The sequence below is a fragment of the Oryzicola mucosus genome (assembly GCF_014534685.1).
Classification (GTDB): Bacteria; Pseudomonadota; Alphaproteobacteria; order Rhizobiales; family Rhizobiaceae; genus Oryzicola; species Oryzicola mucosus.
Map to the genome: position 1 here is coordinate 113,359 of NZ_JACVVX010000004.1, position 55,308 is coordinate 168,666.

Below are 55,308 nucleotides of genomic sequence, written 5' to 3' on the forward strand. Positions count from 1 at the left end.
CCGTCGTGAAGAAGGACAGATCGGTGTAGATGCGGGCGGTGATCGGGTGATAATTGCCGGTGCCGAGATGGACATAATTGCGCAGCTTGCCATCTTCGCGGCGCACCACCAGCGACATCTTGGCGTGGGTCTTCAGCTCGAGAAAGCCGAAGACGACCTGAACGCCGGCGCGCTCCAGATCGCGCGCCCAGCGGATGTTGGCCTCTTCGTCGAAGCGTGCCTTGAGTTCGACCAATGCGGTGACGGACTTGCCGGCTTCGGCGGCATCGGCGAGCGCCCGCACGATGGGGCTGTCGGCCGATGTGCGATACAGGGTCTGCTTGATCGCTACCACTTCCGGATCGGCGGTCGCCTGACGCAGGAACTGCACCACGACGTCGAACGATTCATAGGGATGGTGGACGATGATGTCCTTTTCGCGAATCGCCGCGAAGCAATCGCCGCGATGCTCGCGGATACGCTCGGGGAAGCGCGGGTTATAGGGTGTGAACTTCAGGTCGTCGCGCGGAACCGAGACGATCTCGGAAAACTGGTTGAGGGCAAGCGGGCCTGTCAGGATGCTGATGCGGTTGCCCGTGACGCCGAGTTCGCCAGAGACGAAATCGCGGAGTTCTTCCGGCATGCTACCGTCGAATTCGATGCGGATCACCTGGCCGCGCCGGCGCCGCTTCAGCGCCGTTTCGAACAGTTGGACGAGATCCTCGGATTCTTCCTCGACCTCGATATCGCTATCGCGGATGATGCGGAACGTTCCCGAACCCTTGACCTCATAGCCCGGAAAAAGCTGCCCGATGAACAGGCTGACCGTTCCCTCGATAGGAATGAAGCGCACCGCGCCCTTGCGATCCGGCAAGCGAATGAAGCGCTTCAACGCCTGCGGAATGCGCAGCAGCGCCGTCATCTCCTGACCGTTCTTGCGGTGCCGAAGCTGCAGCGCAATGGAAAAACCGAGATTGGGGATAAAGGGGAAGGGATGCGCCGGATCGATGGAGAGCGGCGTGAGCACCGGGAAGACCTGCTCCATGAAATGCTGCTCGAGCCAGACTTTCTCTTCCTTGACGAGCTGGGCGGCCGTTACCGTCTCGATGCCCTGCCCCTTGAGCAGTTGCATCAGGTTGGAAAGGCTGTGCTGCTGATCTTCCTGCAGGCTGCCGACCTCGCGCAGCAGATATTCGAGCTGTTCTTCAGGCGTGCGCCCGTCCGGGCTGCGCACCGTGATGCCTTCGCGGACCTGCCCGGCTAAGCCCGCGACGCGCACCATGAAGAATTCGTCGAGATTGGCCGCCGATATGGAGAGGAAGCGTATCCGCTCCAGCAGCGGATGACGTTCGTTGTGGGATTCTTCCAGGACACGCCGGTTGAATTGCAGCCACGAGAACTCCCGGTTCACGAAGCGGTCGGGATTGCCCCCGACTTCGCCAGTCAGCACCTGCGGCTTCAGGAAATCCGTATGGGCCGGCTTCATCTCATTCATCGCTGCGCTTTTCCCAATCGATATTTTTTACCGGCTTTGCGGTTCAGTCTACCCTCTGACAGGGTTTTGCGACAGTTTCATTTCACCATCTTGCAAAGCTGCCTGTTATGCTCCAAACGATTGGCACCTATCAGTCAAAATCGGGAGAAAATCATGGCAGGCGGCGCCATTCCCCACTTCCAGAACGATGCGGGCCATCCGATCATCGAGATCGGCGTGAAGGAATTCATGTGCGTGGGCGCCAATCCGCCCTTCGATCACCCACATGTCTATCTCGACATGGGCAGCGATCACGAGAAGGTCTGCCCCTATTGCTCGACGCTTTATCGCTATACGGCGTCGCTGAAACCGCACGAGACCATTCCGGCCGGCGCAGTGTATATCGACCGCGCAGCCTAACCCACACCGATGCAAGACCTTGTCATTGCCGGGGGCGGGATTGCCGGTCTCGCGGCGGCTCTGTCGTTTGCACAAGACCGCGCCCGCGTGCGCGTTTACGAACGGTCAGCGCGGCTGGATGAGGTCGGCGCGGGTCTGCAGCTCTCGCCCAACGTGACCCGTATCCTAGCCAGGCTCGGTGTGCTGGAACGCCTCATCGACCAGGCGGTGAAACCAGAAGCGGTGGTGCTGCGCCAGGCATCCACCCTCGCCGAGGTCGCACGCGTCCCCCTTGGCGCGGCTGCGGAGCGGCGCTGGGGTGCGCCCTATCTCGTCGTCCATCGGGCGGATTTGCAGAAGGCACTGGCGGAAACCGTGCTGGAGACGCCGGAGATATCGCTCACCCTGGGTTCGACGGTGACTGCAGCCGACGCCAGCCAAGGCGGCATCGGGGTCGCGATTGAGAGCAAGGGCGACACCACTGCGGATCGCGCCGATCTGTTCGTCGCGGCGGACGGCGTGTGGTCGAACTGCCGCGCTTGGGTGCGTTCGGACGCCTCCAGCCGCTTCACCGACAAGCTGGCCTGGCGCACGACGATCCCGGTCGACAGCGAGGCCGGCTCGGCGTTTGCCGCCATTGGCGCGACAACAGTGGTCACCGCCTTCATGCATAGCGGCTTCCATCTCATCGCTTATCCCATACGCGCCGGTCGCGCGATCAACCTCGCCGCCTTCACGCCGGGCAAGGCGGTGGCCCAGAGCTGGAACGGCGACGCCGACCTCTCGCTGCTGAGAACGGCCCTGCGTGGAGCGGCACCGGCCTTGGCAGACCTGATCGACCGCTGCGGCCCCTGGCAGGTCTGGCCGCTCTACTCGGTCGACGCATCCCTGCCCTGGACGCGACGCGGCGGCATTGCGCTGATCGGCGATGCGGCGCATGCGACGACGCCCTTTGCCGCGCAAGGTGCGGCGATGGGCATCGAAGACGCGTTCACCTTGGCCGGAGCGGTGGCTAAGGGTAGCCTTGCCGCCCTGCCCGCATGGGAAAGCCAACGCCGGGAGCGGGTTCAGAAGGTGGTGCGGCGCGGGACGCTCAACCGTTTTGCCTGGCACGCGTCGGGGCCGGTAGCGCTGGCACGCAACCTGTTTCTGAAAAGCCGCTCGCCCAAGGCCCTGGCGGCCGATCTGGACTGGCTCTATGGCTGGACGCCACCCGGCTGGGATGCGGGCAGGTCGTTGTAGAGCGACAGAGACGCATCCAGCGACAGCGGCAGCGGGTTCCACCATCCCGTGCGTTGGCCCGCCGCCCGCAATGCCGCAGCCGTCCAGGTGTTGCACCCCAACAGCGCGTTGAACCGCCCTTGCGCCTCGAAGAAACGGTCGTACTCGCCATAGGCCGCGCCGTCGATGGGAAGGACGGCTGAGCCGTCGCGGGTAAAACTGGCGTCGATGAAGTCGAGCAACGTCGAGTATTCCGCCTCGCCGAGCGCGAGCCGACGCACGGCGGGATGATCCTCGGGCACATCGCCGATCACACTGACATGCATCACTGCGCGATCGACAGTTAGTGCGGAAAAGACGGCGCTGGCCTTCAATTCCGACCAGCTCGGCGTGTTGAGGTAAAAGTCGCGTCCCCCCCAGCCGAAGACCGCATAGACCGCGCCCGGTATATCGAGCGGCAAGCCGGCCTGCGTCATGAAGCTGAAGCGCTCGGCAACCTCCCGGTCGATCGGAATGGCAATGTCGGTGTGGATCGGGTTGTGCAGGACGAGGATATGTCGGGGTTGTGAAAGCGGCCCGACCGCCGGCAGAAGAGGACGCGGAACCAGCGCGCCGATGAGAAGGGTCGCCAAGGGAATACCCAGCAGCAACAAAGCGATGCGGGCAAACCGTCTCATTCAGCACCGATCCTTGAAGCAGCGGAGAAAACGATTCCGAAAATCCTCGCAGACGTTTGAAACAGAATCCGTTTTCCCGCTGGCGTCGTGCGATGACAACCTTGACGCACAAAAAACCCGGCCGAATTTCGACCGGGTTTCGAGCTTTAAGGACATTGCGTTTTCAGTGCAGAATCTGGCTGAGGAACAGCTTGGTGCGCTCGTGCTGCGGGTTGTCGAAGAACTCGGCCGGCGTGTTCTGCTCGACGATCTGGCCTTGGTCCATGAAGATGACGCGGTTGGCGACCTTGCGGGCAAAACCCATTTCGTGGGTCACGCACAGCATCGTCATGCCTTCTTCGGCGAGGCCCACCATCGTTTCGAGCACTTCCTTGATCATCTCGGGATCGAGCGCCGAAGTCGGCTCGTCGAACAGCATGATACGCGGGTTCATGCAGAGCGAGCGCGCAATCGCCACGCGCTGCTGCTGGCCCCCGGACAGTTGGCCCGGATATTTATGCGCCTGCTCGGGAATCTTGACGCGCTTGAGGAAGTGCATCGCCGTTTCCTCGGCCTGCTTCTTCGGCACCTTGCGCACCCAGATCGGCGCCAGCGTGCAGTTCTCCAGAATGGTCAGATGCGGGAACAGGTTGAAGTGCTGGAAGACCATGCCGACCTCGCGGCGCACCTCGTCGATCTTCTTCAGATCGTTGGTCAGTTCCTTGCCGTCGACGATGATCTTGCCCTTCTGGTGCTCCTCCAGGCGGTTGATGCAGCGGATCATGGTCGACTTGCCGGAGCCGGAAGGACCGCAGATGACGATGCGCTCACCGCGCATCACCTTCAGGTTGATGTCCTTCAGCACGTTGAAGTCGCCATACCATTTGTACATGTTGACGATTTCGACGGCGACGTCGGTGGCCGAAATCTGCATCTTGGCCCGGTCGACTGCGATTTCCTCGGCGCTGACAGCGTTTTCGATAGCCATAGGTTCATTCCCCTTTGGAGGTGCTTATCGTTTGTGGCCTCGGTCGAGCCGGTTTTCCATGTAGATGGAGTAACGCGACATGCCGAAACAGAAGATCCAGAATACGAACCCGGCAAAGACCAACCCCGTCATCGGTGTCTGAGGCGAAATCCAGGTCGGGTCCGAGAAGTTGCGGCGGACGGCGCCGAGCAGGTCGAACATGTTGACGATGTAGACCAGGCTGGTGTCCTTGAACAAACCGATGAAGGTGTTGACGATGCCGGGGATGACCAGCTTCAGCGCCTGGGGCAGGATGATCAGCCGCATCTTCTGCCAGTAATTCAACCCGAGCGAGTCCGCGCCCTCATATTGGCCCTTCGGCATCGCCTGCAGGCCGCCGCGGATCACCTCGGCCATATAGGCAGAGGCAAAGATCGAAACACCGATCAGGACGCAGAGGAAGTCGTCGGGCTTCATGCTATTGGGCATGAACAGCGGCAACATCTTCGTCGCCATGAACAGCACCGTGATCAGCGGCACGCCGCGCACCATCTCGATGAAGATGACGCTGAGCATCTTGATCACCGGCAGTTCAGACTTGCGACCGAGCGCCAGCAGCACACCCATCGGCAGCGACACGACAATGCCGACATAGGACAGGATGATGGTGACCATGAAGCCGCCCCACTCACGGGTTGGCACGTAACGCAGGCCGAACGTGCCGCCAATGAACAGGAAATAGCCCACGATCGGCAACACGCCGAACAGCAGGATCGCGTTCAACGCTTTGTAGGGTGCGCGCGGGATTAGGAATGGCACGATCAGCGCCACCAGCATCGCCCCGCACAGGATCACCCGCCAGCGTTCGGCCAGCGGGTAGTTGTTGAACATGAACTGGCCGAACTTCGCCCAGACGAAGGCCCAGCAGGCGCCTGCCCAGCCGTCGGGCTGAACCCCGCCCTGCGCCACGGTGGCGCAGACGCTGCGGTCCGAACCGGTCCACTGGGCGTTGATGAACACCCAGGACAGGATGGGCGGCAGGAAGTAGGCGATCACAAGCAGGCCGAAGATCGTCAGGACGCTGTCGAGCGGGCTGGCGAAGAGGTTGGTGCGGATCCAATGGACCGGCCCATGTTGCGAAGCTGGAGGCGGCAGCGGCTGCTCCAACTCCTTGCGGACGTAGACGAAATCCGTAGCAGACATCTCTACCCCCTTCTCAGCGTTCGACAAGCGCGACGCGCGTGTTGAACCAGTTCATGAACACCGACGTCAGCAGGCTGATCGTGAGGTAGACCACCATCCAGATCGCGACGATCTGGATCGAGTTGCCGCTCTTGTTCAGGATGGTGCCGCCGACCGAGACGAGATCGGGATAGCCGACCGCGATGGCGAGCGAAGAGTTCTTCGTCAGATTGAGATACTGGCTGGTCAGCGGCGGCACGATGATGCGCATCGCCTGTGGTATGACCACCAGACGCGTCGTGGTGCCCGAACGGATGCCCAAGGCGTGGGCCGCCTCGGATTGACCGCGGCCGACGCCACGAATACCGGCCCTGACGATCTCTGCGATGAACGAAGCCGTATAGAGCGACAGGGACAGATAGAGCGCGAGGAATTCCGGTCCAATGGCGAAACCGCCGGAGGTCTGGAACGCGCCCAGAACCGGCACGTCGAAGGACAGTGGGAAGCCGGTCACGACCATCGCCAGCAAGATCAGGCCTACAAACAGGCCGAGATTGATCCAGAGTACCGGCAACCGTTGCCCGGTCGCCATCTGGCGCGCGCTGGCCCGCCGGGCAACAAAGATCGCCATGGCAATCGCAATTACGAAGGCAAGCCCGACCAGCCATGCCCCCTCGCCCCAAACAGGCCTGGGAATGGACAGGCCGCGGTTGCTGAGCAGCGAGCCGAATGGCAGATTGATGCTATCGCGCGGCTGCGGCAGGATGGCGAGAACACCGAGATACCAGAAGAAGATGACCAGCAGCGGCGGGATATTCCGAAACACCTCGACATAGACGGTACAGATTTTCCGGATCAACCAGTTGCGCGAAAGCCGCCCGATGCCGACGATGAAGCCCACCAGCGTCGCGGTGACGATACCAACCGCTGCCACAAGCAGCGTGTTGAGCAGGCCGACCTGCAGGGCATCGGTGTAGGTGGAATCCGAGCTGTAAGGGATAAGCGCCTGGCCGATATCGAAACCGGCGCGTTCGTTGAGAAAACCGAAGGAGATGTTTCGGCCGGCTCGCGCAAGGTTATCCAGCGTGTTTTGGACGAACCAGTAGATAAGCGCCAGGATGCCGAAGAAGACGACACACTGGAAGACGATGCCGCGCACCACCGGATTGTAGATGAGAGAGGTGCGGTCGCCATCATCCTTGATGGCATTCACAGAAGCCATTGGATGTTCCCATTCGCTGAGTGATGTCGAAGGGCGGTTCCCCGCGCCCTTCGACCTTTATATGCTTTTTAGCTCAGGCTCAGCGGATCGGAGGTGCGTATTGGATGCCGCCCTTGGTCCACAGCGCGTTCAGGCCGCGTGCGATCTTGAGCGGGCTTCCGGCGCCGATGTTGCGCTCAAAGATCTCGCCGTAGTTGCCCACGCCCTTCACGATGTTGACGACCCAATCTTCCGACAAGCCAAGGTCGGTGCCGAACTTGGAATTGGCTTCACCGCCCAGCATGCGCTTGATTTCAGGATTGGCCGAGCCCTTCATTTCCTCGACATTGGCCTGGGTGATGCCGAGTTCCTCAGCGTCAACCAGGGCGAAACCTACCCACTTGACGATGTCGAACCACTGGTCGTCGCCCTGGCGGACGAGCGGGCCGAGCGGCTCCTTGGAGATGATTTCGGGAAGAACGACGTGGTCGTCCGGAGCGGTCAGCGACAGACGGATGGCGTAAAGGCCGGACTGGTCGGTGGTGTAGACGTCGCAACGGCCCGAATCATAGGCGGCGTTGACCTCTTCGAGCTTTTCGAAGACCACCGGGTTGTACTGCAGATTGTTGGCCTTGAAATAGTCGGCGAGGTTGAGCTCGGTCGTGGTGCCGGTCTGCACGCAGACAGCGGCGCCAGAAAGCTGGAGGGCCGAGTTCACGCCGGGAATTTTCTTGGCGTTGATCATGAAGCCCTGGCCGTCATAATAGTTGATGCCAGTAAAGTTGAACTTCAGCGACGAGTCGCGGCTGAGCGTCCAGGTCGAATTGCGAGCCAAAAGATCGATGCTGCCATTGGCAAGCAGTTCAAAGCGGTCCTTCGCGCTGGTCGGCGTGTACTCGACCTTGTTCGGATCGTTGAAGATCGCAGCCGCTACCGCGCGGCAATAATCGACGTCGAAGCCGGAATACTCTCCCTTGTCGTTCGGAGCGGCAAAACCTGCCAGGCCGGTGTTGACACCGCACTTCAATGTGCCGCGCGCCTTCACGTCGTCCAGCGTCGCTGCGGAAGCAGCCGTGGCGGCGATGCTGAGAATAGCCGCGCTGATGATGCCCGTTGCAATGTGTTTCATGACCCACGAACCCTTTTCTGTTTTTCGGGCTTTGCCCGTTCTTCTTTGGTGAAGACAACTCCCCTTGCCAGCCCGGCTTGCCGGACCAGCCGCATTGCAAGCAATGCAAATGCCGGCCTCACATTCACGAATTCCATCGAAGGCGATATTGTCGGTGAGGTCAAGTCGGAAACATGGCCAATACTGCGGCAGCTTTTTACGCTGGGGAAGCAGATTTTCCAGGACTGCCTTGGACTGAGACAGGCTGGCGATTTTTTGACCCTTTACCTGCCGATCTTTCAGGCAGACATATCCTTTGCGAGGCAAAGACTTAAGCGGCTGCGTCAAACCTTTTAGCCGTCCACACCAGCTTGCATGCACTGCTCTGCCGAACTATCCCTGTCGTCCTCAAGTGCATTGCAAACAGGATCGGAATTCATGGCCGGACAGAGCAGCAGGATCAAGGGCGTCAATTCGAAGCTCGCCCACACGGGAAACAAGCCCGACGAGTTCTTCGGTTTCGTCAATCCGCCGGTCGTGCATGCCTCGACGGTGCTGTTTCCCGATGCGGCCACCATGGCGTCGCGCAGCCAGAAATATGTCTATGGCACGCGCGGAACGCCCACCACCGACGCGCTGGCCACCGCCATCGACGCCTTGGAAGGGTCCGCGGGAACCATCATCGTGCCGTCAGGCCTGGCCGCTGTGACGATTCCTCTGCTGGCCTTCCTTTCCGCCGGCGACCATGTGCTGATCGTCGATTCCGTCTATTCCCCAACCCGCAACTTCGCCAACACCATGTTGAAGCGGCTGGGCGTCGAAGTCGAATATTACGAGCCGCTCATCGGCGCCGGCATCGCTGATTTGATCAAGCCCAACACCAAGGTCGTCTTCACCGAATCGCCGGGTTCGAACACGTTCGAGATGCAGGACATTCCCGCTATTGCAGACGCGGCGCACAAGGCGGGCGCTGTCGTGATGATGGACAACACCTGGGCGACGCCGGTCTATTTCAAGCCGCTCGATTATGGCGTTGATATCTCCATCCACGCCGCAACGAAATACCCCGCGGGTCACTCGGATGTTCTTCTGGGAACCGTGTCGGCGAATGAACAGCACTGGCCGAAGCTGCACGAGACGTTCATCACGCTGGGTTGCTGCGCCGCACCCGACGATGTCTACCAGGTTTTACGCGGGCTGCGGACCATGGGCATTCGCCTGGAGCATCACCAGAAAAGCACGCTCGAAATCGCTCGCTGGCTGGAAACCCAGCCCAGCGTGTCGCGGGTTCTGCACCCGGCCTTGGAAAGCCATCCCGGACATACGCTGTGGAAGCGCGACTTCTCAGGCTCGAGCGGGATCTTCTCGATCGTGCTGAAGGGCGGCGGCAAAGCCAAGGCGCACGCTTTCCTCGACGCGCTGGAAGTCTTCGGGCTTGGCTATTCCTGGGGCGGGTACGAAAGCCTGGCCGTGCACGTGAATATCGATGACCGGACCGTGGCCAACGGACCATATGAGGGGCCAATCCTGCGCCTGCAGATCGGCCTTGAGGATGTCGAAGACTTGAAAGAGGACATAGCTGCGGCCCTTGCGGCGGCCGAGGCGGTGGCGGAATAGCAGGCACCGCGAGGCTGCCGTCGCGGGTCGAGATTGCTGAAGAATCATCCAGCTTCAGTGGCGGGAGTTGCGTCCGTACGCTTGGGAACAGTATTTCCAGCCGTTGGTGCGGCTGCGGAAAGAATTGGGGTCCCCGGTGCGCAATCCTCTCTCGCCCAGGGTTCAGCACACTACTTTGATTACGATGACATCGGCAGGGGCGATCTTGTTCGGGGAGTGATTTTTTCGACATAGGCCAACTTGAATATTGCATATGCCTGCGCGATTGCCCCTGCCGCAGCAAGCACGAAGAAAATGTAGACGATAATTGGCGGGAACCCGATTTCGGCTGCTCCCGCCAAATAGTCGTTGAAACTGTTGCCTGACCTCATGTCCGATGTCGCTGAAACGTACCAGATAACGTTCCCGATCGACCCAAGCCATCCGGCAATGATCAATGCTGTCGCGCCAAACGGAGATAATGGCGCATAGATCGTCGCGGCATACCCGGCGGCGAGCGCCACAACTATCGTGCTTGGCAGCATGTAACGCACGTTGAGGGAACCATAGCCCTTCGCATGCCAGATAATGAACAGGATATTGATGGCGAACATGGCCATGCAAAGGGCCACGATCGCCTTATCCTGTATCGTTTTCTTGCGGAATGAGACGACGAACAGCCCAAAGAGGATGGTGCAAGACACCACCCATGAGGCTGTGATGTTATAGGCGCCCCAACGCTCCCAGGGGTTGCCGTACATCCGGCTCAGAACATTCGTGTAGACACGAATATCTGTGATCGTGTTCCACAGGCCCTGCAATTTGCGGCCTTGGGCTTTGGCCACCCAAGACTGGTCGGCTTTTCGGTACCAAGAGCCGCTTTCCAGATAGTTTCCATAGTAAAACCAGCCGCTGGCGACCGCAACGCCGAGGACAATGACGCAGCAATACAGCAATCCTCGTCGAAGCCCATGCCGCCGGTCTTCTGAAAATACCGTCGTCGTCCACAAAACGACGCATAGGGACAAGGCGAACATGCCGACGAAAGTCGCCCTCGATGCCATCCCCATAGCGCAGACCAGTGCGAGCCGGGCGACGTATCGAGGTTGCACTCCGCGTCGTATGATCAGAGCGCAGAGACCGATCGCGAGCGTTGACGTGAGAACGGCCGCCACATCGTTCATAACGTCTCCCGACACCTTGACGAACGGCGTCCAGGCGGCGGCGAAAGCACCGACGGTCATGGTGATTTTTGGGGATTGGCTAACAGCCCAGGCTGTCCAGAAGAACGCGGCAACACATCCGACACCAACAAGAAACGTCAACAGCCGCGCCGCCATGACGCCAGAGCGCCAGTCGCCCCATTCAACGGTGGCGCCCACGGTTGGCGCGAGAAAGGCATAATAAAGCGGCGGGTGATGCGAGACATATTGCGGCTTCATCCTGAAGTTTTCGCCGCCGGTATTTATGGGTATTTTGGTCCCGTCGTTCCAGTCCGGGAACCGGCCCTGCGAAAGCTGCCATGCGTAGTCGAGGTGCAACAGCGAATCGTCAGATCCTTTTATTGCGACCATATAAAGCCCAACCACGGCGACATAGGTCAGGAAGACGCCGAGCATGCCAATGGCCATCAGTCGTTTCATGCGAACGCCCCAGAAGCTGCATTCATGACATTTTTCAAAGAAATGTCCTTGGGGTTTCTGCGTCCATCCCTAAAAAGCCGCGGTCTTATCCAAAAAAGTTAACGGCTCGAAGCTAGAGGAACAGTCTATTTCCCCGCACCCTGTATCCGAAGCCCCGTACTTTATTGAAAAGTCTGCGAAAAAGTGAGGTGTGGCGATCCCGACAGGATTCGAACCTGTGACCATCGGCTTAGAAGGCCGGTGCTCTATCCAGCTGAGCTACGGGACCGCAACCGGCGCTCGCCGGTGGTTGTGGCATCGATGACGCCATCAAACTCTTAGTGCGTCCAGGGTATCTTACGGTCGAACCTGAAATTATCCGAATAGGACACCTGTCGACGCACCGGCTGCTTGGGCTCCTGGATACGATAGCCGATACCTTGCTTTTCGGCGTAGGCAATAGCCTCTTCGCGGGTTTCGAAGCTGAGGCGGATCTGGCGCTTCATGTCGCGGGATGTCGTGTAGCCCATCAGCGGATCGATCGTCTTGGGAACTTCCGGTTCGAATTCGAGCACCCACTGCCCCGTCTTGGCTTTGCCGGACTGCATGGCTGTTTTGGCGGGGCTGAATATGCGAGCGGACATTGCTACCTCTTGTCTACAGCCCGCAGCGACGGGCTCTGGGATGGTCATTACTGCGCAAATGCCGCCGCTGCAAGACACCGATGTTTTTTGCCCTTGCCATGTCAACGCGAACCCACTAGGCACATCTCCACCGAAACGGTCCGGAGTGTAGCGCAGCCTGGTAGCGCACCTGATTTGGGATCAGGGGGTCGTAGGTTCGAATCCTATCACTCCGACCATCGGTTTTCCGAAATCGCAGATTTCCAAGTCAGCCGGAGAAATCTAAGGTCAATCGAACGCGCGCATCATGCGGTCGCGATATTCGGCACAGTCCAGCATTCCTACCTGTGAGACGGGTGCTCGCGAAACCGCATCACCGCAAGGTTTCGGTTAAGGGATGTCTCGGCGACGGACAGCAGCGTATCGGTTTCGGTAAACAACTGGCTGGCTGGAAGCTTGCTGATGAGCGCCCGAAGCTTTCTCAGTTCTTTGTAAATCGTTTCGGCGTTCTGAAGTGTTGGCGACATTGCTTCATCCCTTGCAAGGGTTCAACCGGAGTCGTTACCGAAGGTTCCGTCGATATCGACAGTTCTGCGCGATTCTTGCGGAACGCGCCTTCCGACCAGCGACGAATACGGCGTGTTAAGATGATGCGGGAAAACTGCATTTGGCGAGCCACGCTCTCGACAACCCGGCCCTCACCTGCACAATGGGGCTTCGGGGAGGAAGACCTTTGGATTTCATCGATATTTATCTCAGTCAGCTCGCCGATCCGTTTCGCATCGGCATGCTGGTGTTTTTGTTGATAACGGCTGCGAACACTGCGCATGCGACACGACACCGTTGGTTGCCGATCGTTCTGGGGATCGTGTTCGTCGCGGTGCTGATTCCCGCAACGCTCGACCGTAGCGAAGACATTGCCATGGTTGCAGCAGTGGGCATCGGCCTGCTCGCCAACCTTACGGTCGTCGCCGCACTGCTCCTGCTCCAGGCGGGATATCGGCGTTTGGCGAAATAGCCCCCCTTGCCGGGAACCATTTCCGCCGTAATCGATTGTATTGCCGCCATTAACGGCGCGGACACATTGACCGGAGGGATTCATGGAAGACGCACAAACAGTCGGCTGGATAGCAGCCATCATCATCGGCGGCATCGCAGGCTGGCTCGCAGAAATGTTCATGAAGAGCAACATGGGCGTTTTCATGAATATCATTCTCGGCATCATCGGTGCCGCGCTCGCCAATGTTCTGCTTGGGCTTATTGGCGTCAGCCTTGGAGGCTGGATCGGCTACCTCATCGCAGGCTTCATCGGCGCCTGTATCTTGATAGCAATTGCACGCGCCGTCAGGCGGTGACGGCAGGTCGGGCGGCTTCCGTCGCCCGCCCTTACATATCCAATTTGGTTTGACCTGTATCGATGGCCTCTATCGCTTCTGAGGCCATCGATCGGGTTATTTTCGATTTTTGCTCCAGCGCCAGACGGTCAAGACGCTCCACGACACGGATCGCAGTGGGAAGCGACCTTTCGATACGGCGAACCAGGAACTGAACGACATGCGGGTCGACCTCGACCTGACGGTCGGCGAACAGCTTGGTGATGACGCCTGAGAGCAGCACGTCATCGGGTTCGTGAATTTCCACAAGCGTCGCCGTTTTCATGCGCGAGGCGAGGTCCGGCAGCGCGATTTTCCATGACATGGGAAAGCCGCGGGAGACCAGAAGCAGCGAAGACCCTGCGCCCTTCACCGCATTGATGAGATGAAACAGACCCGTTTCATCCAGCCCATTCGCGCCGATATCGTCGATCAGAACCGGTGTTGGCTCCAGGCCGCCGACATGGTCCGCTATATCATGAGCCGCCATTTGAACAGCACCCGCCTGCTCGCGCCAGATCGCGGCGAGATGCGATTTTCCCGAGCCGGCAGGCCCCACCAGCAGAACGATGGGCGTCGGCCATTCCGGCCAGGCATCGATGACGTTCGTTGCCTGCTGGTTGGCCGGGGAGACGACGAGGTCATCCCGTGACAGACCGACGACATGGCCGAGATCGAGCGGCAATTGACGGGGCGGCATCACTTTTCCACGGCGGTCTTGTTGGGGACTGGCCGCGCAATTCGTGGCGCCGGCTCGTCCACCTGCCCCTTGTAGAGATGCGATTCGAGATAGCGGGAGATGCCGAACCGCACCAGCACACCGATCGCAGCCGCAAGCGGCACCGCCATGAGCAAGCCGACAAAGCCGAACAGCGCACCGAAGGCGACAAGCGCGAACATCAACCAGACCGGATGCAGGCCGACGCTCTTGCCCACGAGACGCGGCTGCAGGATGTTGCCTTCGATGAACTGGCCGGTGAAAAACACCGCCGCGACCAGGGCCACCATGGTCCAGTCAGGCCAGAACTGGACGAATGCAACGCCAACGGCGATGACCAGCCCGACCATCGAACCGATATAGGGAATGAAGGAGATCAGGCCCGCGAACAGGCCGATGAGGATGCCGAAATTCAGGCCCGTCAAGGTCAGCCCGACGGCATACATAACGCCCAGGATGATGCAGAGCGTACCTTGTCCGCGCACGAAACCAGCGGTCGCGTCGTTGATCTCGGTGGCAAGTTGACGGACGGTCGTGACGTGGTCGCGCGGCACCCAACCGTCGACGATCGCCACCATCCGGTCCCAATCAAGCAGCATGTAGAACGCCACCACGGGTGTGATGACGATCAGGCTGGCGATGGAGAACACCGCCATACTCGACGTCCAGAGAGACTGGAAGATCGTTGAAAGGAAGCCGAGCCCGCTTGTCATGATCGAGTTCAGGCCTTCGCGCAGATTTTCAGTGCTGACACCGAAGCGCTGTTCCAGCCAGGCCGGATCATAGCTGGTGAGAAAAGCCTGGAATTGCGCGGCATATTCGGGAATTTTCGCCACGAAGTCGGCCAGTTGCTTGCCCAGGATCGGGATGAGGATCACCAGCGCCAGCAGGACCACGATCAGGAAACTGACCAGGATCACCACTGTCGCCATGATGCGCGACAGACCGAGCTTCTGCAGCCGGTCCGCCAGGGGATCGAGGAAATAGGCGAGCGCCATGCCGGCGACAAAAGGCAGCAGAACATCGGCGAACAGATAGATGAAACCGGCCAGAATTGCCGCCGCAATCAGCCAGAAACGGATCTGCCTTCGAAACCAGGCAGTCGCCTCGTCTTCCGGAACGACGGTAACTTTCGGGGGATTTGTCATAGTCGCTCACTTGCCGCAGCCAAGCTAGCAAATAGGGCGGGGCAAGAGCCATGGTCAAGGAGCAGCGTGGCTAATACGCGGTTGTCGCGATGGCTTCAGGCTGGCGGCATAGTCCAATTGCGGGGAAAACGGGGTTATCGACAGCTCCTGACCCTGGGCTGCCGCCAAGTTCTTGCGATAGGCAGCCGTTCATGCGAAGAGCGCGGCAAACTCCAACGCATGTCAGGAACCGGCCATGAGCGACGGCAAGAACGGTCTCACCTACGCACAAGCGGGCGTCGACATCGACGCAGGCAACCGGATGGTGGATCAGATCAAGCCGCTGGTGCGGTCGACCCGCCGCGCCGGCGCGGACAGCGAAATCGGCGGCTTTGGCGGGCTGTTCGACCTCAAGGCGGCAGGCTTCACCGACCCGATCCTCGTGGCCGCCAATGACGGCGTTGGCACCAAGCTGAAGATCGCCATCGAAGCGGGCAAGCACGATACGATCGGGATCGACCTCGTGGCGATGTGCGTCAACGACATCGTCGTGCAAGGTGCTGAGCCGCTGTTCTTCCTCGACTATTTCGCTACCGGGAAGCTCGATCCGGACCAGGGCGTGGCCATCGTCAAGGGCATTGCCGAGGGCTGCAAGCAGGCCGGATGCGCACTGATCGGCGGCGAAACCGCCGAGATGCCTGGCATGTATCAGGAGAAGGACTACGACCTCGCCGGCTTTGCCGTGGGCGCGGCAGAACGCGGCCAGTTGCTGCCGGCCGACGACATCGTCGAGGGCGACGTTCTTTTGGGGCTTTCGTCGTCCGGCGTCCATTCGAACGGTTATTCGCTGGTACGTCGCATCGTGGCGCAGTCTGGTCTGAGCTGGGCGGAAGCTGCACCCTTCGCGGACGGTCTCACGCTCGCCGAGGCGCTGCTGGAGCCGACCCGCATTTATGTCAAGTCGCTGCTGAAGGCGATCCGCGAGACGCACGGCATCAAGGCGCTCGCACACATTACAGGCGGCGGCTTCCCCGACAATATCCCCCGTGTGCTGCCGGAGGATTTTTCCGCCGAACTCGACCTCGAAGCGATCGATGTCCCCCCGGTCTTCTCCTGGCTGGCCAAGACGGGTGGCGTGACCCCTGAGGAAATGATGCGCACCTTCAACTGCGGCATAGGCATGATCGCCGTGGTGGCCGCGGGCCAGGCGGCACAGGTCGCAGCGGTTCTGCAGGAGGCCGGCGAGACTGTGACTCCCATCGGCCGGATCGTGCCGCGACGCGACGCTGGGGTCATCTATCGCGGCAAGCTCTCGCTATGACGCTCGCCCGCAAGCGCGTCGCGGTCCTGATTTCGGGGCGCGGTTCCAACATGTCGGCGCTGATCGACGCTGCAGCGGATCCAGACTTCCCCGCAGAGATCGTCGGCGTGATTTCCGACAAGCCTGACGCACTGGGGCTGGGGATAGCGGCAAGCCGTGGGCTCGCGACGAAGTCCCTGCCGCGAAAGGACTATTCGAGCAAGGAAGCGCATGACGGCGCCATCGACGCCGCGCTCGTTGCCATGAAGGCCGACCTGGTCGTACTTGCCGGCTACATGCGCCTGCTGACGGCGCATTTTGTGGAGAAATGGCACGGCCGGATGATCAACATCCACCCTGCCCTGCTGCCTTCGTTCAAGGGCCTGGATACGCATCGCCGCGCGCTTGAAGCCGGAGTCCGCATTCATGGCTGCACCGTGCACTTCGTCACAGCAGAGATGGATGACGGGCCGATCATCGCACAGGCGGCGGTGCCGGTCCTCAGCGACGACACCGAAGCCACGCTGACCGCGCGTGTCCTCAAGGCCGAACACCGCATTTATCCGCTTGCCCTGCGGCTCGTGGCCGAAGGTAAGGCAAAAATGGAAGGCGGCCGCACGGTCTATTCAGCCTTCCACGAAAACGAGGCCAAAGCCATCCTGGTCTCGCCCGACCCGCTTCGCGACGTCGTGGACCTCGAGGGCCTGGCGCGGATCACGCCTTAGCTCAGCCCTTTCGCTGGCATGATCCAGCGCTTGAGCAAGAAATGGAATATTCCCGCGGGCGTACTCGTTGAGCATATCACCATGGAGGGCTTGCTTAGCCCTCCATGGGGTGCTGTACCCACGCTTAACTCTCTGCAGAGAAGACGGGCCGCCTATTAACCACCAGCAACTTCTGTGTCGCCGAAAATTATAGTTGCATATGCAATTATAACGATGTAGTCTTCGTGCATGTTTGATCGCTGCATCTACTTCAACACTCTTGCGCTGGCACGCCAGTTGGAACGTGTCTGGACCGAAGCCTTCAAACCATTCGACCTTACCCCGCCGCAAGGTTTCATGTTGCGCGCGGTTCTCGCAAAACCAGGACTCTTACAGAGCGAGTTGGCTGATGAGCTCAAGATCGCACGAGCCACGGCTACGCGTGGGCTCGACGGGCTGGAAGCCAAAGGTCTGATCGAACGTCGACCGACTAAGACTGACAAACGCGAGCGCGGGATTGCGCCCACGAAGGAGGCGCTGGCGTTGCATGACAAACTGAATGCTGCGAGCGGCGCTGTCACGGACAGGTTGAAAGGGATTTTCGGTGAGACGGTTTTCCTAGGCTTTGTCGAGCAGGCCAAGGCCGTCGCATCTAAGCTGGAATGACCAAAGTCATATAGTTGTATAGCTAATCAAATGGAGAAGAATATGCCGATACTGAATGTTACGGTGGGAGCAATGCGCAGCCTGTCACTGACCCAGGAAATCTCACACATGCTGTCAGAAGCGACCAGCACAATCCTTGGCAAAGATCCGAAAGTGACGGCAATTGCAGTCGGTTACATCAATCCCGAGGATTGGATCGTCGCGGGTTCATCGCTCTCTGTCCAAGGCAGGGCCAGCTTCCAATTGGAGATCAAGGTCACCGACGAGACCAACACCAAGGATGAAAAAGCGCGGTATATCGAGGCGGTATTCAACGGTTTTAACCGCATTCTCGGCAGCATTCATGAAGAGAGCTATATCCACGTCCACGATGTGCGCGCCGCATCATACGGCTATGGGGGGCAAACGCAGGAATATCGCTATCACCACCGCTGAGGGTTGCTCACGCCGCCCTCACCCAGACCTTGTTGTCGTGGAACGCCGCGCCGCCATAGGGTGCGGCGGCGTCCGATCCGGTCAGCACATTGATGCCTTCGCCGCGCTCATGCGCCGAGTTTGGCCAGATGCCTTCGGCGATCACGACGCCTCGTTTCAGGCCGGCAAACAGCTTGGCATGCAGCACGACGTCGCCACGCCGGTTGCCAAGTTCGACCCGGTCGCCATCAGCGACACCCAAGGTCGCGGCGTCGTCCGGGTGGATCAGCAGTTCGGGACGCCCTTCCTTCTGGCGCGAGACGGGCGTCTCGGTGAAGGTCGAGTTGAGGAAGTTGCGCGCGGGCGATGTGGCCAGGCGGAACGGATGGACGGCGTCCGGAACTTCGATCAGATCGACATGGTCGGGAAAGTCCGGCAGGCGCGCGACATCGCCCTGGATGCCAATGCTGCGCGGCGGCTTGTTGGGGGCTACCGTGCCCGTCCAGTCCGGCCGGAAACGGAATTTGCCGTCGGCGTGACCGAATCCTTTGAGAAAATGCGCGGTCTCGAATTCCGGCTGCAGGTCCGCCCAGCGCTGCTCGCGGAAACTGTCGAAGCTGCCAAGCCCCTTCTTTTCCAGCATGATTTCAATGTGGTCGCGCTCGGTCAAACCGAAGCCGGGCCTGTCCGCCACACCCAGCCGTTTGGCCAGCTCCTCAATGACGAAATGGTTGGTGCGCGGGCCGACGGGAGGCTCGATCAGCTTCGGCCCGAGCGTGACATGCTGATTGCCACCGCCTTTGTAGATATCGTCATGTTCCAGGAACATGGTCGCCGGCAGCACGACATCCGCAAGTTTTGCCGTATCTGTCATGAACTGCTCATGCACGCAGGTGAACAGGTCGTCACGCAGAAGTCCCTGTTTCACCAAGCGCTGCTCCGGCGCCACATTGGCGGGATTGGTGTTCTGGATCAGCAATGCCGTCACGGGCGGACCCCCATTGAGCGCGTCCGTCCTCCCCGTCAGGACCGGGCCAATGCGCGACTGGTCGAGATATCGGATGTTCGGATCGCGAAGCCTGCCGCCCTCCAGAAGCTCCGTGTTGAACTTCAATATCCCCGAGTTGGAATGGAAGGCGCCGCCGCCCTCATGCTGCCAGGAGCCCGCGACGGCAACCAGGGACAGCGCGGCATGCATGTTCGGCGCGCCGTTGCGCTGGCGAGCGAAGCCATAGCCGAGGCGGAAGAAGGTTTTCGGCGTGGTGCCGACCAGCCGCGCGAAGGCTTCGATCTCTTGCACGGACAGCCCGGTGATAGCAGAAGCCCACTCAGGCGTCTTGTCGCGCAGATGCCGCTCAAGCCCAACCGGGTCGTCGGTGTAGCGTTCGAGATAGGCGCGGTCGGCGAGCCCATCGCGAAACAGCACGTGCATGGCCGCGCAGGCGAGCGCGCCATCCGTGCCCGGCCTCAGGATCAGGCCGAGATCGGCCTGCTTGACGGTCGCATTGTCGTAGATGTCGATGACGACGATCTTAGCGCCGCGGTCCTTGCGGGCGCGGATGGCATGCGTCATCACATTGACCTGGGTGACCACAGCGTTGGTGCCCCAGATGACCACGCAGTCGGATTTGGCGATCTCGCGCGGATCGGCACCGCGCAGCGACCCCGTGCCCATGACCCAGCCGGTCCAGGCGAGATTGGTGCAGATCGTATCGAAGAAGCCCGAATATTTCTTGGCATGGCGCAGCCGGTTGATGCCGTCGCGCTGCACCAATCCCATCGTACCGGCATAGTAGTAGGGCCAGACAGCTTCGCTGCCATGTTTTTCCTCAGCGCGAATGAAGTTCTCGGCGACGAGGTCGAGCGCGGTTTCCCAACTGGCTTCCTTCCAGACGCCCTCGCCCTTGCCGCCAGCGCGCACCAGAGGCTTCAGCAGGCGGTCCGGATGGTGGATGCGATCGGCGTAGCGCGCGACCTTGGCGCAGATCACACCGGCGGTGTAGGAATTGTCCCGCGCGCCATGCACGCGGCCGATCCGGCCATCCGGCAACAGCTCAACGTCCAGCGCACAGGTCGACGGGCAGTCATGCGGACAGGCCGAATGACCGATGCGGAGCTTGGCTTGCGCGATGCTGGCGTGCTGGTTCATGGCAGCAGCGTAACCCGAATTGCGGCACGTGTGTAGCGCCTGCTGTCTCAGGCGGAACAGCGCTAGCTATTCCGCGACGCCCTCTTCATAGTCCGCCGACATGGTCAGCCAACGTTCTTCGTGGGCGGCGAGTTGGCTGGACAACTCGGAGCGCTCCTTGGCAAGGCGAGTCGCCTTGATCGGGTCTTTCTCGTAGAGCGCGGGGTTGGCAAGCTCGTCCTCGATGGTGTCGATGCGCTTGCGCAGGCGGTCCATCAACCCTTCGGTGGCGCGGATTTCCTTGGCCAGCGGCTCCATCGCAGCGCGGCGTGTCGCGGCCTCGCGGCGGCGGTCGGCTTTCGATGCCTTTTCAGCCTCGCGCTTCTCGCGGCGGTCGCCCGAAACACCCGTCACCAGCGTCTTGTAGTCCTCCAGATCGCCGTCATACGGGTTTACGGCGCCGTCCTTGACCAGCCAGAGCCGGTCGGCGGTGGCTTCCAGCAAGTGCCTGTCGTGCGAGATCAGGATCACCGCGCCGGGAAAATCGTTGAGCGCATGGATCAGAGCTTCGCGGCTGTCGATATCCAGATGGTTGGTCGGCTCGTCGAGGATGAACAGGTTGGGACCGTCAAAGGCCGCGAGCCCCATCAAGAGACGTGCCTTCTCGCCGCCCGAAAGGTCCTTGGCCGGCGTGTTCATCTTCTCGGTGGCGAGACCGAACTGCGCAACGCGGGCGCGCACCTTGGATTCCGGGGCATCCGGCATCAGCCGGCGGACATGCTCATAGGCGTTTTCATCCGGTCGCAGATCGTCCAGCTGATGCTGGGCGAAAATAGAGACCTTCAGACCCGGCGCAATCGTCACCGTTCCTGAATCGGATTTTAGCCGGCCCGACAGAAGCTTGGCAAAGGTCGATTTGCCGTTGCCGTTTGCGCCAAGCAGCGCGATGCGGTCGTCTGCGTCAATGCGCAGCGTCATCTTCTTCAGGATCGGCGCGCCGGGTTGATAGCCCACGCTGACCTTGTCCAGCGCCACGATGGGCGACGCCACGGTCTTGACCGGTTCCGGAAAACTGAACGGCCGCACGCTGTCATCCGCCATGGCGGCGATGGGCTTCATCTTCTCCAGCGCCTTGATGCGCGACTGGGCCTGGCGGGCCTTCGACGCCTTGGCGCGGAAACGGTCGACGAAGCTCTGCAGGTGCTTGCGCGCGGCTTCCTGCTTGACGCGGCCCTTCTCCTGCAGCTCCGCCTGCTCGGCGCGCTGGCGCTCGAACTGGTCATAGCCGCCACGCCAGAACGTCAGCTTCTTCTGGTCGAGATGGACGATGGAATTGACCGCGCGATTGAGCAGGTCGCGGTCGTGGCTGATGAGAAGCACGGTGTGCGGATATTTCGAGACGTAGTTCTCCAGCCACAATGTGCCTTCGAGATCGAGATAGTTGGTCGGCTCATCGAGCAGCAGCAGGTCGGGCTCGGCAAACAGCACCGCTGCCAGCGCGACGCGCATGCGCCAACCGCCGGAGAAGGACGAGGCTGGGCGCCGCTGCGCTTCGTCGTCGAAGCCGAGGCCGGCGAGAATGGTCGCAGCCCGCGCTTCGGCGGAATGAGCATCGATGTCGGCCAACCGCATATGGATGTCAGCGATGCGGTGCGGGTCCGTCGCCGTCTTCTCTTCCTCGAGAAGAGCCGTCCGCTCCAGGTCGGCCTTCAGCACGATCTCGATCAGCGGGTCTTCCGTGCCGGGCGCTTCCTGCGCCACCTGGCCGATGCGCGTGTTCTTCGGATAGCTGACGCTGCCGGACTCCGACGACAGGTCGCCGGTGATCGCCTTGAACAGCGTGGTCTTACCGGTGCCGTTGCGGCCGACGAGTCCCGCCTTTGTGCCCGCCGGCAAGGTCAGCGAGGCGTGGTCGAGAAGCAGGCGTCCAGCGACACGGAGGGAGAGATCGTTGATGATAAGCATGGCGGCGGTTTTGCATGGACGACAAAGCTTCGCAAGGGGTTCAGCGCCCGCTTGGGTGCTATCAGGCGAAGGCCAGCCCCTCCTTGGTCCGCTGGAAGCTGATGAGATCGAGATTCAACGACGGTCTGCCGTGGATCGTCAGGATGGTATGCACCTGCCCGCGGTGATGGGTCTGATGGTTGAACAGGTGCGCCAATGCAGGCGCCAAGCGCTGCGACACCGTCCGCATGTCGGTCACCGTCAGATAGGTGAAACGCCCTGAGAGCGTCTTGTCGGTGAACCCGTTTATCCAATCCAACAGGCGTTTGTCCTCAGCTTGGCGCGCTGCGTAGAGTTTTGTGAAATCGCGATGAATGATCGCGTCGAGCGCTGTCGGCGCATCGCCCTCGCCGGTGAAGCGTTTGAGCCAGATTCGGTCGGCCGCCAGAAGGTGGTTCAAGGTGCCCATCGCAGACTTGAAGAAGGCACCGACGTCGCGTTCGTATTCTTCCACGCTGAGTTCGGACGCCGCGTCGAAAATCCGTGTGTTGGCCCATTGATTGTAGGCCGCAAACATTCTGAAATGCGTTTTCATCGTTCCCCCGAGGCACTTATCGGCTCGAACACGTTACCTACAGGCAGCGCAGGATATCGCAATGACCATTCTTATGTACGATCTTGTCGGCAAGGACGCATCGAGGCCGTTCAGCCCGCATTGCTGGAAGACGACGATGGCTCTTGCGCACAAGGGCCTGGACTACGAGCGCGTCCCGACACGCTTTCTCGATGTCCCTGCAGTCGAAGGCGGTGCGTCCAAGACGATCCCCGTCATCCGCGACGGCGAGACAATCTTATCGGATTCCTTTGCCATCGCACTGTATCTCGAAAAAACCTACCCGGACCGCCCTTCGCTGTTCGGAGGCCCGGGCGGCGAGGCGATGGCGCGCTTCGTGGAAAGATGGTCGCAGGCGACGATCCATCCCTATGTCTCGATCGTCGCCGTCGTCGACATCAATGCCATGCAGGACGACGAGAACACCAAATATTTCCGCGCCAGCCGCGAGGCAAACTTCAAGAAGACGCTGGAAGAGGTAACCGCAGGACGCGAAGCAGGGCTGGCAGCGTTTCGCACCTCGCTCGCGCCGTTGCGCAGCATGCTTTCCTACCAGCCTTTCATCGGCGGCGAGACGCCGCTGTTTGCAGACTATATCGTGTTCGGTGCATTCCAGTGGGGGCGCATCGTCTCCAGCTACCCCCTGCTCGAAAAAGGCGACCCCGTCCTCGATTGGTTCGAGCGCTGTCTGGATCTGCACGAAGGCCTGGGCCGAGAGGTCGCGGCAGCTTGAACGCCCCTTGGCAATGGCGCGGGCGGCTTGTATAGAGCGCGCCACGCTTCAAAACCCAATTGGACAAGGACCTACCATGGCGATCGAACGCACGTTCTCGATGATCAAGCCCGACGCGACCCGGCGCAACCTGACGGGCGCCATCACCAAGATGCTGGAAGACGCCGGCTTGCGCGTCGTCGCATCCAAGCGCGTCTGGATGAGCCGTCGCGAGGCCGAAGGCTTCTACGCGGTCCACAAGGATCGTCCCTTCTTCGGCGAACTGGTCGAGTTCATGTCTTCCGCACCGACGATCGTCCAGGTTCTCGAAGGCGAGAACGCCATCCTCAAGAACCGCGAAGTGATGGGCGCAACCAATCCGGCCAACGCTGATGAGGGCACGATCCGCAAAGTTCACGCTCTGTCGATCGGCGAAAACTCGGTGCATGGCTCGGACGCCCCGGAGACCGCCGCTGAAGAAATCGCCTACTGGTTCTCGGGCACCGAGATCGTCGGCTGATCCAAACAGATCGTTCCGCGGCGCAAGCCTTGGAAAATGAATCGAAAAAGCCGAGATTTACGTCTCGGCTTTTTTTATAACCGGCCACCGATCATCGGGATGGGCTTGCTTTTGTCAGCGTCGTGACAAAGCGCCACGAAGCGCGAAAGTGGTACGGCTGGGCTGTACAGAAAGCCTTGGAGATAATCGCATCCGAAGGCCCGCAAGAACGCCTCCTGGCGAACATTCTCGACATGCTCCGCAACGGCTTCCAGCCCCAGCAGTCGAGCCATCGCAAGAATGGTCTTGACCAGTGTGCGATCGTTTTCACGCGTTTCAATGTCTTCGACAAAGCTGCCGTCGATCTTGACCTCGTCGAACGGCATCTGCTTGAGATAGGCCAGCGACGAATATCCAGTGCCGAAATCGTCGAGCGACAGCCGAACCCCAAGCTGCTTCAGTTCATGCATCTGGCCGGAAACACGATCGGGCTCCTTGGCCATGACGTGCTCGGTCAATTCCAGCGTCAACAGGCCGGCATCGATCTCGTACCGGTCAACCAGTTCCTTGACGGTAGCCACGAAGTCATTGGCGGCGAAGGACTGAGCGCCGATGTTGACCGCAAGTCGGATGGATTTCATCACCGGGTCATCCCGCCATGATGCCAGGACCGCCAGCCCGCGTTCGATGGTGAACCGGGAAAGCTCTTGATTGAGCCCGAAATGCTCGGCGAGCGGCACGAAGCGATCCGGCATGAGCACCCCCATGGTCGGATGGCTCCACCGGATCAGGCCTTCGGCGGCGCATATCCTGCCGCTATGGTCCACCTGGGGCTGGTAATGGAAGTCGAGTTCGCCATTGTGCAGAGCCTGGCGTAGATCCGCCAGAAGCCGGTACCGTTCGGACTCGTGTTGCATCGCGACCGGATCGAACAGTGCAAGCTTGTTCCGTCCCAAAGTCTTTGCCTGATACATGGCAAGATCGGCACGCTTAAGAATATCGTCGACACTGACGTCTGTGCCGTCGAAAATTGCGACGCCTATGCTGGCGGTCGAGACGTGCCGTGTACCGGCCAGATCGAAACCTTCACGCAATGCTTCCAGAATTCGGTTGGCGACTTTTGTCGCGCGATGGACGATGTTGGCGCTGTCGCGTCCCGTAGGCTCGAGAATGACAACGAATTCATCGCCACCGATGCGGGCGACGACATCCTCCGGCCGGATGCATATGCGCAAACGTGCCGACACGTGGACCAGAAAAGCATCGCCGACGTGATGACCCTGGGTATCGTTGAGTACCTTGAAATTATCGAGGTCAATGTAGAGCAGCGCGCCGAATTGCCCGGCTTTCGCACAAGCCGCAACCGCATGGCTCATCCGGTCCAGAAACTGACGCCGATTGGGAAGCAAGGTAAGCGTGTCGAAATAGGCCAGCTTCTCAATTTCCATCTCATGTCTTTTGCGGACGGAGATGTCGCTGACATAGCCGTGCCAAGTGATCGTCCCGTCCGCAGCCTTGTCGGGCATGGCAATGACGTGGAACCAGTTTTCCATATCCCCGCCGCCCGGACGAAACCTGAACTCATGGTCCCAAGGCACAAGTCTAAGCCCGGACTCTTTAAGCGACATCACATAGCCCTCACGGTCCTCCTCCACGACCTGGGTAAGGGCCATGTCTGGATCAAGGTTGGGGGCCCCGTCGGGGATACCGGTCAGTTTACGAAAGCCAGGACTTAAATAGGGTGCGGTAAAGCTGCCATCCGTATGCCTTACCATCTGGAAAAGGCCACCTGGGACCTGATCGGTCAGCTTTTGAAAGCGGTGCTCAAGTTGGACACGCCGCGTAACCTCGCTGATCTCGTCCTCCGCTCCCTCGCAAGCGACGGGAACACCCGTTTTGTCGACGCCGGACGAACGGGGGACGGCAATCTGTTCCTCTACTAGATTGCGTGGGTTTTCGCTGGCATCGAGTACGCTCAGGTATCGTCGTCTATAAAATAGAGCAGCGAACAGACACGCTAGGGCAGATACCGCCATAACAGCCATGATAGCATACGCGGCAAACACGTCATTTGCGAGAGAGCCGCCCAGCGATGGCATGGCGTTTAACAGCCTCCCTTCAATTCCAAACTTGACGCCCCGTTCCAAAGAGGGAGGCCCGCGCCACCGATGTGGCCAATGGTCTTTCGATCATTATAACACCAACGGTTGAGTCGCTTCGAAGTTCAAGGCAATCCGAGATGCTTCGAAGCGACAATACTGAAGGTGGACGATAGCGCCCATACCACGCCTGTGGTCACTCAGCGCCAGCGGGCGGCGGCCTCTTCGTCGCTTTCTTTCGCCTCGACCCACTCTCCCGTCGAGCCGTCGATACGATGCTCCTTTTTCCAGAAAGGTGCGCGCGACTTCAGGTAATCCATCAGGAAATGCGCCGCTTCGAACGCGGCCTGCCTGTGAGCGGATGCGGCGACGACCAGCACGATGTTCTGACCGGGAAGGATGCGACCGAAGCGATGCACAGCCGTCAGCCCTGTCAGCGGCCAGCGCTCGCAGGCCTGCACGGCGATGCGACCGATCTCCGCCTCGGCCATCCCCGGATAATGCTCGATCTCCAGCGCGGCGAGCGTGCCGGCCTCGTCGCGGCACAGGCCCGAAAACGTCACCACTGCGCCGACATCGCCCCGGCCTGAGGTCAGCCGCGCGATCTCCGCCGATGTATCGAAATCCTCGGCCTGGATACGGATCATCGGCGCGACACTCATGTCACCCCCCGGTCATGGGCGGGAAAAGCGCTATCTCCCGCGCACCGGCGATAGGCTCGCGGTGCTCGACATGTTCCTGATTGATGGCGACCCGGATGATCTTGGGTTGCTGCAGGGCGGCCTCATATCCCTCCCCCCGCCCGCGCAGCCATTGCAGCAGGTCCGACACCGTGGTCACGTCAGAGGGCAGTTCGACCTCTTCCTCGAGCTTGCCGATGCGCTCGCGGATCCAGGCGAAATAGATGAGGCGGGTCATCGGCTCATTCGTCCATGATGTGCTTCATCCCGGCGCGGAAATAGTCGTAGCCGGTGTAAAGCGTGATTAGGGCTGCGATCCACAGCAGCGTCAGGCCGAACTGGGTGGTGTAGGGGAAAATCTTGTCGCCGGCGGGACCGGCCAGCAGGAAGGCGATGGCCACCATCTGGATAGCCGTTTTCCATTTGGCGAGCCGCGTAACGGGAACGCTGACCTTCAGCGCCGCCAGATATTCCCGCAGGCCGGAGACCAGGATTTCGCGGCAAAGGATGATGATCGCGGCCCACAGGGACCAGCCGGCAATGCCGCCGCGATGGTCGGTGTCGGCCGCCAGCAGCAGAAGACAGGTCGCCACCAGAAGCTTGTCGGCAATGGGATCGAGCATCTTGCCGATGTTGGAGGTCTGCTGCCAGGCGCGCGCGAGATAGCCGTCCAGATAATCCGTCAGACTGGCGAGCACGAATACGGCCAAGGCGCTCCAGCGGGCAAAATCGCTGGATTGCAAGCGTCCCTCGAAAAAAAAGCACAGGACCACTACAGGCACCGCAAGGATACGCGCATAGGTCAGCATGTTTGGAAGATTGAACGCGCGTCGTGCCATTGTGCAGAACTCTTATTTATCAGTGCTACTGAAATCAGAAGCTTATGTGGGGGGTCAACGCTTAAAAACGATGATCCAATCAAAGTTATAGGGCAGCTTCCGTCACTTTTCGTGAAAGTGGTTGTAAACCAGTTGGGCTATGGATTCCGATATCCCATCCACCGCCTGCAGATCTTCTACCGCCGCGCGGCTCACCGCCTTTGCCGTGCCAAAGTGCAGAAGCAGCGCGCGCTTGCGCGTCGGGCCGATGCTGGCGATTTCGTCCAGCGGGTTCTTGACCAGTTCCTTCTTGCGCCGCGCCCTGTGCGTGCCGATGGCAAAGCGGTGCGCTTCATCGCGCAGCCGCTGCACGAAATACAGTACGGGATCGCGCACCGGCAGCGAGAACGATTCACGGCCCTTGACGAAGAATCGTTCGCGTCCGGCGTCGCGGTCCTGCCCTTTGGCGATGCCGATGGCCACGACCTTATCCTCGACACCGAGCTCCGCCAGCATCTGCCGTACCACCGACATCTGGCCCTGGCCTCCGTCGATGAGGATAACGTCCGGCCAGGCCGGGAAGGCCCCCGCCTCGTCCTCCCCCGCGCTCTCTTCGCCATGGTCCTTGATCAGCCGGGAAAACCGACGCTGCATGACTTCCTTCATCATGCCGAAGTCGTCGCCGGGGGTGATCTCGGTCGAGCGTATGTTGAAATTGCGGTACTGGTTCTTCACGAAGCCTTCCGGGCCGGCGACGATCATGCAGCCCACCGCATTGGTGCCCATGATGTGGGAGTTGTCGTAGACCTCGATCCGCGTCGGGGCCTTCTCGAGCCCGAAGGTTTCGGCAAAGCCGGCCAGAAGCCGGGCTTGCGTCGAGGTCTCGGCCAACCGCCGACCTAAAGCCTCGCGCGCATTCTGCAGCGCGTGGTCGACGAGGTCGCGTTTTTCGCCGCGCTGCGGCACGGTAATGACGACCCTATGGCCGGCTCGGGTGGACAACGCCTCGGCAAGCAATTGCTGATCTTCCACCGTCTGCGACAGCATGATCGCGCGCGGCGGCGGTTTGTCGTCATAGAACTGCGCCAGGAAGGAGCCGAACACCTCGGCCGGTTCCATCGCCGAATCAGCCTTGGGGAAGTAGGCACGATTGCCCCAGTTCTGTCCGGTGCGGAAGAAGAACACCTGGATGCAGGTCTGTCCGCCCTCGGGGTGGATGGCGAACACATCCGCCTCCTCCACCCCTTGCGGGTTGATGCCCTGGTGGCTCTGGACATGGGAGAGCGCTGCCAGCCGGTCGCGATAGACGGCGGCACGCTCGAAATCGAGATCTTCCGCGGCATGCTGCATCTGGGTGGAGATTTCAGTCTTCACCTTCTGGCTGCGGCCAGAAAGAAAATCGCGCGCCTCGCCGACGAGTTCCGCATAGTCGGCATCGGAAACCTCGCCCGTGCAAGGGCCTGCGCATCGCTTGATCTGGTAGAGCAGGCAGGGACGCGTGCGGTTTTCGAAGAACGAATCGGTGCAGGTCCTGAGCAGGAATGCCCGCTGCAGCGAATTGATGGTTCTGCCAACCGCGCCGGCGGAGGCGAACGGCCCAAAATAATCGGCCTTCACGCGTGAGCGCGCGCCGCGATGTTTGTAGATGCCCGGCGATGGATGATCAGCCGTCAGCATGATGTAGGGGAACGACTTGTCGTCGCGCAACAGCACGTTGAAACGAGGCCGCAGCCGCTTGATGAGGTTCGCTTCGAGAAGCAGCGCCTCGATCTCGGTTCGGGTGACGACGAACTCCATCGTCGCGGTCTCGCGCACCATGCGGCCGATGCGGTTGGTGTGAAAACGCCCCTGCGCGTAGTTGGTGACGCGCTTTTTCAGGCTCCTGGCCTTGCCGACATAGAGAACATCGCCGGCCGCATTCATCATGCGGTAGACGCCGGGCGCGTTCGGCAGACGCTTGACCAGCGTCTGAATCACCTCGGCACCCACCAGTCCGTCGGCATCGCCGGCATGGCCAGCCCAATCTATGGCCGTGAAGGCCAGATTGGGTGCATCCGCTGGAGCAGCAGCCTCCAGAGCCTCGTCATCATCCTCGATGTCGACCTCCGGAACGTCGCCTGGGCCGGTTGGCATGCCATCCTTGGAACGCGGGCTCATTCGATGCCGCCCGTCACGTCAGGCGTTTCCCAGGCAAGATGCTGACCGCCATCCAAGGCGATCATCTGCCCGGTCACCGATCGTGTTTCCCAAAGGTAGCGAACCGTTCGGCCAAATTCGGCAAGGTCGGGCCCGCGCCTGAGAAGCACGTTGTCGACTTCCGCGGCGAATTCGGTCTTGTCCTGGCTGCTGTTGGCCAAGGTCGGTCCCGGCCCAATGGCGTTGACGCGGATGCGCGGCGCCAAAGCCTGCGCCATGGTCTGGGTCGCCGTCCACAGCGTGGATTTGGACAGTTGATAGGAGAAGTAGCGCGGCGTGGGCTTCCACACCCGCTGGTCGATCATGTTGACCACCAATCCGTCGCGTCCATCCGGCAGAGCTGCTGCGAATCGGCGCGTCAACAGGGCCGGCGCCTTGACGTGGACTGCGAAATGACGGTCCCATATCTCTGCTTCGAAATCGGTGACGGAATCGTCCTCGAAGACCGAAGCATTGTTGACCAATACATCCAGCGGCCCAAGCAGCGAGGCCGCGGCCTCGATCAGTCCATCGACCTCACGGGTGTTCTCCAGATCGGCCTGCACGACGGCCGCGACACCGCCCCTGCCGCGAATTGCCTCCGCAAGCGCGTCCGCATCCTTGCGGGACGCATTGCAATGGATAGCCACCGCAAAACCGTTGGCTGCGAGATCCTCGGCAATCGCCCGGCCGATACGGCGGGCTCCGCCGGTGACCAGCGCGGTGCCGGTTTTCGCTTCATTCATGTCAATCCTCGTGAGAGGCCCGCAAGCACTTTTTTTGGCGCGGCGCGGTAACCTCTCTTAAAATGCCTTCACCGATGGGGCAGCATTGTGACGGCTGCCTTTCGAAAGGCATTCCGACAATGCGATTCCCGTTATTCGATCTCGACATATAGGCCTCGCAAAGCCTTGTACCAAGCAGCCTTTGCTGGTTTGCAACCCGTCAACTGACAGAAACTGTTGCGGAATCGTCACGTCAAGGTTCGGCCTCATTTGCGCCCGGCAATCACCCAAGTTCAGGTTCGTTTCAGCCGCATTTGCGCACGACATTCGGAACCAGAGACGCCCATTGCCGTTTATCCCCCCGGACGGGTCGGGGCGCCTCGCCAGAAAAAAGACAGCCAGTGTGTTTGTTGGCTAAGGAGTAAACAATAATGACTGCAATTCTCAAGACTGCCCGGCCCTATGCAGCCGCGCTCGGACTGCTCGCCTTGGCCGGTACCGCACCCGCTTTCGCCGCTGACGCTATCATGGACGCTCCGCCCGCACCGGCGGTTCCCATGGAAGTTGCTCCGGTTGCCAGCTGGGGTGGTGCTTATGCCGGTGTGAACCTCGGTTACGCATTCAACGGCCGTTCACATGACGAGACCGGTAACAACCGGATCGACAGCGATGGGTTCATTGGCGGTGGCTTCGTCGGCTACAATTACGAGATGAACAACTTCGTCGTCGGCGTTGAAGGCGACGTGAGCTACAACGGCCGTAAGGGCGACAACGCTGGTCTTGAAGCAAAGACCGGTGTCGATGGCTCGCTGCGTGGCCGTCTCGGTTACGCCGTCAGCCCGGACATCCTGGTCTACGGTACGGGTGGTCTCGCACTTGAGCGCCTCAAGCTTACCGACAGCATCGGTTCGGACACGAACACCATGGTTGGCTACACCGTCGGAGCAGGCACCGATATCAAGCTGACGGAAGCAGTGTTCGGTCGCGTCGAATATCGCTACACGGACTTCGGCAAAGAGACGTTCAACACCGGTGGTGGCGACTTCGAGGCCAAGGACCGCGATCACCGCGTGACCTTCGGCGTCGGCATGAAGTTCTGATCCACTCTGGATCGAAAGGAAAAGGCCGGGCTTTTCAGCCCGGCCTTTTTTGTTGATTATTCAGGACGTTGCGCGAGGTACGAAGCTGGCCGACTCCGGAAATTTCTCGTCGAACCGCGCCGCCCAGCGCTTGAGCTTCGTCCTGCCTTTCTCCCATTTTCCGGCAAAACGTATATCGAGATAGCCAATCGCCGCGCGGAGCGCGATATGGCCGGCATGGATGGACTTGGGAAGCTTCGGAGGATTGGTAGCGAGCACATCGAGCGCCCGCTCAGCCTTCGACCACTGCCTGTCGAGCCATGGCTGGTGGACGATCTCCGCGGGGCGAAAGCGCTGCTCATAGATGATTGCGATAAGACAGTCGCATAGCCCATCGGCCAACGCCTCCAGCTTTTCGGCCTCCAGTCTCTTTACGGCGTTGCGCGGAAACAGCTTGTTGCCCGAAACGCGATTGAGATACTGGGTGATGACGCGGCTGTCGAAGACGGCGTCGTCCTCATCTGTCATGAGTACCGGAATTTTGCCGAGCGGATTAGCCTCCAACAGCAATGGCGGTTCGGCGTTGGTGTCGACAACGACCGATTCGAAGGCGACGCCAGCGAAGGTCGCCGCCATGCGCGCCTTGGCGCTATAGGGCGAAGCGCTGGCGTAAAAAATCTGCGGCATGAAATCTCCTTTGAGCGCCCCTGCGACGCCATGAACAAATCTATCAGCGCACAGGCGGCATGAACACATGCGCGGCGCGGCAGGCGCGTGCGTCGACCTCCGGACAAGCCCTGTAGTCAAGATCCTTGGTCATGCAGATGCGGACTTCGCGCAGGTACCGCCGATCGCAGGTCACTGCCACCCCGTCGCGCGGCATACCGGGATTGGCCTTGAGGAATGCCGCTTCCGCCGCACCGGGCGATATGGAGATATGACGATCCACCCGCTCATACTCCGGCGGGATCGTTATTTTATCCCGCGCCTTTCTCAGCACCCGAAAATAATCGTCCTGCTCAAGCCCCGAGCAGGAACCATGCTTGCGCCATTGATGACGGATGAGCCCGGCAGACGGCATGATGTCGTAGAGGCCTCGCAAGACAGCCTGTCCGATATCTCCTTCGACAGTGTCGCAATTCTCCGGATAGCCGCGCTCGAACTGCGGCCAGAGCCCATGGACGACAAAGGCGTAAGGCCGACCTCCCTCGCATTGCTGGCGGTTGGCATCCTTGCCTTCCGCCTCGCAATAGCTGGGCGACCAGGACAGCGACAGCACATAGAAGTCGAAACCGTCGCCTATCGGCACAGCCGAGGAGGTGGCAACATTGGGTTTTTGCGGCTCGTCCTTGGCTTCCTGCTCAGGTGAACAGCCGGCGGTTAAAAACAGCGCGGCGGCCATCAGGCCGCCGGCTAAAAGCTGTCTCAAACCGGTTCGCCGCATGGCGCCTTCGGTCAGCGCAGGACGCGGCAGCCGCCATTATAGACGAACCAACGATCGAAGCCGGACACACAGAACTCGACATTGTCGCCGATGCTGGCAAAGCCTTGGCCTTCCTCGACGAGATACCAGACCTGGCGGCCCTGGCCATCGGACAGCAGGGCAGTGGCTGCGCAATAGCGGCGGCCGATAGGCCGATCCTCATGCGCGGGCAGATATCGTGTCTCGGAAATGTTCTGGAAACTGTCGATGCCGACCTGCGGCAGGTTCGGCACGTGGCGCACCTGATAGGCAAAACGCTTGGTGATGAGACTGAGCACGCCTGGATGCGCACAGATACCGGAATCGTAGTAGGCAGGCTGCTGCTGAAAATCGGCTGCCCTGGTGGCCTGTGTCGCCGCTAGCGGCGTGGCGAGGGCTGCAAGCGCTGCCAGAATTGATTTTGCGACGCGACTCATCATGCCTCTCCAAAGACCGGTACGGAATTCACTTTGCTGAATAGGCGGCGCGCGGTCAAGCTGGTGCGGCCTCACCGGCCAGCCATGACACCGTCCATTCCGCGCCCGCTCCCTCCGCCAGCGCCTGTTTGAGGGCGGGGGCCATCACCGCCAGCTCGTTTTCCAGGGTGAAGGGCGGATTGATAACGATAAGGCCGGTGCCGTCCAGTCGCGGTTCGCTCGACGGCTTCCGGACATGGAAAGCGAAATCGAGGATTCGCGGAATATCCGCACTCGCAAGCTCGTCACGGAATGCGGCAACGGCCTTTCTGTCCTTGATCGGATACCACAAAACATAGGTCCCGCCCGGCCAGCGCCGATGCGCCTTGACCACGGCCTCGACGAGGCGGGCAAACTCGCCTTCCTTCTCGAAGGGCGGATCGATCAGCACAAGACCGCGCTTCTCCTTCGGCGGCAAATGCGCGCCGGGCGCAAGCCAGCCGTCGAGGCGGATGACGCGGACCTGGTAATCGCCTTCGAAAACCTCGCCGAGCCGTTCAGCATCCTCGGGGTGAAGCTCGATAGCCGACAGCCTGTCCTGCGGCCTGAGAAGATGGCGCACCACCAGCGGAGAGCCGGGGTAGTGCAACAGTCCGCCGTCTGCATTCACGGCGCGAACGGCATCCAGATAGGGCTGCAGCAACTCGGCCGCCGCCTTCGGCAGTTTCGCCTCCAGAAGCCTGGCGATGCCGCCTTTCCACTCGCCCGTCTTGCCGGCTTGTTCCGAAGCCAGATCGTAAAGACCGATGCCGGCATGGGTATCGATCACGCGGAAGGCTTTGTCCTTGAGCTTGAGATACTCCACGATACGGGCAAGCACAGCATGCTTGACGACATCGGCGAAATTTCCGGCATGGTAGGCATGACGATAGTTCATGCCTGTGGCCCGCCCCTGCCCCAGCGCGGCTTGGGTGGCGCAGGCGGTGGTGTCTTGTCGCGCCGGCGTCCAATCCTCCAAGCCGCGACGAACCCAAAAAAACCAATTCCCGCCACTGCCAGGCCCAGGCGACGCGCATCGCCGCGCGCGGTGACGGCCATTGAACGCAGCACCAGATCGACCTCTTGGATGTCGATACCCTCCGCGTCGCCTTCTCCAATGGTAAAGACATAAGTCCCTGGGGCCTCGTCCTCGATGATCCCGGCTTCGTCACGAAATATTTTGACGGGGTTTTGCGGGCTGGTCTCGCGCGCCGTCGCATCGGCGAAGCGCAGTTTCTCGGCAAGAACAGTCCGCCCGTCCTGAGCGGCGGTCAGGGTCAGCGTCGTCTGCTGCGCAGGGGCAGCGGGCGGCGTTGGAGCTGTGACGTCGACCATGACGCGGACCGGAAAATCCTGCCGGCGCAACGTCACCGTGACGGGTTCGAACGCACCGCCAGTGTCATGGACGCGCCAGACACCCAACTGCTCGCCGAGAAACCGTTCGGCTGCCCAGGGATAGGCGACACCGACAGCCAGCCCGGCCACGAGGACGACAAGAAAAAACAACCGCATACATTAGGCCTTCTACGCCTTGCGTTCCCAGCGCCGGTCCGGCGTCTGCTGCCAGTAGGTAACTTCATGCCCCGCAGACTTCATGACCTTCCAATGGCTACGCGCCGCTTCGAGTTGCATGGCATCGTGACCGTCGAACAAAAAGACGGCTCGCTGGTAGGACATCAAATCGGGCGGCGTCGCTCCATCGACCATAAAGCGGATTTCAGCACCGTTCGCATTGTCTTGACCGGTCGTCAGAACGATCGGCTGGTCCTCGGCATGTGGCTCATGTTCCGGTCCGTGGGCGAGAAACGAATCGTCGCGATAGGTCCAGAGATGGCTGTCGATGGCGTCGCGCCGTTCATCCGAACCGGTCTGCACCACGACTTTCCAGCCGCGCTGCAGGCTGCGCTCCAGCAAGCCGGGAAGCGCATCCTCCAGCGTCGATTCGGTGAGGTGGTAGAACAGCACTTCGGCCAATAGCCTCAGCCCTCGTAGTTGTCGCGGACCAACCGGTCGAGCAGCCGGACGCCAAAACCAGAGCCCCAGGATTGGTTGATCTCGGTGGCGGGCGAGCCCATCGCGGTGCCTGCGACATCGAGATGCGCCCATGGCGTCTCCTTGACGAAGCGCTGCAGGAACTGCGCGGCCGTGATCGAGCCGCCATAACGGCCGCCGATGTTCTTCATGTCGGCATTCTTGGAGTCGATCAGCTTGTCATACTCGGCGCCCATCGGCATGCGCCACAGCTTTTCCTGGGTGGCAAGGCCGGCCGCGGTGAGTTTTTCAGCGAGGTCGTCATTGTTTGAGAACAGGCCGGCATGGCTCTGGCCGAGTGCTACCAGGATAGCGCCGGTCAGGGTCGCGAGATTGACCATGAAGCGCGGCTCGAAACGCTCGTTGCAATACCAAAGCGCGTCGGCGAGGACGAGGCGCCCCTCCGCGTCGGTGTTCAGCACCTCGATGGTCTGACCGGACATAGACGTGACGATGTCGCCGGGGCGCTGGGCATTGCCGTCGACCATGTTCTCGACAAGGCCGATGATGCCGACCGCATTGACCTTGGCCTTGCGGGCGGCCAGCGCATGCATCAGGCCGGCGACGGCGGCAGCCCCGCCCATGTCGCCTTTCATGTCCTCCATGCCGGCGGCCGGCTTGATCGAGACGCCGCCGGAATCGAACACGACCCCCTTGCCGACGAAGGCGACGGGCTTGTCCTTGCCCTTGCCGCCATTCCACTGCGCGACCACCAGACGGGGCGGACGTACCGAGCCCTGGGCGACGCCCAAGAGCGCACCCATGCCGAGCTTCTTCATGTCCTTCTCGGTCAGAACCTCGACCTTGACGCTAAGTTTCTCGAGCTTCTCGAGTTGTTCCGTGAACTCGAGCGTACCGAGGATGTTGGCAGGCTCGTTGACGAGGTCGCGAGCAAACAGGACGCCGTCGACCACAGCCTCGGCGGTGACGAAAGCCTTCTTCGCCGCTGAGGGGTCTGCACAGAGGATCGTGACCTTGGCAGGTTTTTTGGCCACTTCGGCGTCCTCATCGCCCTTCTTTGTTTTGTATTTGTCGAAGCTGTAGCTGCGCAGCAGAATGCCCGATGCGATGGAGGCAGCGGCGGCCGCGTCGATCTCGGTCTCCGGCAGGTCGAGCACGACCGTGACTTCAGCCGATTTGCGCAGCTGTGCAGCGACCATGCCGCCAATTTTGAGCCAGGCATTTTCGTCGAGCGCGGACGACTTGCCCACGCCAAGTGCCACCAGCCGGTCGAGGCCCAAGCCTTCGGGCGCCAGAACCTCAACGCTGCTGCCGGACTTGCCGGTGAAGTCCGACACTTTGGACGCGCGTTCGAGGACACCAGCCGGATCGCAGGCGCTGGCCGCTTCGCTCATCGCCGCGCCATCGGCAGCGAGCACGAACACGCTCCCTTTGGACGGGACGGCAATTTTGGCAAAGGTGACGGATGGTGTTGTGGCCATAAAATCCTGCTTTCGGGTGTTTTTGCGTAATGGCTTGTTTGGCGGTTTTAGGCCTTTTGGCAAGGTCGCGACAAGGCCCGTACATACCGTTAAGACCAGTTGGTGACCGTTGCCCGCGATCAACAGTCCCTGTTTTTTGCGTTAACCATCTCTCTTTGGCCTTTGTTATCCATTACAAGCGACACTCCGCCTCACCGCAGGAGCTCATTGGGATGGCCGGTGCGGGCCGTGATTTTGATTGCCGGAGTATACGGGCCTGGACGCATTTCATTCGATAGTGCCGCTTGAACCAACATTCAGGTCGGACTGGGACAGACGGAATCCTCGCGGTATATGAAAGTTCTCGAGAGCTACATACTGCGTCGCACGACCATCGTATTTGTCGCGGCGCTGTTCTGGACGCTGGCCATCGTATGGACCACGCAGGTCCTGGCGCGAATCGACCTGGTCACGGACAGCGGCCAGTCTGCGCTTACCTTCTTCAAGGTCGCGAGTTACGTGCTGCCGACCGTCATCCCGATCGTTGTGCCCTTCGCGATGGTCATCGGTATCGCCCAGACCTTGAGCGCGATGAACACCGATTCCGAACTCGTGGTGATCAGTGCCGCCGGCGCTTCGCGCACCACGGTCGTGCGCCCCATCGTGATTCTTGCGGTGCTGGCGAGTTTCTTTTCTCTGTTCGTGGGCAACATCGTCGAGCCATATGCCCGGCTGCAGAATCGCGAACTGGTTGCGTCCGCCCGCGCCGACCTTATTTCGCTGCTGATCCAGGAAGGAACGTTCCGCAAGGTCGACAACGGCCTGTTCGTTCAGATCAGCGAGCGTCTGCCGGATGGCGGGCTGGGCGGCGTTTTCGTTGCCGATTCCCGCGAGAAGAACATCGATCTCATCTACTACGCGAAAGAAGGCGCCTTCGTTGACCGAGACGGCAGGAAGATGCTGGTCATGAATGACGGCGTCATCCAGCGGAAGGCCCCTGGTGGCGAGGTCTCGGTGATCCGCTTCACGTCTTATGCTTTCGACATGAGCGAATTCACCAATGCGGCCAATGAGATCACCATGTATCCCAAGGACCGCACGACCGGATATCTCCTTGATCCGCCATCCGATGACCGGATGTACCAGAAGGTTCCGCAGCAGTTCCGCGCAGAGCTCCACAGGAGATTCTCCGACTGGCTGTATCCCCTTGCTTTCGCTTTGATTTCCATCGCCGTTGCAGGCGATGCCCGCTCCCACCGCGAAGCACGGCTTCATCCGATGCTGACGGCCATCATGCTCACTCTCGGCATACGCTGGCTCGGCTTTTTCGTGGCCAACGAATCCGAATCCCAAGCCTGGCTCATCTATATCGTCTATGGCGTACCGATCGTGACGTCATTGGTGGCGAGCTGGTTCATCATCACCCATCGGACGCTTGAGATCCCCGCTTCGCTCACCAATCGCCTTGCCGATGTCTTCGCGGCAGTCAGCAGCCGCTTCGCAGGCTTGCTGGGCCGCAAACCGAGAACGGGAGCGGCGTGATGGGTTGGACGCTGGGCCGCTATTTCTTCATCCGCTACGCCGTCATCACGACGTGGTTCTTCCTCGGCATCTTTGCGTTGATCTTCATCATCGACGTTACCGAGTTCGCAAGCCGCGCGTCCGGCATTCCAGGCTTCACCTTCCAGATCGCATTGGCGGTCTCGGCGCTGCGCGTGCCGATGATCATGCAGCAGACGGTGCCTTTCGTCGGACTTTTCGCGGCCATGGCGACACTTGTGTCACTCAACCGCCGCTACGAATTGGTCATCGCTCGTGCAGCGGGTATATCGGCCTGGCAATTCCTCACGCCGATCTGCATAGGGGCTATGCTGTTCGGCGTGTTTTCGATCACTGTGCTCAACCCGATCGCAGCGCAGGGTTTTTCCAGGGCCGAGCTTCTCGAAACCGAACTGCGCAGCGGCAAGAGCAACCAGGTCGCCGCCGACGCCGTACCATGGCTGAGGCAGAAGACCGACGGCCAGGACGTGATCATCGGCGCCCGCGCCGTTCTGAACCAGGGGTTGACGCTTTCAGACGCGTCCTTTTTCTATCTCAATGACAATAAGGATATCGTGTTGCGCAAGGATGCGGCACGCGCGGTCCTTCGGGATGGGTATTGGGAGTTGCGACAGGTCAGAACCCTCCGCGACGGCCAGCAGGTCGAAACGCAGGCGACCGACCGCGTCAACACCAATCTAAAGCCTGAATTCGTGCAGGAACGGCTTGCGCGGCCCGAAACGATCCCATTCTTCCAATTGCCGGAGAAGATCGAGGTGGCACGGTCTTTCGGTCTGCGAGCAAACGCCTTTTCCATGCAATTCCATTCGCTTGTGGCGCTGCCTTTCCTTCTTGTCGCAATGACTCTCATTGCTGCAACAGTGTCGATGCGATTTGCCCGTATGGGACAATCCGCGACTATGATTCTGGGTGGCATCGTCGCAGGCTTTCTGCTTTATGTCGTGTCGGTTCTCGTGAAGGCATTCGGAAACGCGGGATTCGTGCCAACCTATATGGCGGCATGGTTTCCGGTTGTCGTAGCGATGTTCTTTGGAGTGACGTTCTTGCTTTATAAGGAAGACGGCTAGTGAGGGGCGTAATGGCTGGAAGCAGCAAGACGGGCCGGATGGCACGCCTTCTGGGCGCTAGCGCTCTCGCGTGCGTGTTCATGTATGCAGTACCGGGATCTGCGTTCGCGCAGCAAGTGCCGAGTCTTGCCGACAGGGTGCCATCTGATGCTCAGATGCTGCTCGAGGCGGATACGCTTGTCTATGACAACGACAAGCAGACGGTTACTGCCGTTGGCGGCGTTCAAATCGAATATGGCGGCAATCGCCTGGTCGCGCAGCGCGTCATCTACGACCGCAATACATCGCGTGTGGTTGCTACGGGTGGCGTCGAACTGCTCAACAGCGACGGAACCAAGATCTATTCCGACCATATCGACATTACTGACGACTTCGCCGATGGTTTCGTCAACGCGCTGCGCCTGGAAACGGTCGACAAGACCTATTTCTCGGCAGAAAGCGGCGAACGCCGCGGCGGCATGCTGACAACGTTCAACAATGGCGTCTATACTGCTTGCGAACCCTGCGAAGACAAGCCGGATCGAGCGCCGATCTGGCAGATCAAGGCCAAGAAAATCATTTGGAACGGACAGACCAAGACTGTCCGCTTCGAGCAGTCACGCTTCGAGTTCTTCGGCTTTCCCCTCGCCTTCCTGCCGGCATTCGAAATCGCCGACCCTACGGTCAAGCGGAAGTCCGGCTTTTTGTCGCCCAGCATCGCCCACAATTCCAAGCTCGGATACAGCGTTGCAGTACCGTATTACCTCGCATTGGCGCCGACATACGACCTGACGCTGACGGGTCGCGGCTACACCAAGCAGGGCTTCCTCGGCGAGGCCGAATGGCGTCAGCGGTTCAACAACGGCCAATATTCGCTGAAGATGGCCGGTATCCACCAGTTGAATCCCGATGAATTTAAAGCGAACCGCGTCAATAGCGGTCCCGCAGGCGATCCGAACGAATTCCGTGGCATGATCGGAACCAAAGGTAGGTTCGAGATCAACCCTCGCTGGGCCTTCGGCTGGGACGTGATGCTCCAGACCGATAAGAATTTTTCGAACACCTACGGGATCAACGGCTTCACTGGCACCCAGACCTCTCAGGTTTACCTCACCGGCCTGAACGACAGGAACTACTTCGATCTGAGGATGATGAAGTTCCAGGTGCAGGAAGACGTCTTCGACTCCAGCCCGAACGCTCGCAATCCGAAGCAGCCCTGGGTGCTGCCGTCGTTCGACTATGCCTACATCCCCGACCAGCCTGTCGCGGGCGGTCAATTGTCGATCGACATGAATGCCCGGTTCCTGCGCCGCGACAACCTAGATGCTTTCAACTACCTCGGAAGCACCGAGAGACGGCGTGGCACCCCGCTGATAAGGGGCATCGAGGGCACATCGCAGCGCGTTACGGCCGAGACGGAATGGAAGCGTAACTTCATCACCGATGGCGGCTTGATCATCACCCCCCTCCTGGCGTTCCAGGCCGAGGGTGGCGGCGCGGATATGTCTGCGGATTCAGTCGCGGCTATCAATCAAATGGCAACCGACCTCGGCGTTTCTTCCGACGTCAGGTCCTCCTGGTTCCGCTACATGGCAACCGCCGGTCTGGAGTTGCGGTGGCCGGTGCTGTTTTCCGCGACCAGTTCATCCCACATCATCGAGCCGATGGTGCAGGTGTTTGCGCGGCCGAACGAGCAATATGTCGGCGGCCTGGGTCTCCCCAACGAGGACGCGCAGAGCTTTGTTTTCGATGCATCGACGCTGTTCGAACGCGACAAATTCTCCGGTTACGACCGGATGGAAGGTGGTTCTCGCGCCAATGTAGGCTTCCGTTATTCGGGCACCTACGACAATGGCTGGTCCACCAACGCGCTCTTCGGTCAGTCCTATGCATTGGGCGGGCAGAACTCGTTTGCCTCGCCTGATCTGGTCAATGTCGGCGCCTATTCCGGCCTCGAAACGGATACGTCGGATTTTGTCGCGCTTGCCGGCTTCGCCAGCCCGATCGGTCTTTCCGGCTCGCTCAGCGGACGCTTCGACGAGCAAACATTCGAAATGCGCCGCACCGAAGTGAAGCTTGGGTACAGCGATCCGAGCCTGTCGCTCACCGGCAAATACGCCTTCATTCAGGCGCAACCGCTTTATGGATTTAGCGAGGACCGTCACGAAGTCACCGGCACGGCAGCATTGAGGCTTCACGAAAACTGGCGCGTCTTCGGATCGGCAACCTACGACATCGAACACGAGATCCCTGTGCGCAGCCGTCTCGGCTTTGCTTATGACGACGAGTGTTTCACCTATCTGATGGCCGTGAGCCGCTCTGAGAAGCAAAACAACGACGTGGAGACCAAGGTCAGCTTCAACATCACGTTCCGTACACTGGGTGACTTCGGCTCCGGTACGGTCAACAGCCTGGCGCCTTGAGGGTCAGCGGCGACATAGATTGCGCGGCGACATCGTTTCGCCGCATAAGCGGGCCATCCAGACGCAGGGACGCGGTCGAATTTCGGTTTGGCCAGGGTTAAACGGGATGTTTTTGATGAGGAAATACCTCTTTTCGGCAGGTCTGGCGCTTTTGGTGGCGACGGTTTCATTGCCTGTCGTCATGGCGCCGCAGCCTGCGGTGGCGAGCGAAATCAAGTACATCGTCAATGATGTACCGATCACAAGCTATGACATCCAGCGTCGCGCCGCTTTCCTGAAGCTGCAGAAGCGGAAGGGCAATGCCGGCGAGGATATGATCGAGCAGACGATCAAGCTGGCTGAGATGAAGCGTCTCAATGTTCGCATCACCGATCAGCAGGTGGCCGACGCCTATGCGCGCTTTGCCGCGTCCAACAAGCTGAAGCCGGCGCAGATGGATCAGATTCTCGCCCAGGCAGGTGTGACCAGTTCGCATTTCAAGGAGTTCATCCGCACCCAGATGGGTTGGAACCAAGCGCTGAGCCGCCGTTTCCGCTCCGAAGCGGGTGGTGGCATGACCGAGCAGGATGTCGTGCGCAAGATGCTGCAGAACGGCGGCAACAAACCGACGGCTACTGAATATATGCTGCAACAGGTGATTTTTGTCGTGCCCGCCGCTCAGCGCGGTGCGATAATGGCCAAGCGCAAGCGTGAAGCCGAAGCCATGCGCGGTCGTTTCAACGGATGCGAGAGCACCCGCCAATTCGCTCAGGGCCTGATCGACGTTACGGTCCGCGATCTCGGTCGCGTGATCGCGCCTCAGCTTCCCCCGGAATGGGCCGACCAGATTAAGAAGACGAAGACCGGCGGTGCCACCACGGTTCGCGAGACCGATCGGGGCGTTGAGTTCATCGGCATCTGCAGCGCGCGCGAAGTGTCTGATGACAAGGTCGCGCAACTGGTGTTCCAGAACGAAAGCACGGGCGCCGGCGGCGACAAACAGGCCGAGGAACTCAGCAAGAAATATCTCGCTGAACTGCGGACCAAAGCCCGCGTCGTCCAACGCTGATCTCATCCAGCGGTCGTGCGTAATCGTGCGCCGCTGGCGCTGACAGTTGGCGACCCCTCCGGTATCGGGCCGGAAATCGCTATCGATGCCTGGCGCAGACGCAAGGAATTTGCGTTGCCGGCTTTTTATCTTTTGGCCGATCCTGATCTGATCGAAAGCCGAGCAGGTTCGTCAAGCCTGCAGATCGCTCTCGTTGCGCCTGAAGAGGCCGAAGCGCGCTTTTCGGATGCCCTGCCCTTAGTGCCTCTGGCGGCGCGGCTTATCGATAAGTGTGGGATCCCAGACCGGGCCAACGCTGCGGGCATTATTGAATCGATCGACCGCGCCGTGGAGGATACGTTGTCCGGACGCGCCGGCGCGGTGGTTACCTGCCCAATCGCCAAAAAGCCGCTCTACGACGCAGGCTTCCGTTTTCCCGGCCACACCGAGTATCTCGCGCATCTTGCCGAGAGGCATGGACATGCCGCCGCGATGCCGGTGATGATGCTGGCAGGCCCCGACCTCCGCGCCGTGCCCGTCACCATCCATATCGCGCTTGCCGAGGTCCCGAAGGCGCTTACAACCGAGCTGATCGTCAGGACTGCCGCCATCACAGCCAACGACCTTCGCGGCCGCTTCGGCATCGCAAAGCCGCGCCTTGCCATTTCGGGTCTCAACCCACATGCGGGCGAAGGCGGCGCTATGGGCCGAGAGGACCTGGACATCATCTTGCCTGCGGTGCTGGCCTTGCAACGGCAAGGCATCGACGCCTTCGGTCCGCTGCCCGCCGATACGATGTTTCATCCCCGCGCCCGCGCGACCTATGACGCAGCCCTGTGCATGTATCACGATCAGGCGCTGATCCCGGCCAAGGCGCTTGCCTTCGATGAAACGGTCAACGTCACGCTCGGTCTGCCCTTCATCCGCACCTCGCCCGACCACGGCACCGCGTTCGACATTGCCGGGAAAGGCGTGGCGCGCTGCGGCAGCCTGGTGGCGGCGCTGAAGCTTGCGCGCCAGCTTGCCGACAATGAGGTCACAACTGCATGAGGATCGATGGCCTCCCCCCCTTGCGCGACGTCATCGAACGCCACGGCCTTCAGGCCAAGAAGGCGCTCGGTCAGAATTTTCTGCTCGACCTGAACCTGACCAGCAAGGTCGCCCGCGCCGCAGGAGACCTCACGCAAACCACCGTCATCGAGGTAGGCCCTGGTCCAGGCGGCCTGACCCGCGCATTGCTCCTGAGCGACGCCAAACGGGTTATTGCCATCGAACGCGACGAGCGCTGCCTTTCCGCATTGGCTGAGATTTCGGATCATTATCCCAACCGTTTGGAGGTGATCTCGGGTGATGCCTTGAAGACCGATTTCACAGCGCTTGCGCCCGGCGAAGACGTCAAGATCGTCGCCAACCTGCCCTACAATATCGGTACGGAGCTTCTGGTCCGGTGGTTGACGGTGCTGGACTGGCCGCCCTTCTACCAGTCGCTGACGCTGATGTTTCAGCGCGAGGTCGCCCAGCGCATCGTGGCGACGCCTCGGGATGATGCCTATGGCCGCCTGGGCGTGCTTGCCGGCTGGCGCACGGACGCGCGCATTGCCTTCGACGTGCCCCCACAGGCCTTCACGCCGCCGCCCAAAGTCACCTCCTCGGTGGTGCATCTGGTGCCGCGCGCGGCGCCCCTGCAGGCCGATGTGGTCAAGCTTGGGCGCGTCACCGAAGCGGCCTTTGGCCAGCGCCGCAAGATGCTGCGCCAGAGCCTGAAAAGCCTCGGCGGCGAGGCGCTGTTGCAACGTGTCGGCATCGACCCCACACGCAGGGCGGAAACGCTGGACGTCGAGGATTTTGTCGCGCTGGCGAACCTGATCTGAGCGCAGTCAGATCTTCTCGGCCAGCAATCCGGAAATGAAGTTGAACAGGCCGGGACGGCGGTCGCGCCGCAGGCGTTCCGCCTTGACGATCGCGGTCACCTCCTGGAACGCTCTGTCGAGGTCGTCATTGATGACGACGAAATCATACTCCGTCCAATGTTCGATCTCGTCGCGCGCGTTTTTCAGCCGCTGGTCGATCACCGCGTCCTGGTCCTCCGCCCGGCGCTTGAGCCTGGCCTTCAACTCGCCCATGGATGGCGGCAGAATGAAGATCGAGACGATATCGGCGCGCATCTGCTGCTTGAGCTGCGTGGCACCCTGCCAGTCGATATCGAACAGCATGTCGCGACCTTCAGCCATGGCCAACTCGGCCGGGGCACGCGGCGTGGCGTAATAGTTGCCGTGGACTTCCGCCCATTCGAGCAGATCGCCATTGTCGCGCAGGCTTTCGAACTCGCGCTTGTTGGAAAAATGGTAATGGACGCCTTCGATTTCGCTGCCTCGACGTGGGCGCGTGGTGACGCTCACCGACATCTCGAAGCCGATGTTGCTTTCGATCAGGTTGCGCGCGATCGTCGTCTTGCCGGCGCCGGAGGGCGACGACAGCACGAGCATGAGCCCGCGACGCTTGATACTGGAACCGGTGTCTTTGGTGGCCATGTCTACTCCAGATTCTGGACCTGTTCGCGGAACTGGTCCACCACGGCCTTCAGTTCGAGGCCGATGGCGGTGACCGAAGCCGCGTTGGACTTCGAGCACAAGGTGTTGGATTCGCGGTTGAATTCCTGGGCCAGGAAATCGAGTTTCCGGCCGACCGCACCGCCCGAAGCCAGCAGCGCACGGGCGGAGACGATATGTGTCTTAAGCCGGTCGATCTCTTCGCGGATGTCGGCACGGGTTGCCAGAAACGCCGCCTCGGTTGCGATCCGGCTTTCATCGAGAGACGGTACGGCATCGAGAAGCAACCGTACCTGCTCGACAAGGCGCTCACGGATCGCGGCCGGTTCGCGCGAAGCGTCCGCCTCGGCCTTCGCCGTCAAAGCTTCGATGGCGTCGACATGCCCACCCAGAACCTCCACGAGGGCTGCGCCTTCGGCCTGACGGGCCTGTTCGAGACCGGCCAGCGCGTCGTTCAGCGCAGCCAGGATGATAGCGTCGAGAGCGGCACGCTCCTCCTCGGTTTCGACCGCCTCGGGCATATCCAGCACACCGTGCAGCGAAAGCAGGCCGTCGGCGGTAGGGGGTGCTGCGCCAAAATGTTCTACGAGGCGTTGGGCGAGACCGGCGACATCCTTGAGAAAGGCCTCATTGACGACGGGTTGGGTAAGGCCGGTGGGCCGCCCGATTGTCAGTGCCGCCTGAACGTTGCCGCGGGAAAAGCGCTTCTGGATTGCCTGTCTGGCGAGCGGTTCGAGCCGGTCCAGGCCGGGCGGCAGCCGCAGCCGCGCATCGAGGCCTTTGCCGTTGACCGACTTGATCTCCCAGGCGACGGAGGTACCTGCCTGCTGCCCGGTGGCCCGTGCAAATCCCGTCATGCTCTGAAGTGTCATATGCGCCCCCGAGCCTCTCAAGGTTCCATGGCGATGCATCATCGCCATGTCCAAGCCCGCCTCGGGTCTTTCTAGCGTCCGGAAGCATGAGTGGGAAACGAAATAACCCTGCCGAAGCAGGGTTATCCGCATGAACCTGAATTTCCCCGGCTCAGCTCGACCCGGAAAGACCCTTTTCGGCCTATTGCTGGACGGGAAGCTCCGCGTCGTCCGGCAGTACGTTGCCCGCCTTGGCCGCTTCTTCGCGCTGCTTTTTCTGAATGGCGCGCCATTGCGCAACGTTGCGGTTATGCTCTTCCAGGGTCTCGGCGAAGACATGGCCCCCGGTGCCGTCGGCAACGAAATACAGGTCCTTCGTCTTCGACGGGTTGGCGACCGCCTCGAGCGATGCGCGCCCCGGATTGGCGATCGGCGTCGGCGGAAGGCCGTTGATCGTATAGGTGTTGTAGGGTGTCGGCTTCTGGATATCCGACTGATAGATCGGGCGATCCGCCGGCCTGCCCTTCCCGCCGAACAAACCGTAGAGGATCGTCGGATCCGACTGCAGGCGCATCTTCTTGTTCAGGCGGTTGATGAAGACACTGGCGACATGCGGGCGCTCGTCGGACTTGCCGGTTTCCTTCTCGACAATGGACGCAAGGGTGACGAACTCATTGATGTCCTTAACGGGAAGGTCCGGCGAGCGGCGCTCCCAGATTTCTTCGACCAGCGCTTTCTGGTGGGCCAGCATCTTGTCGATGATCTGCTGGCGCGAGGCGCCGCGCGTGAAACGCTGGGTATCTGTTGCCAGCGACCCTTCCGGCGGGATCTCCGTTGGCATCTCACCGCTCAGCGCCTCGTTTTCGGCAATGCGCTGGAACGCCTGTTCGACGGTCAAACCTTCCGGAATGGTCAACGAATACAGCACCGACTTGCCGCTTTTCAGCAGTTCCATGATCTCGAGCATGGAAGCACCGGGCTTGATCTCATATTCGCCGGCCTTCAAGGCCTGGTCGTTGCCATAGGCGCGGACGCCGACACGGAAGATGCGGGCGTCGCTGACCAGCCCCCGGCGTTCGAGCAGGCTCGCAACTTCGGACACACCCGCACCTTGCTTGACCAGGAATGTCGATGCCACCTGCGACGGGCCTCGGCCCTCGAACTGGCGCTTGCCGAAATAGACCGCGCCCGCGCCAATCAGCACCACCAGAATGACGATGGTCATGACGAAGTTGAGGAACACCACGACTTGGCTGCGCGAACGGCGTGAGCGCTTGCCCGGCGGGGGTGTACCGGCTTCGGGGCGCAGCGCTTCGCTGGCCGACTTCGGCACGATGGGAGCTTTTGGCGGCTGTGCTGGAGGCTGCCCGGCCTCACCGGCTCCAGGAATATCTGTACTCATTACGCCTCGTTGCTCTCTGCTGTGTCGAATCCCCGACGGCAGAGTAAGGCGGAATATGGCGAAATTCCCTTCAACCGTCCTTCCTGTCCGTCATTGAGGAGGGCTCAGCCATTGTAGCGGCTGAATACCAGGGAGGCATTCGTTCCGCCAAAGCCGAAGGAGTTCGACAGGGCGACATCGATCCGGCGCTCGCGCGACTTGTGCGGAACGAGGTCGATCGCGGTTTCGCGTTGGGGATTGTCCAGATTGATCGTCGGCGGTGCGATGTTGTCGCGGATTGCCAGCACAGAGAAGATCGCTTCCGCCGCACCAGCTGCACCGAGAAGATGGCCAATCGACGATTTGGTCGATGACATCGAGATTTTCGAGGCCGCATCGCCCACCAGCCGCTCGACAGCGCCCAATTCGATGGTGTCGGCCATGGTGGATGTGCCATGGGCGTTGATGTAGTCCACGTCGGACGGCTTGAGATTGGCCCGCTTCAGCGCAGCGGTCATGCAGCGGAACGCGCCATCGCCATCCTCTGAAGGCGCTGTGATGTGATAGGCGTCGCCTGTCAGGCCGTAGCCCACCACTTCCGCGTAGATCTTTGCGCCGCGCGCCTTGGCATGCTCGAGTTCTTCAAGCACCACCACACCTGCGCCCTCTCCCATGACAAAACCGTCGCGGTCGCGGTCATAGGGGCGGGATGCCTTTTGGGGCGTGTCGTTGTAATCCGTGGAAAGCGCCTTGCAGGCTGCGAAACCCGCCATCGACAGGCGCGTGATCGGCGCTTCCGCCCCACCGGCCAGCATGACGTCGGCATCGCCCAGCATGACGAGCCGGGCCGCATCGCCAATGGCGTGCGCGCCGGTCGAACAGGCGGTGACGACTGCGTGATTCGGCCCTTTGAGGCCGTGACGGATCGACACCTGACCAGAGACCAGATTGATGATGTTGCCGGGAATGAAGAAGGGGCTGATGCGGCGCGGACCGCGTTCCTTGAGGATCAGCGCGTTGTCGGCAATGCCGTCTATGCCGCCGATGCCCGAACCGATCATGACGCCGGTGGCGAACTGTTCGTCAGGGGTCTTGGGCTCCCAGCCCGAATCCTTGAGCGCTTCGTCAGCCGCAGCGATGCCATACAAGATGAAATCGCTGATCTTTCGAAGCTCCTTGGGCTCAAGGAAAGCCTCGGGATTGAAGGTCCCGTCGCTGCCGTCCCCGCGGGGGACGGCATGCGCGATCTTGCAGGGAAGGTCATCCACCTCGAAAGTGGAGATTCGGCTTGCGGCACTGCGGCCCGTCAGAATGTGCTTCCAACCGTGTTCCGCACCGACGCCGAAAGGCGAAAGCAGGCCAAGGCCCGTGACAACCACACGCCTCATGGCAGGTCCTTCCCGAGTCAAACTATGCGAGATATCAGGCCGAGGCCTTGTCGATGTACTTCACGGCGTCGCCGACCGTGAGGATGGTCTCGGCAGCGTCATCCGGAATCTCGACGCCGAATTCTTCTTCGAACGCCATCACGAGCTCGACCGTGTCGAGGCTGTCTGCGCCCAGGTCGTCGATGAAGCTGGCGGCCTCGGTGACCTTGTCGGCCTCGACACCGAGGTGTTCGACAACGATCTTCTTGACGCGCTCTGCAGTGTCACTCATGTGGACATCCTCGTCTTGTGTTAATTAGTTTGGTCTTCGTTAACGGGCGGACTGCCCGTAATCAAGCTCAATTCTGCGCCCACCATAAGCGCGGCGGAGGCGGAACCAGTCATCGCCGACCGCCTTACGGCTCGCGGCATTACACGAAAAAATAACCGCGTCAAAGGCGAAAGAACCTCTTTCAACACGCCAGAGGCGTGGAGAATGGCGTTTCGGTCCCTCGTTTGGCGGTCAGATCATCGCCATTCCGCCATTGACGTGAACCGTCTGGCCGGTGACGTAGGAGGCTTCGTTGGAGGCGAGATAGACCACCGCGGAAGCAACTTCGGCGCCCGTTCCCATCCGCCTGGAGGGGATCGCTGCCATGATCGCCTCTTTCTGCTTATCGTTCAGCTTGCCGGTCATGGCCGATTCGATGAAGCCCGGGGCGACGCAATTGACAGTGATGTTGCGCGTCGCAATCTCCTGCGCGAGCGACTTGGAGAAGCCGATCATTCCCGCCTTGGAGGCGCAATAATTCGCCTGGCCGGGGTTGCCGGTCACCCCCACCACCGAAGTGATGTTGATGATGCGACCATGGCGGCGGCGCATCATCGGATGCGTCAATTCGCGTGTCAGGCGGAACACCGCGCTCAGATTGACGTCGATCACGCTGTCCCAGTCGGCGTCCGACATGCGCACGAACAAGCCGTCCTTGGTGATGCCGGCATTGTTGACTAGGATATCGACACCTTCCAGCTCGGCTTCCGCTTTCTGGCCCAGCGCCTTCACAGCGTCGCGGTCGGCTAGATTTGCCGGAAACAGCTTCACCCGGTCGCCCAGTTCGGAAGCCAGTGCTTCCAGTTTCTCGACGCGGGTGCCATGCAGGCCGACAGTGGCGCCCTGCTTGTGCAAGAGCCGGGCAATCTCTTCGCCGATGCCACCCGAAGCGCCGGTGACGAGCGCCTTGCGGCCAGTCAGATCGAACATTTGCCACTCCTATTTGGAACTCAAGACCACTCCCTTGGTAAGGGAGTGGTCTACCACCTATTATGAAAATGTCGTCATTTAGGAAAGGCTGGCAATCGCGGCATCCACATCCGCTGGCGTATTGACGGCCGACACGACGATATCCCTGTCAATGCGGCGCGCGAGGCCGGACAAAACCTTGCCGGCGCCGATCTCGTACAAAGTGGTCACGCCATTGGCGCCGAACCATTCGACGGTCTCGCGCCAGCGAACCCTGCCTGTCACCTGCTCGACCAGACGAGCGGCGATCTCATCGGGATCGGTCAGCGGCGCAACGGTCACGTTGGCGACCACCGGGACCACAGGCGTGTTCCGTTGCACTTCGGAGAGGGCCGCGCGCATTCTCTCGGCGGCAGGGGCCATCAGCGCGGAATGGAACGGTGCGGAAACCTGCAGCATCAGCGCCCGCTTGGCGCCCTTTTCAGAACAGAGCTTGGCGGCCCGCTCGACCGCGGCCTTTTCGCCCGAGATGACCAACTGGCCTCCACCATTGTCGTTGGCGATCTGGCAGACGGCGCCTTCGGCGCCCTCTTTGCAGGCGGCTTCGACATCGGGTTGTTCAAGGCCGATGATCGCGGCCATCGCGCCCTTGCCTGAGGGAACGGCCTCCTGCATGGCGTTGCCGCGAATGCGCAGCAGCCTTGCGGCATCCGAAATCGAGACGAAGCCGGCAGCGGCCAGCGCGGAATATTCGCCAAGCGAGTGGCCGGCGACATAGGCAACCTTATCCTTGAGCGACAGCCCGCGCGATTCGAGCGCCCGGAACGCTGCGAGCGAGACTGCCATCAGCGCCGGTTGCGCGTTGGCCGTTAGCGTCAGCGTCTCTTCCGGGCCTTCCCAGATCAGCGCCGACAGCTTTTCGCCCAGCGCCTCGTCAACCTCTTCGAAGACGCGCCGCGCTTCGGGAAACGAATCGGCCAGTTGCTTGCCCATGCCGACGGCCTGGCTTCCCTGCCCTGGAAAAGTGAATGCAACGGACATGTCGCGCTCCTATCATTTTGAAATGGGCGTGTGCGTCACACCATGCCGCAAAGTCAAGCCCAAGCCTGGCGAATCGCCGGAGGGGCGGACTTTGACAAAACAATCACAGATCGTTGCAAACTCACATCTTTTGTCGGTGGACGCTTCTCATTTTTGACACATGCCCTAGCTCTTCGTGACATCTGCATGTCAAAGAGATGACACTTTTGTTACGAGGTGCGGATTTGAACTTGGCGATTGCGATCGAAGGAGAAGAGCCCGGCATAAGGTTGCGACGCATGCCTATGGTACGGCGCGCGCTTGTATCTCTCGGGTTTACGCTCGCTGTTTCAACACTCCTGGTCTTCTTTGTCGAACTCATCGCGCGCGGCTCGTTTGCCGACTCCATCGCCTTTCTGTCGCAGCCGCATCGTCCAGGCTGGTCCACCGTCGTCCTGATCGTTGTGCTCGCCATTGGTCTGGATGCGCTGTTAGGCCGGCGCCACAACGGCTTTCTTATTATCGGCCCGATTTTCCTGGTGCTGGCATTCGTCGGCCAGCAGAAATCGCTCTATCTGGGCGATCCGCTCTATCCGACGGATTTTCTCTATTCGCGCCAGATCGTCGAACTCATGCCGCTGCTGGTCGGCGAGCGCCCCATCATGGCTCTTGCCACCGTCTTGGCCGTGCTGGTTTCGATCGGCGGGCTGGTGTGGTCCTGGCGCTATTGGCGGCGGCGGGCGGATTCCATCGCCTTCGCAGCACGACTGTCGCGTCTTGCCATTGCCGTGCCCGCTCTGGTCGCCTTCGCATCGATGATGGACTATGCGACCTTTTCTTGGGTTCGCGACCGGCTGCAGATCGTGCCGATGATGTGGGACCAGAAAGAGAACTATCGCAGCAACGGCTTCACACTCGCCTTCGCGCTCAACCTGCCTATGGCCAAGGTGAGCGCGCCGGCGGGTTACTCCGAGCGTGCCGTCAACGCCATCGGCAAGCCCGGCGTCGCAATTGCCCTGCCCGACGAACAGCCGGACATCATCATGGTGATGAACGAATCGTTCTGGGATCCGACGCGGCTGCCGGACGTCACCATCAAGCCCGATCCGATCGGCTTCATCCGCTCGACGCAATCCGGCCATGTGTTTTCGCCGGAATTCGGCGGCATGACCGCCAATGTCGAGTTCGAGGCCTTGACCGGCTTCTCGAATGCGTTCCTGCCGACCGGCAGCATTCCCTACCAGCAATATATCCGCACGCCGATCCCCTCGCTGGCGACCTTCCTGCGCAGCGAAGGCTATGAGACGCGCGCGATCCATCCTTTTGCTGGCTGGTTCTGGAACCGGTCCATGGTCTACCAGGCCCTCGGCTTCGAGACATTCATGTCGGAGGAGACGTTGCCGAAGCTCAAGAAGCGCGGCACGCTTGCATCCGACGCCGCCCTGGTGGGCGAAATCATCCGCCAGGCGGATGCCCAGAAGCAGCCGTTCTTTTTCTTCGCCGTCACGCTGCAGGGCCACGGTCCCTATCCGCCCGGCCGCTACGGCAAAGAAACCCGACATGAGGTGGAGGCCAACACCACCGGTTGGGCCCGCGATTCGATTGCGACCTTTGCGGAAGGTGCGGCGGACGCCGACGACAGTCTGAAGACGCTCGTCGAATGGGCAAGAAAACGCGAGCGCCCGACTGTCATCGCCTTCTTTGGCGACCACCTGCCGCCGCTGGGTGACGTCTACGTCCAGACCGGCTTTATGGAAGGACCCGTAGCACCGCGCCGCGCACCGCTCGACGACATGATGGCGCAGCATGAGACGCCGCTTCTCGTGTGGTCCAACAAGACAGGCACCGAACGCCGCATCGGCACGATCAGCCCGGCCTTCCTGCCGCTGCATGTGCTGGAGAGCGCCGGCATCAGCCATCCCTACTATACGGGGTTCCTCGGCAAGATGCGTGGCAGCTACAAGGTGATCGACCGGAATCTGCTGCTTGGCCAGGACGGTGCCGCCGACCAGGACTGGCTGCGTGAACCGAAGCTGGACCGCGATCTGAAGAACTTCCGACTGCTGCAATACGACATGATGTTCGGTGGCAAGCACGGCACCAGGCGCTACTTCCCCGAGCTGATCGACGATTTGATTGCGGACCGTCCGGCTTCTCCAAGGCGGTTTCTTTCCTCGGCTGACCGGTCATCGCTTGCAATTCAGGCCTATTGCTGTATAGACGCGCGCATTCTGCCGGTCCCGACCGGGGGCTGAACGGAGGGCCGGAGGTTTTTCAAAACCGCCGTGCGAAGTCAAAAGCGCTTCCGCCTCCCGTGTTCCCGCTCTCGACCGTCTCGTCATGCTACCTTTCTTCCCCGTTTGCGGGTCAGGAGAGATCGCAGAGGCTTTAGCCGCCGGGGCCGGGAGATAGAAACGAAGAAAGGCAAAGAACAATGGCTCTTTACGAACATGTGTTTCTTGCCCGCCAGGATCTGTCCCAGCAGCAGGTCGACGCGCTTGTGGAAAACTACAAGGGCATCGTCTCCGCGAATGGCGGCTCCGTCGGTCGGGTCGAGAACTGGGGACTGAAGTCCCTTACCTACCGGATCAACAAGAACCGGAAGGCCTACTACACGCTCATGGACATCGATGCTCCGGCTGCGGCCATCAAGGAGATCGAGCGTCAGCAGGGCCTGTCCGAAGACGTCCTCCGCTTCCTGACCATCCGCGTCGAAGCGCATGAGGAAGGCGTCTCCGCCATGATGCAGAAGCGCGAAGAGCGCTCCGAGCGTGGCGACCGCGGCTTCGGCGACCGTCCGTCGCGTGGCTTCGGCGACCGTGACCGTGGCGACCGCCCGGCTCGCAACTTCGGCGACCGCGACGATCGTGGCCCGCGCCGTCCGCGCGAAGCAGTTGAAGGAGCAGAATGATGGTCGACATCAACCAGATCCCGACCCGGCGTCCGTTCCATCGCCGCCGCAAGACCTGCCCGTTCTCCGGCGCCAATGCTCCGAAGATCGACTACAAGGACGTGCGTCTGCTGCAGCGCTACATTTCCGAGCGCGGCAAGATCGTTCCGTCGCGCATCACCGCCGTCAGCCAGAAGAAGCAGCGCGAACTCGCTCAGGCGATCAAGCGCGCCCGTTTCCTCGGCCTGCTGCCCTACGTGGTGAAGTAAGACATTTCGGACGGGCGGTTCGCCGCCTGTCCGCTCCCCCGCGACGGGCGCGGGACGAGACACTGCAAATCCCGAGTTGGGTATTCCAGCCCATGAGCTCAGCCGAAAACCCAATTTTTCGGCCCCATGGGATGCCCTAACTGCCACCGCAGGCAGGACAGCGACACCGGCGTCAAGCGCCCTTTTTGCGTCCTCGCCTGTCTTCGATTTTCCGCCAGAAATGGCGCACCAGGAGACAAGAGACATGCAAGTTATCCTTCTCGAACGCATTGCCCGCCTCGGCCAGATGGGCGAGACCGTTAAGGTCAAGGACGGGTTCGCCCGTAACTTCCTGCTGCCGCAGGGCAAGGCGCTGCGCGCCAACGAAGCCAACAAGAAGAAGTTCGAAGGCCAGCGCGCCCAGCTCGAGACCCGCAATCTCGAGCGCAAGTCGGAAGCCCAGAAGATCGCCGACGTGCTCGACGGCAAGAGCTTCATCGTCGTCCGTTCGGCCGGCGAAACCGGCCAGCTCTAC

The 55,308-nt window shown here is 60.8% G+C and carries 56 protein-coding genes and 2 tRNA genes (2 of these 58 cut by a window edge); 23 read left to right on the plus strand and 35 right to left on the minus strand.

All coding sequences use genetic code 11. The annotated features are described in order from the left end of the window. On the minus strand, nucleotides 1-1,474 hold the 5' portion of the coding sequence (locus ICI42_RS13835) for an RNA degradosome polyphosphate kinase (RefSeq protein WP_188165179.1). Its footprint begins 731 nt before the window's first position; the window shows 1,474 of its 2,205 coding nt (coding positions 1-1,474); its start codon is at nucleotides 1,472-1,474; its stop codon lies beyond the left edge, outside the window. 153 nt (nucleotides 1,475-1,627) lie between these two features. Between ICI42_RS13835 and ICI42_RS13840 the strand changes: the two genes are divergently transcribed. Together ICI42_RS13840 and ICI42_RS13845 are read left to right on the plus strand one after the other, a co-directional pair. Beyond that, the gene (locus ICI42_RS13840) at nucleotides 1,628-1,873 is read left to right on the plus strand and encodes a zinc-finger domain-containing protein (RefSeq protein WP_188165180.1); all 246 of its coding nucleotides are present in this window, start codon (nucleotides 1,628-1,630) and stop codon (nucleotides 1,871-1,873) included. 9 nt (nucleotides 1,874-1,882) lie between these two features. Continuing rightward, nucleotides 1,883-3,094: an FAD-dependent monooxygenase gene (locus tag ICI42_RS13845; protein ID WP_188165181.1), complete on the plus strand. Its 1,212-nt coding sequence runs from the start codon at nucleotides 1,883-1,885 to the stop codon at nucleotides 3,092-3,094. Here the strand turns inward: ICI42_RS13845 and ICI42_RS13850 are convergent. The 5 genes from ICI42_RS13850 to ICI42_RS13870 all read right to left on the minus strand — a co-directional run bounded on the left by ICI42_RS13850 (nucleotide 3,049) and on the right by ICI42_RS13870 (nucleotide 8,208). Further along, the gene (locus ICI42_RS13850; protein ID WP_188165182.1) at nucleotides 3,049-3,750 is read right to left on the minus strand and encodes a TIGR02117 family protein; all 702 of its coding nucleotides are present in this window, start codon (nucleotides 3,748-3,750) and stop codon (nucleotides 3,049-3,051) included. The genes ICI42_RS13845 and ICI42_RS13850 overlap by 46 nt on opposite strands. Before the next feature lie 163 nt (nucleotides 3,751-3,913). After that, nucleotides 3,914-4,717: an amino acid ABC transporter ATP-binding protein gene (locus ICI42_RS13855; protein ID WP_330999173.1), complete on the minus strand. Its 804-nt coding sequence runs from the start codon at nucleotides 4,715-4,717 to the stop codon at nucleotides 3,914-3,916. Between the two features lie 24 nt (nucleotides 4,718-4,741). Further along, complete coding sequence (locus tag ICI42_RS13860) at nucleotides 4,742-5,899, minus strand: amino acid ABC transporter permease (protein ID WP_188165183.1); 1,158 nt, start codon at nucleotides 5,897-5,899, stop codon at nucleotides 4,742-4,744. A gap of 13 nt (nucleotides 5,900-5,912) precedes the next feature. After that, nucleotides 5,913-7,100 carry an amino acid ABC transporter permease gene (locus ICI42_RS13865; protein ID WP_188165184.1) on the minus strand — a complete coding sequence of 396 codons (1,188 nt, stop codon included), beginning with the start codon at nucleotides 7,098-7,100 and terminating at the stop codon, nucleotides 5,913-5,915. 79 nt (nucleotides 7,101-7,179) lie between these two features. Then, nucleotides 7,180-8,208: an amino acid ABC transporter substrate-binding protein gene (locus tag ICI42_RS13870; RefSeq protein WP_188165185.1), complete on the minus strand. Its 1,029-nt coding sequence runs from the start codon at nucleotides 8,206-8,208 to the stop codon at nucleotides 7,180-7,182. Nucleotides 8,209-8,625: 417 nt separating this feature from the next. On the opposite strand from ICI42_RS13870, the gene ICI42_RS13875 reads away from it, so the two are divergent. Beyond that, on the plus strand, nucleotides 8,626-9,804 hold the full coding sequence (locus ICI42_RS13875) for a cystathionine beta-lyase (protein ID WP_188165186.1): 1,179 nt from the start codon (nucleotides 8,626-8,628) through the stop codon (nucleotides 9,802-9,804). A 179-nt stretch (nucleotides 9,805-9,983) separates the two neighbouring features. Here the strand turns inward: ICI42_RS13875 and ICI42_RS13880 are convergent, their stop codons facing one another. From ICI42_RS13880 to ICI42_RS13890, 3 genes are all read right to left on the minus strand, one after another. Continuing rightward, nucleotides 9,984-11,426, minus strand: a complete 1,443-nt coding sequence (locus tag ICI42_RS13880) for a hypothetical protein (RefSeq protein WP_188165187.1) — start codon at nucleotides 11,424-11,426, stop codon at nucleotides 9,984-9,986. Nucleotides 11,427-11,617: 191 nt separating this feature from the next. Continuing rightward, nucleotides 11,618-11,694: transfer RNA gene (locus ICI42_RS13885), tRNA-Arg, on the minus strand. Between the two features lie 49 nt (nucleotides 11,695-11,743). Next, on the minus strand, nucleotides 11,744-12,049 hold the full coding sequence (locus ICI42_RS13890; RefSeq protein WP_188165188.1) for an ETC complex I subunit: 306 nt from the start codon (nucleotides 12,047-12,049) through the stop codon (nucleotides 11,744-11,746). A gap of 141 nt (nucleotides 12,050-12,190) precedes the next feature. On the opposite strand from ICI42_RS13890, the gene ICI42_RS13895 reads away from it, so the two are divergent. Continuing rightward, nucleotides 12,191-12,267: transfer RNA gene (locus tag ICI42_RS13895), tRNA-Pro, on the plus strand. 102 nt (nucleotides 12,268-12,369) lie between these two features. On the opposite strand, the gene ICI42_RS13900 is transcribed toward ICI42_RS13895, so the two are convergent. Further along, nucleotides 12,370-12,555: a hypothetical protein gene (locus ICI42_RS13900; protein ID WP_188165189.1), complete on the minus strand. Its 186-nt coding sequence runs from the start codon at nucleotides 12,553-12,555 to the stop codon at nucleotides 12,370-12,372. A gap of 206 nt (nucleotides 12,556-12,761) precedes the next feature. Here ICI42_RS13900 and ICI42_RS13905 point away from each other — a divergent pair, with 206 nt between their 5' ends. Next, the gene (locus tag ICI42_RS13905; RefSeq protein WP_188165190.1) at nucleotides 12,762-13,046 is read left to right on the plus strand and encodes a hypothetical protein; all 285 of its coding nucleotides are present in this window, start codon (nucleotides 12,762-12,764) and stop codon (nucleotides 13,044-13,046) included. A gap of 82 nt (nucleotides 13,047-13,128) precedes the next feature. Beyond that, nucleotides 13,129-13,383: a GlsB/YeaQ/YmgE family stress response membrane protein gene (locus tag ICI42_RS13910; RefSeq protein ID WP_188165191.1), complete on the plus strand. Its 255-nt coding sequence runs from the start codon at nucleotides 13,129-13,131 to the stop codon at nucleotides 13,381-13,383. Nucleotides 13,384-13,414: 31 nt separating this feature from the next. Here ICI42_RS13910 and hdaA read toward each other — a convergent pair whose 3' ends face one another. Next, entirely contained in the window at nucleotides 13,415-14,101 is a 687-nt protein-coding gene (hdaA, locus tag ICI42_RS13915) for a DnaA regulatory inactivator HdaA (protein WP_188165192.1), read from the minus strand. After that, nucleotides 14,101-15,267 (minus strand): AI-2E family transporter, encoded by a 1,167-nt coding sequence (locus tag ICI42_RS13920; protein WP_188165193.1) that lies wholly within the window; start codon nucleotides 15,265-15,267, stop codon nucleotides 14,101-14,103. The genes hdaA and ICI42_RS13920 overlap by 1 nt, the downstream gene beginning before the upstream one ends. Before the next feature lie 235 nt (nucleotides 15,268-15,502). Here ICI42_RS13920 and purM point away from each other — a divergent pair, with 235 nt between their 5' ends. The 4 genes from purM to ICI42_RS13940 all read left to right on the plus strand — a co-directional run bounded on the left by purM (nucleotide 15,503) and on the right by ICI42_RS13940 (nucleotide 18,351). Further along, entirely contained in the window at nucleotides 15,503-16,567 is a 1,065-nt protein-coding gene (gene purM / locus ICI42_RS13925) for a phosphoribosylformylglycinamidine cyclo-ligase (RefSeq protein WP_188165194.1), read from the plus strand. Then, nucleotides 16,564-17,271 carry a phosphoribosylglycinamide formyltransferase gene (gene purN / locus ICI42_RS13930; protein WP_188165195.1) on the plus strand — a complete coding sequence of 236 codons (708 nt, stop codon included), beginning with the start codon at nucleotides 16,564-16,566 and terminating at the stop codon, nucleotides 17,269-17,271. Before purM ends, purN begins: the two co-directional genes overlap by 4 nt. 228 nt (nucleotides 17,272-17,499) lie before the next feature. Then, a complete protein-coding gene (locus ICI42_RS13935) occupies nucleotides 17,500-17,916 on the plus strand; it encodes a MarR family winged helix-turn-helix transcriptional regulator (RefSeq protein WP_188165196.1) in 417 nt (138 codons plus the stop codon). A gap of 42 nt (nucleotides 17,917-17,958) precedes the next feature. Beyond that, entirely contained in the window at nucleotides 17,959-18,351 is a 393-nt protein-coding gene (locus ICI42_RS13940) for a tautomerase family protein (RefSeq protein WP_188165197.1), read from the plus strand. Between the two features lie 7 nt (nucleotides 18,352-18,358). Here ICI42_RS13940 and ICI42_RS13945 read toward each other — a convergent pair whose 3' ends face one another. From ICI42_RS13945 to ICI42_RS13955, 3 genes are all read right to left on the minus strand, one after another. Then, nucleotides 18,359-20,479, minus strand: a complete 2,121-nt coding sequence (locus ICI42_RS13945) for a molybdopterin-containing oxidoreductase family protein (protein ID WP_188165198.1) — start codon at nucleotides 20,477-20,479, stop codon at nucleotides 18,359-18,361. Nucleotides 20,480-20,545: 66 nt separating this feature from the next. Beyond that, nucleotides 20,546-22,423 carry an ABC-F family ATP-binding cassette domain-containing protein gene (locus ICI42_RS13950; RefSeq protein ID WP_188165199.1) on the minus strand — a complete coding sequence of 626 codons (1,878 nt, stop codon included), beginning with the start codon at nucleotides 22,421-22,423 and terminating at the stop codon, nucleotides 20,546-20,548. Nucleotides 22,424-22,484: 61 nt separating this feature from the next. Further along, nucleotides 22,485-22,997, minus strand: coding sequence for a DinB family protein (locus tag ICI42_RS13955; protein ID WP_188165200.1), 513 nt, complete (start codon nucleotides 22,995-22,997; stop codon nucleotides 22,485-22,487). A 61-nt stretch (nucleotides 22,998-23,058) separates the two neighbouring features. Between ICI42_RS13955 and ICI42_RS13960 the strand changes: the two genes are divergently transcribed. Together ICI42_RS13960 and ndk are read left to right on the plus strand one after the other, a co-directional pair. Beyond that, nucleotides 23,059-23,748, plus strand: coding sequence for a glutathione S-transferase family protein (locus tag ICI42_RS13960; RefSeq protein WP_188165201.1), 690 nt, complete (start codon nucleotides 23,059-23,061; stop codon nucleotides 23,746-23,748). 76 nt (nucleotides 23,749-23,824) lie between these two features. After that, entirely contained in the window at nucleotides 23,825-24,247 is a 423-nt protein-coding gene (ndk, locus tag ICI42_RS13965; RefSeq protein ID WP_188165202.1) for a nucleoside-diphosphate kinase, read from the plus strand. A 74-nt stretch (nucleotides 24,248-24,321) separates the two neighbouring features. Here ndk and ICI42_RS13970 read toward each other — a convergent pair whose 3' ends face one another. The 6 genes from ICI42_RS13970 to ICI42_RS13995 form a co-directional block, all read right to left on the minus strand. Beyond that, the gene (locus tag ICI42_RS13970; protein WP_188165203.1) at nucleotides 24,322-26,325 is read right to left on the minus strand and encodes a putative bifunctional diguanylate cyclase/phosphodiesterase; all 2,004 of its coding nucleotides are present in this window, start codon (nucleotides 26,323-26,325) and stop codon (nucleotides 24,322-24,324) included. A 200-nt stretch (nucleotides 26,326-26,525) separates the two neighbouring features. Beyond that, a complete protein-coding gene (locus ICI42_RS13975) occupies nucleotides 26,526-26,987 on the minus strand; it encodes a molybdenum cofactor biosynthesis protein MoaE (RefSeq protein ID WP_188165204.1) in 462 nt (153 codons plus the stop codon). Nucleotide 26,988: 1 nt separating this feature from the next. Next, complete coding sequence (gene moaD, locus ICI42_RS13980; RefSeq protein ID WP_188165205.1) at nucleotides 26,989-27,243, minus strand: molybdopterin converting factor subunit 1; 255 nt, start codon at nucleotides 27,241-27,243, stop codon at nucleotides 26,989-26,991. A 4-nt stretch (nucleotides 27,244-27,247) separates the two neighbouring features. Beyond that, nucleotides 27,248-27,844, minus strand: coding sequence for a CDP-diacylglycerol--glycerol-3-phosphate 3-phosphatidyltransferase (gene pgsA / locus ICI42_RS13985; protein WP_188165206.1), 597 nt, complete (start codon nucleotides 27,842-27,844; stop codon nucleotides 27,248-27,250). A 102-nt stretch (nucleotides 27,845-27,946) separates the two neighbouring features. Beyond that, the gene (uvrC, locus tag ICI42_RS13990; RefSeq protein WP_188165207.1) at nucleotides 27,947-29,980 is read right to left on the minus strand and encodes an excinuclease ABC subunit UvrC; all 2,034 of its coding nucleotides are present in this window, start codon (nucleotides 29,978-29,980) and stop codon (nucleotides 27,947-27,949) included. After that, nucleotides 29,977-30,744: an SDR family oxidoreductase gene (locus ICI42_RS13995; protein ID WP_188165208.1), complete on the minus strand. Its 768-nt coding sequence runs from the start codon at nucleotides 30,742-30,744 to the stop codon at nucleotides 29,977-29,979. Before ICI42_RS13995 ends, uvrC begins: the two co-directional genes overlap by 4 nt. 410 nt (nucleotides 30,745-31,154) lie before the next feature. Here ICI42_RS13995 and ICI42_RS14000 point away from each other — a divergent pair, with 410 nt between their 5' ends. Beyond that, nucleotides 31,155-31,823 (plus strand): outer membrane protein, encoded by a 669-nt coding sequence (locus ICI42_RS14000; protein ID WP_188165209.1) that lies wholly within the window; start codon nucleotides 31,155-31,157, stop codon nucleotides 31,821-31,823. A 60-nt stretch (nucleotides 31,824-31,883) separates the two neighbouring features. On the opposite strand, the gene ICI42_RS14005 is transcribed toward ICI42_RS14000, so the two are convergent. Genes ICI42_RS14005 through ICI42_RS14035 form a run of 7 tightly spaced genes read right to left on the minus strand, consistent with a single transcriptional unit; the run spans nucleotide 31,884 to nucleotide 37,192 of the window. After that, nucleotides 31,884-32,489, minus strand: a complete 606-nt coding sequence (locus tag ICI42_RS14005) for a glutathione S-transferase family protein (protein WP_188165210.1) — start codon at nucleotides 32,487-32,489, stop codon at nucleotides 31,884-31,886. Between the two features lie 43 nt (nucleotides 32,490-32,532). Next, nucleotides 32,533-33,246: a ribonuclease T2 family protein gene (locus ICI42_RS14010; protein WP_407945162.1), complete on the minus strand. Its 714-nt coding sequence runs from the start codon at nucleotides 33,244-33,246 to the stop codon at nucleotides 32,533-32,535. Nucleotides 33,247-33,257: 11 nt separating this feature from the next. Then, nucleotides 33,258-33,701: a hypothetical protein gene (locus ICI42_RS14015; protein ID WP_188165211.1), complete on the minus strand. Its 444-nt coding sequence runs from the start codon at nucleotides 33,699-33,701 to the stop codon at nucleotides 33,258-33,260. 55 nt (nucleotides 33,702-33,756) lie between these two features. Beyond that, nucleotides 33,757-34,617: a 23S rRNA (adenine(2030)-N(6))-methyltransferase RlmJ gene (locus ICI42_RS14020; RefSeq protein ID WP_188165212.1), complete on the minus strand. Its 861-nt coding sequence runs from the start codon at nucleotides 34,615-34,617 to the stop codon at nucleotides 33,757-33,759. Further along, a complete protein-coding gene (locus tag ICI42_RS14025) occupies nucleotides 34,614-35,231 on the minus strand; it encodes a hypothetical protein (protein ID WP_188165213.1) in 618 nt (205 codons plus the stop codon). The genes ICI42_RS14020 and ICI42_RS14025 overlap by 4 nt, the downstream gene beginning before the upstream one ends. A 12-nt stretch (nucleotides 35,232-35,243) precedes the next feature. Beyond that, nucleotides 35,244-35,693: a DNA polymerase III subunit chi gene (locus ICI42_RS14030; RefSeq protein ID WP_188165214.1), complete on the minus strand. Its 450-nt coding sequence runs from the start codon at nucleotides 35,691-35,693 to the stop codon at nucleotides 35,244-35,246. A 5-nt stretch (nucleotides 35,694-35,698) separates the two neighbouring features. Further along, nucleotides 35,699-37,192, minus strand: coding sequence for a leucyl aminopeptidase (locus ICI42_RS14035; protein WP_188165215.1), 1,494 nt, complete (start codon nucleotides 37,190-37,192; stop codon nucleotides 35,699-35,701). Nucleotides 37,193-37,525: 333 nt separating this feature from the next. Here ICI42_RS14035 and lptF point away from each other — a divergent pair, with 333 nt between their 5' ends. From lptF to rsmA, 6 genes are all read left to right on the plus strand, one after another. After that, nucleotides 37,526-38,713, plus strand: coding sequence for an LPS export ABC transporter permease LptF (gene lptF, locus ICI42_RS14040; protein ID WP_188165216.1), 1,188 nt, complete (start codon nucleotides 37,526-37,528; stop codon nucleotides 38,711-38,713). Next, on the plus strand, nucleotides 38,710-39,798 hold the full coding sequence (gene lptG / locus ICI42_RS14045; RefSeq protein WP_188165217.1) for an LPS export ABC transporter permease LptG: 1,089 nt from the start codon (nucleotides 38,710-38,712) through the stop codon (nucleotides 39,796-39,798). The genes lptF and lptG overlap by 4 nt, the downstream gene beginning before the upstream one ends. Nucleotides 39,799-39,836: 38 nt before the next feature. Next, entirely contained in the window at nucleotides 39,837-42,200 is a 2,364-nt protein-coding gene (locus tag ICI42_RS14050; protein ID WP_188165542.1) for an LPS-assembly protein LptD, read from the plus strand. A gap of 106 nt (nucleotides 42,201-42,306) precedes the next feature. Beyond that, a complete protein-coding gene (locus tag ICI42_RS14055) occupies nucleotides 42,307-43,248 on the plus strand; it encodes a peptidylprolyl isomerase (protein ID WP_188165218.1) in 942 nt (313 codons plus the stop codon). 15 nt (nucleotides 43,249-43,263) lie between these two features. Continuing rightward, a complete protein-coding gene (gene pdxA, locus ICI42_RS14060) occupies nucleotides 43,264-44,277 on the plus strand; it encodes a 4-hydroxythreonine-4-phosphate dehydrogenase PdxA (RefSeq protein WP_188165219.1) in 1,014 nt (337 codons plus the stop codon). Then, nucleotides 44,274-45,098, plus strand: coding sequence for a 16S rRNA (adenine(1518)-N(6)/adenine(1519)-N(6))-dimethyltransferase RsmA (gene rsmA / locus ICI42_RS14065; RefSeq protein ID WP_188165220.1), 825 nt, complete (start codon nucleotides 44,274-44,276; stop codon nucleotides 45,096-45,098). The genes pdxA and rsmA overlap by 4 nt, the downstream gene beginning before the upstream one ends. 6 nt (nucleotides 45,099-45,104) lie before the next feature. Here rsmA and gmk read toward each other — a convergent pair whose 3' ends face one another. From gmk to fabD, 7 genes are all read right to left on the minus strand, one after another. Beyond that, on the minus strand, nucleotides 45,105-45,758 hold the full coding sequence (gene gmk / locus ICI42_RS14070) for a guanylate kinase (RefSeq protein WP_188165221.1): 654 nt from the start codon (nucleotides 45,756-45,758) through the stop codon (nucleotides 45,105-45,107). Between the two features lie 2 nt (nucleotides 45,759-45,760). After that, nucleotides 45,761-46,648 (minus strand): YicC/YloC family endoribonuclease, encoded by an 888-nt coding sequence (locus ICI42_RS14075; protein WP_188165222.1) that lies wholly within the window; start codon nucleotides 46,646-46,648, stop codon nucleotides 45,761-45,763. Nucleotides 46,649-46,829: 181 nt separating this feature from the next. Beyond that, nucleotides 46,830-48,029 (minus strand): endolytic transglycosylase MltG, encoded by a 1,200-nt coding sequence (gene mltG, locus ICI42_RS14080; protein ID WP_188165223.1) that lies wholly within the window; start codon nucleotides 48,027-48,029, stop codon nucleotides 46,830-46,832. A 104-nt stretch (nucleotides 48,030-48,133) separates the two neighbouring features. Beyond that, entirely contained in the window at nucleotides 48,134-49,396 is a 1,263-nt protein-coding gene (gene fabF / locus ICI42_RS14085; protein ID WP_188165224.1) for a beta-ketoacyl-ACP synthase II, read from the minus strand. A 34-nt stretch (nucleotides 49,397-49,430) separates the two neighbouring features. After that, nucleotides 49,431-49,667: an acyl carrier protein gene (locus tag ICI42_RS14090; RefSeq protein WP_019170544.1), complete on the minus strand. Its 237-nt coding sequence runs from the start codon at nucleotides 49,665-49,667 to the stop codon at nucleotides 49,431-49,433. A 231-nt stretch (nucleotides 49,668-49,898) separates the two neighbouring features. Beyond that, nucleotides 49,899-50,636, minus strand: a complete 738-nt coding sequence (gene fabG, locus ICI42_RS14095; protein ID WP_188165225.1) for a 3-oxoacyl-[acyl-carrier-protein] reductase — start codon at nucleotides 50,634-50,636, stop codon at nucleotides 49,899-49,901. A 78-nt stretch (nucleotides 50,637-50,714) separates the two neighbouring features. Then, nucleotides 50,715-51,656, minus strand: a complete 942-nt coding sequence (fabD, locus tag ICI42_RS14100) for an ACP S-malonyltransferase (protein ID WP_188165226.1) — start codon at nucleotides 51,654-51,656, stop codon at nucleotides 50,715-50,717. A gap of 278 nt (nucleotides 51,657-51,934) precedes the next feature. Between fabD and ICI42_RS14105 the strand changes: the two genes are divergently transcribed. The 4 genes from ICI42_RS14105 to rplI form a co-directional block, all read left to right on the plus strand. After that, nucleotides 51,935-53,890 carry an LTA synthase family protein gene (locus tag ICI42_RS14105; RefSeq protein WP_330999177.1) on the plus strand — a complete coding sequence of 652 codons (1,956 nt, stop codon included), beginning with the start codon at nucleotides 51,935-51,937 and terminating at the stop codon, nucleotides 53,888-53,890. A 179-nt stretch (nucleotides 53,891-54,069) separates the two neighbouring features. Beyond that, nucleotides 54,070-54,546, plus strand: a complete 477-nt coding sequence (rpsF, locus tag ICI42_RS14110; RefSeq protein WP_188165228.1) for a 30S ribosomal protein S6 — start codon at nucleotides 54,070-54,072, stop codon at nucleotides 54,544-54,546. Continuing rightward, nucleotides 54,546-54,794, plus strand: a complete 249-nt coding sequence (gene rpsR, locus ICI42_RS14115) for a 30S ribosomal protein S18 (protein ID WP_018427106.1) — start codon at nucleotides 54,546-54,548, stop codon at nucleotides 54,792-54,794. Before rpsF ends, rpsR begins: the two co-directional genes overlap by 1 nt. A 244-nt stretch (nucleotides 54,795-55,038) precedes the next feature. Next, nucleotides 55,039-55,308: the start of a 50S ribosomal protein L9 gene (gene rplI / locus ICI42_RS14120; protein WP_188165229.1), read on the plus strand. The gene runs 312 nt beyond the window's last position; only the first 270 of its 582 coding nucleotides appear in the window; it begins with the start codon at nucleotides 55,039-55,041; its stop codon lies beyond the right edge, outside the window.

Excerpts from the sequence above, each read along its gene's own strand:
- fabG (WP_188165225.1), bottom strand. The coding sequence starts at position 50,636 with ATGTTCGATCTGACTGGCCGCAAGGCGCTCGTCACCGGCGCTTCGGGT.
- fabD (WP_188165226.1), bottom strand. The coding sequence starts at position 51,656 with ATGTCCGTTGCATTCACTTTTCCAGGGCAGGGAAGCCAGGCCGTCGGC.
- ICI42_RS13975 (WP_188165204.1), bottom strand. The coding sequence starts at position 26,987 with ATGAGTGTCGCGCCGATGATCCGTATCCAGGCCGAGGATTTCGATACA.
- mltG (WP_188165223.1), bottom strand. The coding sequence starts at position 48,029 with ATGAGTACAGATATTCCTGGAGCCGGTGAGGCCGGGCAGCCTCCAGCA.
- ICI42_RS13950 (WP_188165199.1), bottom strand. The coding sequence starts at position 22,423 with ATGCTTATCATCAACGATCTCTCCCTCCGTGTCGCTGGACGCCTGCTT.
- rpsF (WP_188165228.1), top strand. The coding sequence starts at position 54,070 with ATGGCTCTTTACGAACATGTGTTTCTTGCCCGCCAGGATCTGTCCCAG.
- fabF (WP_188165224.1), bottom strand. The coding sequence starts at position 49,396 with ATGAGGCGTGTGGTTGTCACGGGCCTTGGCCTGCTTTCGCCTTTCGGC.
- ndk (WP_188165202.1), top strand. The coding sequence starts at position 23,825 with ATGGCGATCGAACGCACGTTCTCGATGATCAAGCCCGACGCGACCCGG.
- ICI42_RS14050 (WP_188165542.1), top strand. The coding sequence starts at position 39,837 with ATGGCACGCCTTCTGGGCGCTAGCGCTCTCGCGTGCGTGTTCATGTAT.
- ICI42_RS13865 (WP_188165184.1), bottom strand. The coding sequence starts at position 7,100 with ATGGCTTCTGTGAATGCCATCAAGGATGATGGCGACCGCACCTCTCTC.
- ICI42_RS13875 (WP_188165186.1), top strand. The coding sequence starts at position 8,626 with ATGGCCGGACAGAGCAGCAGGATCAAGGGCGTCAATTCGAAGCTCGCC.
- ICI42_RS13920 (WP_188165193.1), bottom strand. The coding sequence starts at position 15,267 with ATGACAAATCCCCCGAAAGTTACCGTCGTTCCGGAAGACGAGGCGACT.
- rpsR (WP_018427106.1), top strand. The coding sequence starts at position 54,546 with ATGGTCGACATCAACCAGATCCCGACCCGGCGTCCGTTCCATCGCCGC.
- ICI42_RS13855 (WP_330999173.1), bottom strand. The coding sequence starts at position 4,717 with ATGGCTATCGAAAACGCTGTCAGCGCCGAGGAAATCGCAGTCGACCGG.
- uvrC (WP_188165207.1), bottom strand. The coding sequence starts at position 29,980 with ATGAGCCCGCGTTCCAAGGATGGCATGCCAACCGGCCCAGGCGACGTT.
- ICI42_RS13890 (WP_188165188.1), bottom strand. The coding sequence starts at position 12,049 with ATGTCCGCTCGCATATTCAGCCCCGCCAAAACAGCCATGCAGTCCGGC.
- purM (WP_188165194.1), top strand. The coding sequence starts at position 15,503 with ATGAGCGACGGCAAGAACGGTCTCACCTACGCACAAGCGGGCGTCGAC.
- ICI42_RS13910 (WP_188165191.1), top strand. The coding sequence starts at position 13,129 with ATGGAAGACGCACAAACAGTCGGCTGGATAGCAGCCATCATCATCGGC.
- moaD (WP_188165205.1), bottom strand. The coding sequence starts at position 27,243 with ATGACCCGCCTCATCTATTTCGCCTGGATCCGCGAGCGCATCGGCAAG.
- ICI42_RS13995 (WP_188165208.1), bottom strand. The coding sequence starts at position 30,744 with ATGAATGAAGCGAAAACCGGCACCGCGCTGGTCACCGGCGGAGCCCGC.
- ICI42_RS14105 (WP_330999177.1), top strand. The coding sequence starts at position 51,935 with ATGCCTATGGTACGGCGCGCGCTTGTATCTCTCGGGTTTACGCTCGCT.
- ICI42_RS14025 (WP_188165213.1), bottom strand. The coding sequence starts at position 35,231 with ATGCGGTTGTTTTTTCTTGTCGTCCTCGTGGCCGGGCTGGCTGTCGGT.
- ICI42_RS13900 (WP_188165189.1), bottom strand. The coding sequence starts at position 12,555 with ATGTCGCCAACACTTCAGAACGCCGAAACGATTTACAAAGAACTGAGA.
- ICI42_RS13945 (WP_188165198.1), bottom strand. The coding sequence starts at position 20,479 with ATGAACCAGCACGCCAGCATCGCGCAAGCCAAGCTCCGCATCGGTCAT.
- ICI42_RS13860 (WP_188165183.1), bottom strand. The coding sequence starts at position 5,899 with ATGTCTGCTACGGATTTCGTCTACGTCCGCAAGGAGTTGGAGCAGCCG.
- ICI42_RS13960 (WP_188165201.1), top strand. The coding sequence starts at position 23,059 with ATGACCATTCTTATGTACGATCTTGTCGGCAAGGACGCATCGAGGCCG.
- ICI42_RS14005 (WP_188165210.1), bottom strand. The coding sequence starts at position 32,489 with ATGCCGCAGATTTTTTACGCCAGCGCTTCGCCCTATAGCGCCAAGGCG.
- ICI42_RS14090 (WP_019170544.1), bottom strand. The coding sequence starts at position 49,667 with ATGAGTGACACTGCAGAGCGCGTCAAGAAGATCGTTGTCGAACACCTC.
- lptF (WP_188165216.1), top strand. The coding sequence starts at position 37,526 with ATGAAAGTTCTCGAGAGCTACATACTGCGTCGCACGACCATCGTATTT.
- ICI42_RS13940 (WP_188165197.1), top strand. The coding sequence starts at position 17,959 with ATGCCGATACTGAATGTTACGGTGGGAGCAATGCGCAGCCTGTCACTG.
- ICI42_RS14075 (WP_188165222.1), bottom strand. The coding sequence starts at position 46,648 with ATGACACTTCAGAGCATGACGGGATTTGCACGGGCCACCGGGCAGCAG.
- ICI42_RS14010 (WP_407945162.1), bottom strand. The coding sequence starts at position 33,246 with ATGCGGCGAACCGGTTTGAGACAGCTTTTAGCCGGCGGCCTGATGGCC.
- ICI42_RS13935 (WP_188165196.1), top strand. The coding sequence starts at position 17,500 with ATGTTTGATCGCTGCATCTACTTCAACACTCTTGCGCTGGCACGCCAG.
- pgsA (WP_188165206.1), bottom strand. The coding sequence starts at position 27,844 with ATGGCACGACGCGCGTTCAATCTTCCAAACATGCTGACCTATGCGCGT.
- purN (WP_188165195.1), top strand. The coding sequence starts at position 16,564 with ATGACGCTCGCCCGCAAGCGCGTCGCGGTCCTGATTTCGGGGCGCGGT.
- rsmA (WP_188165220.1), top strand. The coding sequence starts at position 44,274 with ATGAGGATCGATGGCCTCCCCCCCTTGCGCGACGTCATCGAACGCCAC.
- ICI42_RS14015 (WP_188165211.1), bottom strand. The coding sequence starts at position 33,701 with ATGAGTCGCGTCGCAAAATCAATTCTGGCAGCGCTTGCAGCCCTCGCC.
- gmk (WP_188165221.1), bottom strand. The coding sequence starts at position 45,758 with ATGGCCACCAAAGACACCGGTTCCAGTATCAAGCGTCGCGGGCTCATG.
- ICI42_RS13970 (WP_188165203.1), bottom strand. The coding sequence starts at position 26,325 with ATGCCATCGCTGGGCGGCTCTCTCGCAAATGACGTGTTTGCCGCGTAT.
- ICI42_RS13845 (WP_188165181.1), top strand. The coding sequence starts at position 1,883 with ATGCAAGACCTTGTCATTGCCGGGGGCGGGATTGCCGGTCTCGCGGCG.
- ICI42_RS13880 (WP_188165187.1), bottom strand. The coding sequence starts at position 11,426 with ATGAAACGACTGATGGCCATTGGCATGCTCGGCGTCTTCCTGACCTAT.
- ICI42_RS14020 (WP_188165212.1), bottom strand. The coding sequence starts at position 34,617 with ATGAACTATCGTCATGCCTACCATGCCGGAAATTTCGCCGATGTCGTC.
- ICI42_RS14055 (WP_188165218.1), top strand. The coding sequence starts at position 42,307 with ATGTTTTTGATGAGGAAATACCTCTTTTCGGCAGGTCTGGCGCTTTTG.
- ICI42_RS14035 (WP_188165215.1), bottom strand. The coding sequence starts at position 37,192 with ATGGCCACAACACCATCCGTCACCTTTGCCAAAATTGCCGTCCCGTCC.
- ICI42_RS13955 (WP_188165200.1), bottom strand. The coding sequence starts at position 22,997 with ATGAAAACGCATTTCAGAATGTTTGCGGCCTACAATCAATGGGCCAAC.
- ICI42_RS14000 (WP_188165209.1), top strand. The coding sequence starts at position 31,155 with ATGACTGCAATTCTCAAGACTGCCCGGCCCTATGCAGCCGCGCTCGGA.
- ICI42_RS13870 (WP_188165185.1), bottom strand. The coding sequence starts at position 8,208 with ATGAAACACATTGCAACGGGCATCATCAGCGCGGCTATTCTCAGCATC.
- hdaA (WP_188165192.1), bottom strand. The coding sequence starts at position 14,101 with ATGCCGCCCCGTCAATTGCCGCTCGATCTCGGCCATGTCGTCGGTCTG.
- ICI42_RS13840 (WP_188165180.1), top strand. The coding sequence starts at position 1,628 with ATGGCAGGCGGCGCCATTCCCCACTTCCAGAACGATGCGGGCCATCCG.
- ICI42_RS13850 (WP_188165182.1), bottom strand. The coding sequence starts at position 3,750 with ATGAGACGGTTTGCCCGCATCGCTTTGTTGCTGCTGGGTATTCCCTTG.